This window comes from Mangrovimonas yunxiaonensis, from assembly GCF_000733475.1.
Taxonomy (GTDB): domain Bacteria; phylum Bacteroidota; class Bacteroidia; order Flavobacteriales; family Flavobacteriaceae; genus Mangrovimonas; species Mangrovimonas yunxiaonensis.
This window is the reverse complement of the sequence record NZ_JPFK01000009.1, coordinates 173,014-230,478: the sequence shown is the minus strand read 5'-3', so window position 1 is coordinate 230,478 and position 57,465 is coordinate 173,014. Positions and strand designations below refer to the sequence as shown.

General features: G+C 40.3%; 39 protein-coding genes and 1 other RNA gene (1 of these 40 only partly in view). 16 read left to right on the top strand and 24 right to left on the bottom strand.

Annotated elements, in window-relative coordinates; translation table 11 throughout:
- On the bottom strand, positions 1 to 3,948 hold a 3,948-nt coding region (locus IA57_RS12240), incomplete at its 3' end, for an HYR-like domain-containing protein (RefSeq protein ID WP_036124148.1).
- A 506-nt stretch (positions 3,949 to 4,454) separates the two neighbouring features.
- Between IA57_RS12240 and IA57_RS12235 the strand changes: the two genes are divergently transcribed.
- Positions 4,455 to 4,952 (top strand): SixA phosphatase family protein, encoded by a 498-nt coding sequence (locus tag IA57_RS12235; RefSeq protein WP_036124146.1) that lies wholly within the window; start codon positions 4,455 to 4,457, stop codon positions 4,950 to 4,952.
- A gap of 143 nt (positions 4,953 to 5,095) precedes the next feature.
- Here IA57_RS12235 and IA57_RS12230 read toward each other — a convergent pair whose 3' ends face one another.
- From IA57_RS12230 to IA57_RS12205, 6 genes are all read right to left on the bottom strand, one after another.
- On the bottom strand, positions 5,096 to 6,070 hold the full coding sequence (locus tag IA57_RS12230) for a PorP/SprF family type IX secretion system membrane protein (RefSeq protein WP_036124143.1): 975 nt from the start codon (positions 6,068 to 6,070) through the stop codon (positions 5,096 to 5,098).
- A gap of 36 nt (positions 6,071 to 6,106) precedes the next feature.
- Positions 6,107 to 14,332, bottom strand: a complete 8,226-nt coding sequence (locus IA57_RS12225) for a T9SS type B sorting domain-containing protein (RefSeq protein ID WP_036124140.1) — start codon at positions 14,330 to 14,332, stop codon at positions 6,107 to 6,109.
- 86 nt (positions 14,333 to 14,418) lie between these two features.
- Complete coding sequence (locus IA57_RS12220) at positions 14,419 to 17,031, bottom strand: PorP/SprF family type IX secretion system membrane protein (protein ID WP_036124135.1); 2,613 nt, start codon at positions 17,029 to 17,031, stop codon at positions 14,419 to 14,421.
- Between the two features lies 1 nt (position 17,032).
- On the bottom strand, positions 17,033 to 18,493 hold the full coding sequence (locus IA57_RS12215; RefSeq protein WP_036124132.1) for a T9SS type B sorting domain-containing protein: 1,461 nt from the start codon (positions 18,491 to 18,493) through the stop codon (positions 17,033 to 17,035).
- A 115-nt stretch (positions 18,494 to 18,608) separates the two neighbouring features.
- On the bottom strand, positions 18,609 to 19,907 hold the full coding sequence (locus IA57_RS12210; RefSeq protein ID WP_036124131.1) for a hypothetical protein: 1,299 nt from the start codon (positions 19,905 to 19,907) through the stop codon (positions 18,609 to 18,611).
- Positions 19,908 to 20,194: 287 nt separating this feature from the next.
- Positions 20,195 to 20,647 carry a hypothetical protein gene (locus tag IA57_RS12205; RefSeq protein WP_036124216.1) on the bottom strand — a complete coding sequence of 151 codons (453 nt, stop codon included), beginning with the start codon at positions 20,645 to 20,647 and terminating at the stop codon, positions 20,195 to 20,197.
- A 279-nt stretch (positions 20,648 to 20,926) separates the two neighbouring features.
- On the opposite strand from IA57_RS12205, the gene ppk1 reads away from it, so the two are divergent.
- The 3 genes from ppk1 (at position 20,927) to IA57_RS12190 (ending at position 24,526) form a co-directional block, all read left to right on the top strand.
- The gene (gene ppk1 / locus IA57_RS12200) at positions 20,927 to 22,990 is read left to right on the top strand and encodes a polyphosphate kinase 1 (protein ID WP_036124129.1); all 2,064 of its coding nucleotides are present in this window, start codon (positions 20,927 to 20,929) and stop codon (positions 22,988 to 22,990) included.
- A 3-nt stretch (positions 22,991 to 22,993) separates the two neighbouring features.
- Positions 22,994 to 23,899 carry a Ppx/GppA phosphatase family protein gene (locus IA57_RS12195; RefSeq protein ID WP_036124125.1) on the top strand — a complete coding sequence of 302 codons (906 nt, stop codon included), beginning with the start codon at positions 22,994 to 22,996 and terminating at the stop codon, positions 23,897 to 23,899.
- A 99-nt stretch (positions 23,900 to 23,998) separates the two neighbouring features.
- Positions 23,999 to 24,526, top strand: coding sequence for a porin family protein (locus IA57_RS12190; RefSeq protein WP_036124123.1), 528 nt, complete (start codon positions 23,999 to 24,001; stop codon positions 24,524 to 24,526).
- 78 nt (positions 24,527 to 24,604) lie between these two features.
- On the opposite strand, the gene miaE is transcribed toward IA57_RS12190, so the two are convergent.
- From miaE to IA57_RS12175, 3 genes are read right to left on the bottom strand one after another with little or no spacing between them, the layout of a single operon-like run.
- Positions 24,605 to 25,186 (bottom strand): tRNA-(ms[2]io[6]A)-hydroxylase, encoded by a 582-nt coding sequence (gene miaE / locus IA57_RS12185; protein ID WP_036124120.1) that lies wholly within the window; start codon positions 25,184 to 25,186, stop codon positions 24,605 to 24,607.
- A 2-nt stretch (positions 25,187 to 25,188) separates the two neighbouring features.
- Positions 25,189 to 25,755, bottom strand: coding sequence for a DUF4738 domain-containing protein (locus IA57_RS12180; protein ID WP_036124118.1), 567 nt, complete (start codon positions 25,753 to 25,755; stop codon positions 25,189 to 25,191).
- 4 nt (positions 25,756 to 25,759) lie between these two features.
- Positions 25,760 to 27,508, bottom strand: a complete 1,749-nt coding sequence (locus tag IA57_RS12175; protein WP_036124115.1) for a DNA polymerase III subunit gamma/tau — start codon at positions 27,506 to 27,508, stop codon at positions 25,760 to 25,762.
- Positions 27,509 to 27,609: 101 nt separating this feature from the next.
- On the opposite strand from IA57_RS12175, the gene rnpB reads away from it, so the two are divergent.
- An RNA gene (gene rnpB, locus IA57_RS12420) (RNase P RNA component class A) lies at positions 27,610 to 27,925 on the top strand.
- A 40-nt stretch (positions 27,926 to 27,965) separates the two neighbouring features.
- Here rnpB and IA57_RS12170 read toward each other — a convergent pair.
- The 5 genes from IA57_RS12170 to IA57_RS12145 form a co-directional block, all read right to left on the bottom strand.
- Entirely contained in the window at positions 27,966 to 28,715 is a 750-nt protein-coding gene (locus IA57_RS12170; protein ID WP_036124112.1) for a hypothetical protein, read from the bottom strand.
- 26 nt (positions 28,716 to 28,741) lie between these two features.
- A complete protein-coding gene (locus IA57_RS12415) occupies positions 28,742 to 29,662 on the bottom strand; it encodes an ester cyclase (RefSeq protein WP_051881068.1) in 921 nt (306 codons plus the stop codon).
- A 124-nt stretch (positions 29,663 to 29,786) separates the two neighbouring features.
- Positions 29,787 to 30,323, bottom strand: coding sequence for a 16S rRNA (guanine(966)-N(2))-methyltransferase RsmD (gene rsmD, locus IA57_RS12155; RefSeq protein ID WP_036124109.1), 537 nt, complete (start codon positions 30,321 to 30,323; stop codon positions 29,787 to 29,789).
- Positions 30,320 to 31,147: a DUF3822 family protein gene (locus tag IA57_RS12150; RefSeq protein ID WP_036124207.1), complete on the bottom strand. Its 828-nt coding sequence runs from the start codon at positions 31,145 to 31,147 to the stop codon at positions 30,320 to 30,322. Before IA57_RS12150 ends, rsmD begins: the two co-directional genes overlap by 4 nt.
- Positions 31,131 to 31,871 carry a hypothetical protein gene (locus IA57_RS12145; protein WP_188358244.1) on the bottom strand — a complete coding sequence of 247 codons (741 nt, stop codon included), beginning with the start codon at positions 31,869 to 31,871 and terminating at the stop codon, positions 31,131 to 31,133. Before IA57_RS12145 ends, IA57_RS12150 begins: the two co-directional genes overlap by 17 nt.
- Positions 31,872 to 31,995: 124 nt before the next feature.
- On the opposite strand from IA57_RS12145, the gene IA57_RS12140 reads away from it, so the two are divergent.
- From IA57_RS12140 to IA57_RS12115, 6 genes are read left to right on the top strand one after another with little or no spacing between them, the layout of a single operon-like run.
- A complete protein-coding gene (locus IA57_RS12140; protein WP_036124108.1) occupies positions 31,996 to 33,420 on the top strand; it encodes an ATP-dependent DNA helicase in 1,425 nt (474 codons plus the stop codon).
- A 9-nt stretch (positions 33,421 to 33,429) separates the two neighbouring features.
- Positions 33,430 to 33,996, top strand: coding sequence for a DUF4126 domain-containing protein (locus tag IA57_RS12135; protein ID WP_036124105.1), 567 nt, complete (start codon positions 33,430 to 33,432; stop codon positions 33,994 to 33,996).
- A gap of 48 nt (positions 33,997 to 34,044) precedes the next feature.
- Positions 34,045 to 34,773: a 3-deoxy-manno-octulosonate cytidylyltransferase gene (gene kdsB, locus IA57_RS12130; RefSeq protein ID WP_036124103.1), complete on the top strand. Its 729-nt coding sequence runs from the start codon at positions 34,045 to 34,047 to the stop codon at positions 34,771 to 34,773.
- Complete coding sequence (locus tag IA57_RS12125) at positions 34,764 to 35,468, top strand: HAD family hydrolase (protein WP_036124100.1); 705 nt, start codon at positions 34,764 to 34,766, stop codon at positions 35,466 to 35,468. Before kdsB ends, IA57_RS12125 begins: the two co-directional genes overlap by 10 nt.
- 11 nt (positions 35,469 to 35,479) lie before the next feature.
- A complete protein-coding gene (locus IA57_RS12120; protein WP_036124097.1) occupies positions 35,480 to 36,562 on the top strand; it encodes an iron-containing alcohol dehydrogenase family protein in 1,083 nt (360 codons plus the stop codon).
- A 2-nt stretch (positions 36,563 to 36,564) separates the two neighbouring features.
- Positions 36,565 to 37,113 (top strand): 1-acyl-sn-glycerol-3-phosphate acyltransferase, encoded by a 549-nt coding sequence (locus IA57_RS12115; protein WP_036124094.1) that lies wholly within the window; start codon positions 36,565 to 36,567, stop codon positions 37,111 to 37,113.
- Between the two features lie 128 nt (positions 37,114 to 37,241).
- On the opposite strand, the gene IA57_RS12110 is transcribed toward IA57_RS12115, so the two are convergent.
- The 6 genes from IA57_RS12110 to gcvT all read right to left on the bottom strand — a co-directional run bounded on the left by IA57_RS12110 (position 37,242) and on the right by gcvT (position 42,392).
- The gene (locus IA57_RS12110; RefSeq protein WP_036124091.1) at positions 37,242 to 38,720 is read right to left on the bottom strand and encodes a carboxypeptidase-like regulatory domain-containing protein; all 1,479 of its coding nucleotides are present in this window, start codon (positions 38,718 to 38,720) and stop codon (positions 37,242 to 37,244) included.
- 57 nt (positions 38,721 to 38,777) lie between these two features.
- Positions 38,778 to 39,248: a nuclear transport factor 2 family protein gene (locus IA57_RS12105; protein ID WP_036124087.1), complete on the bottom strand. Its 471-nt coding sequence runs from the start codon at positions 39,246 to 39,248 to the stop codon at positions 38,778 to 38,780.
- A gap of 75 nt (positions 39,249 to 39,323) precedes the next feature.
- On the bottom strand, positions 39,324 to 40,043 hold the full coding sequence (locus tag IA57_RS12100) for a YebC/PmpR family DNA-binding transcriptional regulator (protein ID WP_036124086.1): 720 nt from the start codon (positions 40,041 to 40,043) through the stop codon (positions 39,324 to 39,326).
- Between the two features lie 62 nt (positions 40,044 to 40,105).
- Positions 40,106 to 40,396: a 4a-hydroxytetrahydrobiopterin dehydratase gene (locus IA57_RS12095; RefSeq protein WP_036124202.1), complete on the bottom strand. Its 291-nt coding sequence runs from the start codon at positions 40,394 to 40,396 to the stop codon at positions 40,106 to 40,108.
- A 59-nt stretch (positions 40,397 to 40,455) separates the two neighbouring features.
- Complete coding sequence (locus IA57_RS12090; RefSeq protein WP_036124083.1) at positions 40,456 to 41,289, bottom strand: sugar nucleotide-binding protein; 834 nt, start codon at positions 41,287 to 41,289, stop codon at positions 40,456 to 40,458.
- A 20-nt stretch (positions 41,290 to 41,309) separates the two neighbouring features.
- Positions 41,310 to 42,392, bottom strand: coding sequence for a glycine cleavage system aminomethyltransferase GcvT (gene gcvT / locus IA57_RS12085; protein ID WP_036124080.1), 1,083 nt, complete (start codon positions 42,390 to 42,392; stop codon positions 41,310 to 41,312).
- A 217-nt stretch (positions 42,393 to 42,609) separates the two neighbouring features.
- Here gcvT and IA57_RS12080 point away from each other — a divergent pair, with 217 nt between their 5' ends.
- The gene (locus tag IA57_RS12080) at positions 42,610 to 44,070 is read left to right on the top strand and encodes an alkaline phosphatase PhoX (protein WP_036124077.1); all 1,461 of its coding nucleotides are present in this window, start codon (positions 42,610 to 42,612) and stop codon (positions 44,068 to 44,070) included.
- A gap of 14 nt (positions 44,071 to 44,084) precedes the next feature.
- Complete coding sequence (locus IA57_RS12075; RefSeq protein WP_036124075.1) at positions 44,085 to 45,875, top strand: cytochrome-c peroxidase; 1,791 nt, start codon at positions 44,085 to 44,087, stop codon at positions 45,873 to 45,875.
- Between the two features lie 14 nt (positions 45,876 to 45,889).
- Here IA57_RS12075 and IA57_RS12070 read toward each other — a convergent pair whose 3' ends face one another.
- Entirely contained in the window at positions 45,890 to 46,690 is an 801-nt protein-coding gene (locus IA57_RS12070) for a DUF1853 family protein (RefSeq protein ID WP_036124072.1), read from the bottom strand.
- 145 nt (positions 46,691 to 46,835) lie between these two features.
- Here IA57_RS12070 and IA57_RS12065 point away from each other — a divergent pair, with 145 nt between their 5' ends.
- Entirely contained in the window at positions 46,836 to 48,386 is a 1,551-nt protein-coding gene (locus IA57_RS12065; protein WP_036124070.1) for a bifunctional ADP-dependent NAD(P)H-hydrate dehydratase/NAD(P)H-hydrate epimerase, read from the top strand.
- 61 nt (positions 48,387 to 48,447) lie between these two features.
- Here the strand turns inward: IA57_RS12065 and IA57_RS12060 are convergent, their stop codons facing one another.
- On the bottom strand, positions 48,448 to 49,494 hold the full coding sequence (locus IA57_RS12060) for a TlpA family protein disulfide reductase (RefSeq protein WP_036124067.1): 1,047 nt from the start codon (positions 49,492 to 49,494) through the stop codon (positions 48,448 to 48,450).
- 126 nt (positions 49,495 to 49,620) lie between these two features.
- Here IA57_RS12060 and hutH point away from each other — a divergent pair, with 126 nt between their 5' ends.
- The gene (gene hutH, locus IA57_RS12055) at positions 49,621 to 51,132 is read left to right on the top strand and encodes a histidine ammonia-lyase (RefSeq protein WP_036124066.1); all 1,512 of its coding nucleotides are present in this window, start codon (positions 49,621 to 49,623) and stop codon (positions 51,130 to 51,132) included.
- Positions 51,133 to 51,135: 3 nt separating this feature from the next.
- Here hutH and IA57_RS12050 read toward each other — a convergent pair whose 3' ends face one another.
- Entirely contained in the window at positions 51,136 to 51,519 is a 384-nt protein-coding gene (locus IA57_RS12050; protein WP_051881066.1) for a hypothetical protein, read from the bottom strand.
- 530 nt (positions 51,520 to 52,049) lie between these two features.
- Between IA57_RS12050 and IA57_RS12045 the strand changes: the two genes are divergently transcribed.
- Positions 52,050 to 57,465 carry the 5' portion of a T9SS type A sorting domain-containing protein gene (locus IA57_RS12045; RefSeq protein WP_160171692.1) on the top strand. It continues 866 nt past the right edge of the window, so the window shows 5,416 of its 6,282 coding nt (coding positions 1-5,416); the start codon lies at positions 52,050 to 52,052; its stop codon lies off the right edge, out of view.

Sequence of the window (57,465 nt, the reverse complement as noted above, 5' to 3'; positions counted from 1 at the left end):
AGTTTCTGAACCATTGGCTGGTACTACAGGCGCCGTTGTTAGGTCTAGGGTATAGGTATAAGTGTAAACCGATTGGTTTCCTGCGCAGTCCTCATAAGTAAAGGTGAATACTTTATCGCCTTCACAGCTAGGATCAGTATTTTCGGTAATGGTTGGTGTGATGTCGTTCCCACAAGCATCGGTTACTACCGGCGCTGTTGGTTGAACAGCATCGCTAAGACACTCAACAGTTTCTGAACCATTGGCTGGTACGACAGGCGCTGTCGTTAAGTCTAGCGTATACGTATAAGTGTAAACCGATTGGTTTCCGGCACAGTCCTCATAAGTAAAGGTGAATACTTTATCGCCTTCACAGCTAGGATCGTTGTTCTCGGTAATGGTCGGTGTGATGTCGTTACCACAAGCATCGGTTACTACTGGTGCTGTTGGTTGAACAGCATCGCTAAGACACTCAACAGTTTCTGAACCATTGGCTGGTACTACAGGCGCTGTCGTTAAGTCTAGCGTATACGTATAAGTGTAAACCGATTGGTTTCCGGCACAGTCCTCATAAGTAAAGGTGAATACTTTATCGCCCTCACAGCTAGGATCAGTATTTTCGGTAATGGTCGGTGTGATGTCGTTACCACAAGCATCGGTTACTACCGGTGCTGCAGGTTGAACAGCATCGCTAAGACATTCAACAGTTTCTGAACCATTGGCTGGTACTACAGGCGCCGTTGTTAGGTCTAGGGTATAGGTATAAGTGTAAACCGATTGGTTTCCGGCACAGTCCTCATAGGTAAAGGTGAATACTTTATCGCCTTCACAGCTAGGATCGTTGTTCTCGGTAATGGTCGGTGTGATGTCGTTACCACAAGCATCGGTTACTACCGGTGCTGCAGGTTGAACAGCATCGCTAAGACATTCAACAGTTTCTGAACCATTGGCTGGTACTACAGGCGCCGTTGTTAGGTCTAGGGTATAGGTATAAGTGTAAACCGATTGGTTTCCGGCACAGTCCTCATAAGTAAAGGTGAATACTTTATCGCCCTCACAGCTAGGATCAGTATTTTCGGTAATGGTTGGTGTGATGTCGTTACCACAAGCATCGGTTACTACTGGTGCTGTAGGTTGAACAGCTTCACTAAGACACTCAACAGTTTCTGAACCATTGGCTGGTACTACAGGCGCTGTCGTTAGGTCTAGGGTATAGGTATAAGTGTAAACCGATTGGTTTCCGGCACAGTCCTCATAAGTAAAGGTGAATACTTTATCGCCCTCACAGCTAGGATCGTTGTTCTCGGTAATGGTCGGTGTGATGTCGTTACCACAAGCATCGGTTACTACCGGCGCTGTAGGTTGAACAGCTTCACTAAGACATTCAACAGTTTCTGAACCGTTAGCGGGTACTACAGGCGCTGTCGTTAGGTCTAGCGTATACGTATAAGTGTAAACCGATTGGTTTCCGGCACAGTCCTCATAAGTAAAGGTGAATACTTTATCACCTTCACAGCTAGGATCGTTGTTCTCGGTAATGGTTGGTGTGATGTTGTTACCACAGGCATCGGTTACTACCGGTGCTGTAGGTTGAACAGCTTCACTAAGACATTCAACAGTTTCTGAACCATTGGCTGGTACCACTGGCGCTGTTGTTAGGTCTAGGGTATAGGTATACGTGTAAACCGATTGGTTTCCGGCACAGTCCTCATAGGTAAAGGTGAATACTTTATCGCCCTCACAGCTAGGATCAGTATTTTCGGTAATGGTCGGTGTGATGTTGTTACCACAGGCATCGGTTACTACCGGCGCTGTAGGTTGAACAGCTTCGCTAAGACATTCAACAGTTTCTGAACCATTGGTTGGTACTACAGGCGCCGTTGTCAGGTCCAATGTATACGTATAAGTGTAAACCGATTGGTTTCCGGCACAGTCCTCATAAGTAAAGGTAAATACTTTATCGCCCTCACAGCTAGGATCGTTGTTCTCGGTAATGGTTGGTGTGATGTTGTTACCACAAGCATCGGTTACTACTGGCGCTGTAGGTTGAACAGCTTCGCTAAGACATTCAACAGTTTCTGAACCATTGGTTGGTACTACAGGCGCTGTTGTTAGGTCTAGGGTATAGGTATAGGTGTAAACCGATTGGTTTCCAGCACAGTCCTCATAAGTAAAGGTGAATACTTTATCACCTTCACAGCTAGGATCGTTGTTCTCGGTAATGGTCGGTGTGATGTCGTTACCACAGGCATCGGTTACTACCGGCGCTGTAGGTTGAACAGCCTCACTAAGACATTCAACAGTTTCAGAACCATTGGCTGGTACTACAGGAGCCGTTGTTAGGTCTATAGTATAAACATAAGACCATGTTTTAGTTGTATTGTTACAATCTGTGTAAGAATAGGTGTAGGTACGTGTGCCTTCGCAAGTAATAGGGTCAGGGCTGTCTGTAATTTCAGCATTGGAAGGCGTAAGTGTATTTCCACAACCATCGGTTACTGTTGGCAATGTAAACGATTCTGTAGCATCGGCTAAACATTCTACAGTTTCAGATCCTGAGGGTTCAGAAATTGTAAAATCGGGTGTGTTTAAAGTGAACGTTTGCGTATCAGAAGCCGTTAAACCACAATTATCGGTTATGGTAAAGGTTCTTGTAATAACAATAGGACAGCTTCCTGAAGCTGAGTCCTGATAGGTGATTGTATTAGGGTTATCTTCGGTAAAGGTTCCGCCTTCATTTGTAAAATCAGTAGTAGAAATGGTTACTGCTGTTTCGCTATAGGCTAGGGAAGAAGTCCCGTTTGTAATGTCGGTATTAGAACAGCCATCAAAAGTTTCGTCGTTTGGTGCTGTAATTAGAGGTGTGGTACTATCTGAAACAGTAATGGTGTAATTTTCAGTGTTTTGACATCCGTTACTGTCTGTTACTGTTACCGAATAGTTTCCAGCAGTTAAACCCGATTGGTTTTGGGCTCCTGCAACAATACCAGATCCACCGTTAGATGCTGTCCAGTTGTATGTATAAGGTGCGGTGCCTCCCGAAACGATTATGTCTATGGCTCCATTATTAGAGCTGTTACAGGCTACATTTGTAATGGTTTCGGTAATGTTTAGCGGTAAGGCAAAAGGGCCTACTTGCATGGATACAGACTCGGTTGTACCAGCGGTATCTGTAACAGTTAATGTTACGGTATAAGGGCCAACTCCTGGATAGGTGTGCGTTGGAAACACAAAGTCTGAAGATTGAAAACCAGAATTGTATACTGGAGAACCATCGCCAAAATCTAGGGTATAGGCATATGGGTTTGCTATAAGCTGGTCTGGAGCTGCACCAACTTCTCTAATTTTACCACCTGTAGTGGTAGACGTAAACACAACATCGTACGTTGTGTTGCATATTTGGTCGTAAACAAAGTTAGGGTATAGCGGACCATCTACTTTAATGTTAGGAACATCTCCGTTACATTGGGAGTAATTTTCAGAGGCAGGACAGGTTGGGCCACCAGAAGCATTTGCGCTCCAAGAGACCAATAAATCCTTTAATTCAAATTCTTGGCCGCAGGTATACGGTATTGGACCAGCCTGGTAAAATCCATAAATAACAGGCCCTGGTCTAGTTACATGGTATACTATAGGGTTGGCACCATCTATTTCCACCGTAAACTCGGCAAAAAAGTGGTGTTTGCTTCCGTTGGGAGCAACTTCAATGTACAAATAGATATCATCGCCAGGATTAATATCATCGCAATCTGTAACAGGGTCTCCATTTTGAAACCCGATATAGGCGCCATGGATTTCAACCGAATTAGCACCACAGTTGTCCCCGCTAACCGCGCAGGGGCTTGCATTTTCTTCGGTGGTAATTCCCGTATCTATTATTTGGGAATAGGTTAAGTGTACATTAAAACTAAAAAATAGTACAAAGACTAAATAGTTTATCGATTTGACTTTAAACGCACTTGTTTTCATAAGCAGTTATATTTTCTTAATAGCAAACAATATTTTATATACTTTAATTCTCGAGCAGGGCTCAAATAATTTCAGTAAGCGTATTGTACATTACATTTTAGAATGGTCACAGGACATTCCTTATTCTTGTTTGAAATATGTTATTTCAGAGGGAATACGCATTGAGATATCAATGCATAATGGATTAAGTAATTTTTTCGATAAGGGATCATCATAATTTATTAATAGCTTACAAGACAAATTAATTGTGAATTCTTAATGAAATCAAAAAAAAATGATATACCCCTAGAAATACTCGATAAACAGTGAAACGAAAACACTTTATCGGTAATATTGTTGTATTAAACGACTGACATTTTTCAAGGTTTGAAAAGAAAATGCGTGTATTTTGTTGTTTTACGGATCATGATTAATAGCTTTTATCTTAAATTTAGGGAACCAAAGTAAGTTTTTTATCTAACTAAAACAACGTTTTATCGAAAAAAAATGCGTTTAATCGATTAATTATGAAAAATCTGATACTTGTAAGACATGCAAAATCATCGTGGGAATACGATGTTAGGGACTTTGATAGACCTTTAAAATCGCGTGGAAAAAACGATGCTATAACCGTTGCCGAACGGTTTAAAACATCTGGTTTGTTACCAGATTTAATTATGACCAGTGGTGCCAACCGCGCAAAAACAACGGCAGAACTGTTTAATAAAACCTTAAAAATACCTAACGACAGATTTGTTGTAACAAACGAACTGTATGATTTTTCTGGAGGTGCTGTTATGCATGCGATTACTTCTTGCGATAATGCTGTAACCACTTTAATGGTGTTTGGCCACAACCATGCCTTAACTTATTTGGCCAATAGCTTAGGAGATCGCGGTATAGATAATGTGCCCACAAGCGGCTTGGTTTCTATAGCTTTTAATGTAGATAATTGGCAGGATATTAATACTAATACAGGAAAAACGATGCTAACGCTTTTTCCAAAGGATATACGAACGCCTTAGTTTTAACAGACTAAAAGTAAATTGCCTAGAGGCAAGCCAAAGGGACATTAACATGAAGGCACATTTTAATTCAAGGCAAGCCTCGGGGCAATTACATTTTGATAGTTTGTTGCTGAGTAAATGTTTTGTATAGGCTTGTTTTTTTAGAATAATACACGTCCATCTGTACATGAACAGTTGCTTAATCCCTGTAAGAAATCGAATCCAATGGTTATCATGTGGGTACCCGAGTTGTAGCCAACCAAGTCGTTCATGGTAACCTGATAGGAATAGGCAAAGTAAAATTTAGATTTCATAATACCAGCCATAGGTCCTATATTCAACGGTTTTAAAACTTGGTCGTTAAGGAAACGGTACGATACACCTAACCAGTAATAATCTTCTTTTCTGTTATACTTTCGGTACTTAAAATTAATGTCGGTACTAGAACGGTTGTCACTGCCAAACAATTGATAGAACACCGAGGGTTCAAACTCTACGCGTTTGTTGGTTTTACTTTGCATAATGTAGCCCGTATAGATTTGGTAATTTCTAATGCCGTTAGGCTCAATGCCTGTAAAATTGTCAATATCCTTATCTAAAATGTTGTTTAGGTTAAAACTAAAGTAAAACCCACCATTTCGATATAAGGCTCCAATGTCGAAATTGTGATTGTTTATAGCTCGATCATCTGTTACATACGGATCTAAAACAGGATTCTCATAATCAGGTTCAAATTCGTTAATGTCTATTTTAAAGCTGTTTAGGTTGTACGAAAGCCCTAAAGATAAAAACTGTCTGGAGGTATAGTCTAAAATAAGATGATGCGCATACGATACTTTAAACCCTCGTTGTCTTGTATAACCATTTTTATCATTGTACAGTGTAATTCCGGCGCCAGAACGGTTGGCGAACCTAAAATCGGCATAAAGCGATTGGTTGTCTGGGGCGTCTTTTATACCCACCCATTGGGTTAACCCGTTTACACGTATCCTTACATTGTCCCCAATTCCAGCGTAGGTTGGTGAAATAACAAAATCGTTATCTGCCAAATATTGCGTCCATACGGGTAAGTTTAACTCCTGGGCGTAGGATTTACTTGCAATAATTACTAGTAGGTATATAATTATTTTTTTCATGGTTTTAAGGTTTAGTTAAGACAGGGCTTCATTTTGTTATCTATAGAGTGTAAAGTGACCCACGATATTGCGGTCAACGTTAGAGCTTCTAAAGTTAACTACATACCAATAGTCTCCTGTTGGCAATTCGTTTCCTTTGTAGGTTCCGTCCCATTTTTCGCCAACTCTTAAAGTAGCGATCTTTCTACCGTAGCGATCAAAAATAGAGAACTCTAAATCGGGGTAATTTAAAGCACATCCAGGGCCCCATTCGTCTAGGGTACCATCGCCATTTGGTGTAAAGTAGTTAGGGATACATACATCTACAAACTCCATTTCAATAACTGCCACAGCAGTACAACCGTAGCTGTCGGTAACCATAACGGTATGGGTACCAGATGCTGAAATAAAGTAGGTGTTTTCGCTGCCGTAGTTTTCGCCATTAAAGGTAAACTCGTAATCGCCACTTCCTCCTGCAGCATGCGCTACAATTTGATTAAGTTCACCTTCTGTTAACACCAAAGTTAATGGGTCGAAGGCATCAATGCTGAAGAATTCGGTTGCTTGAACACAGCCATTAGTGTGTCTAACTTCTATATAGTGGTTCATTCCAGCAGGTACATCGATAAAGGTGTTACTAGCTTGGTAAGTTCCACCGTTTAAAGCATATTCAACTTGTGAAGCATCTACGCTTTCATCAATAAAAACCGTAACCGTATTGCTGGAAATGTTGTTAACACAACCGTATTCAACCAATAGTGTTGGGCTCATGTTAACCGATTCTGGCATGGTAATGTTCCATTCCGATTCGCAGCCTTCGGCATCACGGACAAATACAGTGTGATCACCGCCACCTAAACCGGTAAAATCGAACTGGGTTTGGTTAGCAGCACCTGTTGTGTACGGTCCATTATAGTTGTCTAGGCTAACACTGTACGGTAACGAGCCTCCAGAAAGATTAATACTAAACTCGCCATCTAGATCGCCTTCGCAAACTTCAGGGAAAATAGAATTTGGAACAATGTTAAGAATTACAGGCGTAGGCTCTGTTACGGTAAAGGTATGGGTTAAAAAGCACCCTAGTTGGTCTTGTACAATAACATCGTAGGTACCTGGGGCCAAGTTTTCAAATACATTGGTTTCGAAAAACTGGTTTAGGTTAGGGGAGATGGCATACATAATAATACCTGTTCCACCTGTGGCATTAATTTCCAAACGGCCATCGTTCGACCCTGTGCAAGTAACATCATCAACAACAAAAGTAGCATTAAGCGTAGTGCTAGGCTCTGTTATGGTTATTGTTTGTGAGGTTGTATTACAATCGCCACTTTCAACATATACCACATAGCTTCCAGCAAAAAGCTCGGTAAATACTCCAGGAGTGTCTTGCGTAGCATTAATGGTGTTTCCTAAAGTGTCTTGTAACGTATAAACATAGTTACCAAGTCCGCCTTGTGCCGAAGCAACAATATTACCAGTATTGTCTCCTGCGCAGTTTATGGTTGGGTTGGTAGAGTCTAAGTTAAGAACTAAAGGTTGTAAAGGCTCAACCGTAATGGTGTTCGATGCATTGGTTGTACAACCATTGGCATCCTGTACATAATAACTGTGGGTGCCATCGGCTACCGAAAATGTTACGGTAGTATTAAAACTTCCTAAAACAGTTGTAAAGTTGGCGTTATCACTATACGTATATGGTGGTGTTCCGCCAGAAGCACTTAAGGTAAGTGTAGCACCGTTTAAACAGGTTTGTGTCGTAGCAGTTACTAGGTTAACATCAACAGGGGTTGGTTCGTCTATAACAATATTAGCAGACGTTGTTTCACAATTGTACCCGTCTGTAATTGTAACCGAATACGTGCCAGCACCAAGGTTATTAAACACATTTGAAGTTTGTGGTCCCGAACTGCTAGGAGTTGGTAAAATAGTATTTAAAGTATAGGTGTAGTTACTACCTTGACCACCGGTAACATTGCTTACCGTAATAGAGGCATTTTGGTCTCCAAAACATGGCAATAGCGTTGTGCTAGGGGTAAAAGTAGCTGTAATAGGGTTTGGTTCTGCCAGAGTAACATTTACCGAAGCAATACAGTTGGAATCATCCCTAACGTTAACGGTATAATTACCAGCAGATAGCCCAGTAAAAGTTCCATTAGGTGAATAGCCTAAGTAGGCATCGCCTGTTAGTTCATATTCATAATTACCCCAGCCACCAGTGGCAGTAGCCGTAATGGTACCGCTATCGTTGTTACAGGTTACGTTGGCCGTTTCTAAGGCGGTAAGTGTTAATGGTCCCGTTGGGGAAGAAATAACAACACTAGAGGTTGCACTACAAAAAGGTACTGCAGTTTCGGTTATGGTAACCGTGTAGCTTCCAGCGGCCAATCCTGTTACTATTTCTGGGTTTGTTGTTGTATTTGCCGCTACAGGGCCCATAACAGAAACACCAGTATCGTTAAACACTTCGTAGGTGTAGGCTCCCGAATACCCATTAACAAAAAGCTCGAAAGTACCTGAGTTATCTCCAAAACAACTTACTGCTGTTGGTGTTGTTGTTAGGGTAGGTAGTATGGCCTCAGGTAACGAAATGGTAGCTTCTGCTGTACATAGTGTTACCGTATCTGTAATGGTTATTGTATAAATTCCTGAAGGCACTCCTGTAATGGTATTTCCGGTAATGCTAACAGAGGCTGGGTTAGGACTAATGGTATAACTATAATTACCAGAGCCACCAATACCCGTCACTGTAATAACACCATCATCGTTGTTACAGGAAGGTGCTGTAGTTAAATCGGGTGTAAGCCCTAGAGGTGCTTCAATAGTAACAGACACTAAATTACCACAACCATTGGCATCGGTAACTTCAATGGTATGGGTGCCAGATGATAAGTTGGTTAGAGTAAAAGGCGCTGTTTGTGTTTGGAAAGCGCCACCATTTACACTAAAACTATACGGTGGTACACCAGCTGTTGGCATAGTCACCTCAATTTCGAATTCCCCTTCGTTAACCGTACATTGGTTGGTTACAGCTGCATCGATTACAGGGCTAGGATCTGTAGGCATGGTCACGGGGCTGCTTACAATACACCCGTAGGCATCCATAACATGTACGTAGTAAGTGCCGCCATCTACATTAAACACACTGTTTGATGCCCAAGCAGGATCTGTTTCAGAAGGAGCAGCAGCCGTCGTTGTTATTTGATATTGGTAGGGTGCTGTACCATCATGACCAATTGCACTTATAATTCCTGAATTAGGATTACAGTTGGCATTTTGATCAACAGCTACAGTTAACGTTAAAGGAATCATAGATTCTGTAATGTTAAACGGTACAGTTACAATACTACATCCAGCATTTGGACCGTTTATTTCTTCAATTAAAACATAGTAGTTACCAAAAGGCAATGGGCCTAGGTTGTTAACCGCAAGGGTGCTATTGGCAGGAACGGTTCCGTTACCAGTAATGCCGGTAGAGGCTTGGCTTAACGATTCGAAGATTTCATATTGCACATCAACAGAGGTTGCATAAATGCTGTTTATGTTGAACGAGACGTTACCATCGGCACTTCCCGTACAGCTGATGTTATTTTCGGTTACCGCTGTGGCCGTTAACGTTGAATTGGTAGGAATAGGAGCCGTAGCAGGCTCGAAATAACTACAGTTTGTCGAGGCATCGTATACGATAAAGGTATAGCTAACACCCGGTGTTAATCCAGTAAATGTGGCCGATTCGCTACCAGGAGCATCCTCTGGAATCCAAGAACCTGGAGGATTTGGGTATACCGATACAGGGCCTTGGTAAATGCTAAAATAGAACGGGCCAGAGCTAGATAAAGACGAGCCAATGCTTACTACGGCTTCGCCGCCAGTAGCACAATCTACCGTAGTTGTGATGGAAATATCCAAGTCGGTAGGAGGCGAGGCCACAAGCACATCTTGTACTAAAACCGAACACCCATTGGCATCGATTACATTAATTTCGTAAAGGCCAAAATCTACAACATCAAAACTCACAGAGGTCGACCCCGAAGCATTGAATTCAGAATTGGAGTAGCCGTTAGTACCGGTTACATAATAGTTGTATGGCGCTGTACCACCGGTAACGCTATCAATGATGATAGACCCTTGCGAAACCCCGCTTGGCGTACAGGTAATGTCTACGGTATGGTAGTTAACATTAATGGCATCGGGTTCGGCGATAACTATGGTATCGGTTGCCGTACAAGACTTGGCATCTGTAATGGTTATGGTGTAAGATCCAGCTGTTAGACCAGACGTTTGTGAGCCATAGTCTGTGCCTGTAGTATCATTATAAACGTTAATTGTGAATGGAGGTGTTCCAACACTAGAGTCGATGGTAATGTCGATGGCTGCATTGGCATCGCCATGACATAAAATAGGCTCGGTTTGTGCAACCAAACTTAGCGCTGGTGGTGTAACGGGCTCTACCGTATGAACAATAGAGGCTATGCTACAGTTGTTGGCATCTACAACTTGGAATTGGTATGTTCCTGCGGTTGTTGTGGTGTAGGTAAATGTGCCTCCGGTAGTACCTAAATTGGTGTAGGTTCCACCATTAATTGAAACACCGTAGCTATAAGGAGGAGTCCCACCAGAGATGGTTCCCGAAATTTCTGCTTGAGAGCTTGGTGAACAATCTAGATCTGAGTTTAGAACGGTGTTTAGGTTAAGTTCTGGTAATGGATCTATGGTATAAGTTTCTGCATAAGTACAATCGTTTTCATCGCGAACCTGGAAGGTATATGTGCCAGGAGCCAATCCAGTAAAGACGTTCGAACTTTGATACGGTGTTGCCGCTGAAGCCGGCGCAATTATCTGGTATTCAATAACACCTGTGCCACCTGTTACTCCCGTAATGGTAACTGTCGATACGTTTGTTGGGCACGACAGCGGTGTATGGCTAAGTGTTATATCTGTAGGTGGGTTTAAAGCATCTATTACAATGGTATTTGCTATGAAAGCACAACCACTAGCATCTTGTATGGTAACAGTGTATGTTCCAGCCGATAGTCCTGTAAAGGTATTACCGGTTTGAAAGTTAATGCCATCCAAGCTATAGCTATAAGGCGGTGTACCACCAGTAACGCCGGTAACGGTAATTGTTCCTGAGCTTGTGCACGTATATGGGGCAGTAAGCTGAGCCGTACCATCTAATGGTGGTGCAGCAGTAATTGTAACCGTTTGCGGATCTGTTTCACACACCGATGTACCAAGGCTGTATTGCACGACTACAGTATAAGTCCCTTCTGGTAAATTTGTAAAAACTGGAGAGTTGGTAAATGTTACTCCGCCATCAATGCTATACAGCAAAGTGTTTCCGTTGGCATTGGTTACATTAATTGTAATGGTGCCATTTTCGTTATCGGCACAAGCAATGTTGGTTTGGGTTACCGTAAAGTCTGGTTCTGGAACGGCCTCTACAATAATGGTGGTTTCTGCAGTACAGTTGTTAGCATCTTGAACCGTAATGACATAGGTTCCTGCCGTTTCAACAATTATTACTGGAGACGTTTGGAAATCTGTTCCGTTTATATCGTAAACATAAGGAGGGGTACCGCCCTCTGGGTAAATTGTTATTTCGCCATCGGTACATGTAAGTGGTTGTGTAAGTGCTGCTGTTACCGTAAGCAAAGGAGGCTCGGTAATGGTAATGTCTTCGGTATACAAACACCCATCATCGGTACTAGCGGTTATGGTATATGTTCCAGCATTTAAGCTGTTAAAAGTATAATCGCTCGCCGTAGTTGGCCCAACACTATCTATTAGGGTGCCATTTTGGTGAACGCTAAAATAATATTGTGGTAAGGCATCGTTTACTGCCATATGAACACTTCCCATGTCGCCATAACATTCTGGTTGGGTAATGTTGGTGGTTACAGAAAAATCACGTGCTCTCACGTATACACTTGGGGTTTCAAAAATACAAGGATTGGTATCAACCCCTATCTGTCTGATGTAAACGATGTAATAACCTGGTGTTGTAACAGTAAAAATGTTGCTGGTTTGGTAGTTTACACCATCTAAGCTGTACTCGTAACCACTAGGCACGTTAAGAACCGTAATTTGTCCGGGTGTGTCGCAAAGAATATCTTGGGCAACAGCATCTGGGTCTAGTAGGTTTTGGTACACATTAAAGTAAAAAATACTGTAGCATCCTCCCGGGTAATTTATAATTAGCCTAAACTGCCCTGCGGTATTGGCAGTGTAGTCTGGACCACTACCTACTTGGTTCCAGGTACAGGCATCATTTTCATTAGCACAATCTGGATCGGTAACGGCTGGACAGCTGCTCTCGTCTAATTGTTCCCATATAATGGAAACGGCATCGCTAATACCTGTTAGGATATCGCGGGTATCATTTGCACCGCATAAAAATATATTGGGTAGTGGCTTGCCATCGTTAGGGCATATAACGACTTCATCGGCATACGGAATAACGGGGTTGGTTTGTGTGGTTCCATATAAAACCACATGAATAACCTCTTGGATGGATAAACAGGTGGCCGGTGCTGTATTGGTTACGTAGTACGTACCAACTTCTGTGGCTGTAAAAGTTTGTCCTGTGCCTATAACCGGAGTTCCGGTAGGGCTTGTCGACCAAGAGTAAGCATCGTAACCATCGGCTGCGGTTAAAATAACACTGTCGCCGCATAAAACCTCTTCACGTTCGAAGTTACAATCGGAAATGTCTACCAAAAAGTTGGTAGGCTGTGGGGTAATGAAACACTCATCGGAATTGTAACTCGCTTGTTCATCAACAACAATACCGCTATTAACTCCTGTATAAGAACCAAAGGCTTGGTTTATAATTTCGTTAGAGCAGGCTTGGCTCAAATCGTAGCAATTAGGAACCACTTGAACGGCCAATCGGATAACAAATTCGGGGTCTCCAACTTCTACCGATCCATCTGGAATAGAAAACACCAGTGTTTGTGTTACGGGATCGTAGGATTGGAGTGTGGCGCCTCCGGCATTGCTTAGGTCAATGTCGGTAGCGGGATCGAAAACGATGTTGTCAGGAAGGACATCGGTAATGGTAAAGTTGGTGATGTCGTCATTTCCTGTATTTTGATAATATATTTCATAGAACAAATTTTGGCCTAGATACACATCGTCTCCGTTTATCTCGTTGCCATTATCGTCGGTTACTAGTTTGGTAAGGGTAACTTCCGGACCAATAACATCTACGGCAAAGGCGCTGAAAAAAGAGAAAATAGGATCGGCTTGACCACGGGCAACCTGCAATACAAATGAGGCCGAGGTGTCATTGTTTCCTATGTATTCTGGTTCGGAGTTTAAAATTTCTAAAAAGCCTGTATCGTAACCTAGGGTATTTGTGCCAAAGGGGTTTCTTGGGTGGGTAACACCGTTGGTGTTTTCAATTACAGCACCAAAAAACTTATTTGCAGGTCTTAAAGGGGTTGTCACCTCTTTACCGTTTATTTCCAATTTTGTGGCTCGGTTGTTTTTATCACCATCGAGGGTTGCATAGGCAAATTGTAAATCGATGTGTCCTGCTGGTGGGGTGGTGAATCCGGTTACGGGAATTTCTTCGTAATGGTCGTCATAGATATGGCTAAACCCATCAAATGTGGTAAAGGATTTGGTGTGCAATTCGGGATCTTCATAAATCACAAACAGGGTCCAGCCTGCGGCCAAACCTGTTGAAAAATTCGTGCCTTCGCTAGACGTGATGTTGGCCACGGTATAGGTGCCTTCAATATCGGTTAAATCGCTTAACAGGTGGGTCACTTCGGCATAACATGCATAGGGTGTGTTGTTGGGTTCGCTGGGTTCGGCGGGAATTGGGTTTACAATGGCATCGTATACAATTTGTCCTGTTAAATCGGTATAAGTACTACTTTCTGGGGTTTTAAATTTTACTTGGTTTATGTTGGCCCTACTGCCATTTTGTAAAATTGCCCCCCAATATAACGCTGCGTAAGCCACCCGATAGCAGGCTGTTTCGCTCCCGTCTTCGTGTGGTGACAACACCAAATCGGCACTACTGGAGCTAAATGTTGAGGCATCGCCATCAATATCGATGTACTGCATAAAAACATCCTGGTTGTCTATGGAGTTGTCATTTCCGGGTAAATTATCCACCCCCAAAATGTTGTTTCCTATAACCAGCATACTTCCTTTTACTTCAATATTTTCTCTTACTGAAAAAGGTAAGTATGTTTGAGCAAAACCACTTAAACAATGGATTACTAGAAATAATACAAAAAGTGTTGTTTTGAAATAAGTAGGCTTTTTCATGATGTTTAGATTTACTGGTCCTTTTTTGAGTTTGGGGCTGGCAAAAAAGGTGGGTTGACGTTATCTATGTAATTTTATATTATTTATTATTCAATTTTTACTAAGGATACTTTATTGTTATAAGGCTCAGACCTTTGTTCGTTTAAGGCTCTGCTTGCGCTTTGTATGTCGTCAAACTTCTTGTAATAGATGTAATATTTGTTTGTATTTACATCAAAGAAGAAATCGATATTTTTTTGTCCGGAAGCCACGGCCTTTGTTAAAAAGTCGTCTCTCTTGGCAACATTGCTGTGTACCGCTAGAACAAGGTAATAGCCTTTCTCTGCTTTTGTAACATTCTTTAAAATTTGAATGCTGTTGTCACGTCTCTCGCCAAAGTCGAAATCTTCAACCGTTAGGGTTTGAGGGGTTGACGGAGCATTTTGTTTAATAACTTGTAAGCTCGCTCTATCTTGGGCAAAACGGTCCTCTTCGTTTTTATAAAGGGCACGTTTAATGCGACGTTTTCTTTCGTATTCTGTTGCGATGTTAATGGTTTCTAATCTCGCCTCTAAAGCTGTTTTGGCTTGAATGGCCTGACTTTGCTCTGCGTTTAACTTTTTAAGCGCTTTTTGATAGAACAAAGACACCTCATCCATTCTAATAGTATCTATTTCCTGACGCTCGTCTTGTAGCCTTTTTAACTCTTTTATAGCTTGACTTCTAGATTGTATAGTGTTTTCTAGGTCGGCTTTTATGGCTTCTATTTTTCTGTTTTCAGCAGTTGTGCTTTTAAACGGTTTTGGTTCTAGGTAAATGCCTTGCTCGCTTAAATCGTTCTCTCTTTTAAGGTCTTTAAGATCCTGATCCTTAACATCGACAGCATCCTGAAGTTTGCTTAATAAATCGGACTGAGCTTTTCTAGAGGCTTCTGCAGATTTGGCTAGAACACTCATGGATTTCGCTAAATCGTCTGTTGCAACTGGAACCGTGTTTTTAGCTTGTTCTTCAGCTTCAGCAGCCAAACGTGCTTGTTCTTCAGCTGCTGCTTTGGCTTTGGCTTCTGCAGCTAAACGTGCTTGTTCTTCAGCTGCTGCTTTGGCTTTTGCTTCTGCAGCCAAACGTGCTTGTTCTTCAGCTTCTGCTTTGGCTTTCGCTTCCGCAGCCAAACGTGCTTGTTCTTCAGCTTCAGCTTTGGCTTTGGCTTCTGCTGCTAAACGTGCTTGTTCCTCAGCTTCTGCTTTGGCTTTGGCTTCTGCAGCTAAACGTGCTTGTTCTTCAGCTTCGGCTTTGGCTTTGGCTTCTGCAGCTAAACGTGCTTGTTCTTCGGCTTCAGCTTTGGCTTTGGCTTCTGCAGCCAAACGTGCTTGTTCTTCAGCTTCTGCTTTGGCTTTAGCTTCCGCAGCTAAACGGGCTTGTTCTTCGGCTTCAGCTTTGGCTTTGGCTTCCGCCGCTAAACGTGCTTGTTCTTCAGCTGCTGCTTTGGCTTTAGCTTCCGCAGCTAAACGTGCTTGTTCTTCGGCTTCTGCTTTGGCTTTTGCTTCTGCCGCTAAACGGGCTTGTTCTTCGGCTTCGGCTTTGGCTTTCGCTTCTGCAGCCAAACGGGCTTGTTCTTCAGCTTCAGCTTTGGCTTTCGCTTCCGCCGCTAAACGCGCTTGTTCTTCAGCTTCAGCTTTAGCCTTAACTTTGGCTTCGGCAGCTGCTTTTCGGTTAGCTTCCGCTTGTGTTCTATCTAATTTTAGAGCTTGTTTGCTCTTAGGTTTTGGTACGAATAGAGCGCTAACTTTATCTTCACGGCTGTAGTCGTATCTGTTGTTATTTTTTAACTTATAGGCTAAGGTGATTTCGTGAGCAGAACCTAAGGTTGCTAAATCGCCAATGGCTTTTTCGTAATTGTATTCGATTGAAATTTGCTCGGTGATGTTTAAACCTAGGCCACCAAAGGCGCCATATAACGAGTTGTAACCTGCTTGTGCCCAAATACCTTTGGGAACGGTAAGCATAATAGCGGCAGAAAGCACGGTTTGTTCTTGTTTGAAATCTGATTTTAACAATCCGGTAAATCTGCTTTCGTCGAAAAATCCTCGGCTATCCATATAGCCAGTATACATAACATGAGCTTGGATGCTTTGTTCTGGATTGTCTTCAAGAAGTTCTGAAGAAGTGAAATTGTAGGCAACCAGGTTATTTACAGAAACCCCGAAGTCTAAAAATGCGGTGCCGTAGTTTATGCCAGGACTAACCGTTAAGATAAAGTTTGACGGGATGTTTTCTAAAGAGGGGTCGGGGTAGTTGGTTACTACATTCCCGTCGTTTATACCGCTTTTGTAGGCGCCGATATTAACACCAAACGTTAAGTTGTTGTCTCTTTGTAATCTGGCGTTGTAGGCAAAGTTTAATATTCCGCCAAAAGTGGTTAATACACCATAATTTTGTTGAAAAGCGCCAATACCAATACCGATATTTTCTCTAAACCTACCCGAATAACTGGCCATGTAAGAAACTGGAGCATCATCAAACTGCATCCATTCCCTTTTATTGGTAACACTAACATAGCTGTTTTGCTGTCTTACAAAACTAAAGGTAGGGGTGTTAACATACTGGTTGTAGGTTAAAGAGTTTCTTAAAGGCAAAGCAAGCGCCACCACACCATCTTCCTGAGAGTAGGCAAACTGCACGAAGCAGAAAAAGAATACTATAGCAAAAAGAGGTGTTTTCATGCTATTTAATTAAGGTTATGGTGCCTTTTTTGGTTTCTTGGTTACTTTTAATAATATAATAGTATACTTGGTTAATACTATTTAGCGACAATTGATTATTTGGCCAATTGTTTAGGTAATCGTTGGTTTTTAAGACGGTTTCACCGCGAGTGCTTAAAATGGTCACTTCGGTATTAGACCCGCTGGTATATTTTGCTGGAATTACCCACGTGTCATTAATGCCATCGCCATTAGGACTTACAATGTTTGGAATTTTAGCTACATCTGGAAACATGTTTAGGGCTTCCGTTACCGAAAAATAAAAGGTTCTAGAGCCGCTACAGCCATTGGTTTCTGTAATGGTTACACTGTAATCGCCAAATTCGGTAATGCTATAGGTGTCTTGTGTTGCACCTGAAATTGGGGCGTTATTAAGGAACCATTGGAATTCTGGTGCGTTGGCTGTTGTGGCAACCGTAGCTGTTAGTGTTTCGCCACTTTCTATGGTGTTTTCTTCGGGAATGTCTATGGCTGCCGTAAAAAGTTCGCTAACAAGAGTTATGGATCCTGAAGCTTGGCAGCTTCCTAGATCGACTTGAACAGCATATACTCCAGATTCTGTAGTTTGGTAATTTTGTGAGGTTGCGTTTATAATGGGGGCACCATCTTTATACCATTGGTAGTTATTACCGTTAATGGTACTAAGCATGGTGGCACTTTGGTCTGGACAAAACGGGTTGCCTAAACTAGACACAATAGATGCTGTAGCGTTTCCCGAAAGGATTTCGCTAATGGTCACTCTGTTAGAGTAGGAGTTAGAGGTACAGGTACCGTAATTGGTCTCAACAAAATAGGTGCCCTCTTGGGTAACTTCTAAAGTTTGTCCTTCAGCTACAAAAACCGATGTTGTTGCACTAATTTCTCTGTACCAATTAAAACTTAGTGATGGGTAGTTTAAAGGAGAGTCGTTAGAGCCTGTTCCGGGGTTATCGATGGTTAGCATATAACTGCCTCCGCTACAGAACGCCCCGGTAGAAACTAGATTGTTTATGGTAAAGGGCGCATCTTGCGGCTTGTAATAAGCGGCAAAGGCTGCCGAGCGTGCGCTGGTGGCCATTGGGGCTGTGCTTTTTACTCTTATTTTATAGCCTTCTCCAGCCGTAGTTGTTGGAATAGAAAAGCTTAAGGTTGCTGGCGAGGTGGTTATTTCGCCAGGATTTGAGGTATAAACTGTTGTTGGGTTTACAAAATCGCCATTAGCATCAGACAATTCTATGATGAATTGGTTGCTGCTTTCTAAGGCAGACTCTGGGGTAAAGATAAAGGTGGTGTTAAAGGTGTTAAAATTAGCATTTGCGCAGGCTTGGCTAAACCCTAAGCTTGGTGTACCAATAACGACTTGGGCATTTGTGTTTTCAAAACAAAGAAAAACAATTAAACAAACCCCTAATAAACAGTGTTTGGTTAGTGTAGTTTTAGGCATAGGCTTTGGTTGTTAGGGTTACCAAGTTAGTTAGCGTTTTGGTGTTTTGCTTGTTTGCATTTTACTTAACAATGGCGGTTGTTAACCATTGTTAAGTAAAACGTCAATAAGGGGGCTAATCCAAGCTAGAGGCAATAATTTTATTAATGCGCAATCTAAAGTCTGGTTGTGTTGGGTTTTTTAGGTCTATAAAGGTTTCGGCATCTGTACTTTTAGAGTATACGTTAAAAAAAGCGCTGTTGCCATACCAATCTTCTAAATCGTCGTTGTTTGGGTTGTATTTTGTAAAGATGTTCCCGTTACAATTGTTAAACAACATGTTCTTAAACTTAATACGATCTAGGTTTTCGCCATTTATTTTAATGTTGTCGTCTAGAATTACGGCAGGATTAAATCCGGAAATTACACTTTTAGCCATGGTTAACGAGGCTTCAGGGGCAATATAAACCGCTTCTTTAACCAAACCGATTTTAATATCAGACTCTAAGTCGTTGCTCAGGTTGATTAAGGTTAGGTTTTCGGCAGTCACAAATGTGCCTTCTTTCGATAAATCGACTTCATCAACTTGGTTGTACGACGCCACGTATAAACACTTTGGCCTGTTGGAGTTAGATTCGTAAGGCGATCTAATGGCCAATGAGTTGGTAATGGTGCTTTGGGTACCGTAGTTGAATAGGAAATCATTTCCGCTAGATTTGTAAGAAACCATTTTGCTAAGGTTTACGTTTCCGCCAATAACACTTACAGAGTTTCCGTTGCTGTAGCTAACCATAATATTTTCTATAATGGTTTGGTTGCCAATACCTGCTAAGGTTAATCCGTTAAAGTAGCCATACTTAACAGTACGTTTTCCGGCGTATTCTATTCTTACATATTTTAAAATGCCCGAGTTGCTTTCTATATTTTCGCCCCCATAGCTAATGTTTTTAGAGGAAGATGGCTTTAGGCCATAGTCTAATACTGCGGCATTGCCAAATTTGTTTATTGGAGCATCTCCTAAAACAAATAGGCCTCCCCAATCGCCTTGTTTTTTAACATCGTTGTTAGATGTAAAAACAATAGGGTCTGTTTCGGTACCTTCGGCAATTATTTTAGATCCGTTACTAACGGTTAAAGAGCCATTAGATTTAAAATCGCCAAGTATAACCGTACCTGGTTCTATGGTTAGAGTGGTACTGTCGGTTACAAAAACACTGCCTAATAATAAATAGGTATGCTTTTTAAGGAGCTTGGTGTCTTCGGTAATGTTACCGCTAAGGATTTGTGACGGTTCGTTATGCTTAACCGTATTGGGTTGAAACTCAGTCCAAGGGTTTAACCAGTTGGTTTCTCCAGTTATTCCTTTTTCCTGTTGGGCGAACATTTGACCTGTTATGAAAAGGCACACACATAAGATTTGAGTAAAGTTTTTCATAAGTAGTAGTTTTGTTGTAGGTTTTAGAATTCATTGATTAATAGAATCAAACATAACAACAAATCCCATGAAATACAAAAAATATCGATAAAAAACACAAAATTAGCTATTTTGTAAAAAATAGACTACAAAAAAGATGGATTTTGTAGGCTTTTTTTGATTTTTGAAATGGCTTTTGTATGTAGGAATTTGTTTTTCGGTTTATTGGGTTAATAGCTTTTTATAAAAAATATCCCCAATCATTATTAATGACCAGGGAATAGGGTTAAACAATAAAATGCTTTGTTTTAGTATTGATTAAACTCATTATAACTATGCAAAGATTTTAGTGTTTGTTCGTAAAATAGTACAGCGGCAATTAAATTAGATTTGTCTGAATAAGGCAAAATCTTTCTTTGAAACTCAATGGTGTTTTCAAAATATTCTTTCGCTGCATTAATGTTGTCTGCTAAAGCCTTTTTGTGATCTTTGGTGTTGGGAATACCTAACGAGGCAATTGTAACACCAGGCTTGTTGGTAAAAGCAATGTTGGGCAGCACTTTTACAATAACTTCAATACGTTCTATGTACAAGTCTAGTAATTTACCTTTATTCATGCGCTGTAATTCTTCGCGATCATGATATTTACCGATAGATACACGTTGGTTAATGAGGCTTTGTTGTTCTGGGCTTTGTTGTGCTACTAATACCGAGGTAGTAAGGAAAAATAGTGCACAAAAAAGAGTAAGTTTAGTTTTCATATCCATGTTTTTAAAATTATCCCTATATCACAAAACTATACAAATAATTAAATAATACAACTTAAAAATATGTTTTTTAATCAATAAAGTGTTTAATTATTGCGATGAAAAGCATAAAAAGTAGGAAAAATCTTATTTAGTGTTTAAATTCATATAATTAAGCTATTTTATTACAGGACCCAAAAGTATTTTTTATTTTAAAGTACCACAAGCCAAATTAATTTGTTAATGTTTAATTAACCTTATTAAGATATATTTGTAGAAAAAGAAACAACCTCAATGCCAAATACAGTAACAGTAACAAATAACTATGTTAATAGAGAATTAAGCTGGCTTCAGTTTAATGCACGTGTTTTACAAGAAGCCGAGGACGAAACGGTGCCGTTAATAGAACGGTTGCGTTTTTTAGGAATTTTTTCCAATAACCTAGACGAGTTTTTTAAAGTACGCTACGCTACGGTAAAACGCATTGTAGAAGCCGGAAAAGGTGGTAAAAGTGAATTGGGAGGCATAAAGGCGGCAGAACTTTTAGAGCAAATTACCCAAGTTGTTATCAAACAGCAAAGCCATAGCCTAGAGGTGCTAAGCAAGATTAAAACGGCTCTGGAAAAGGAAAATATTTATTTGCTTTACGAAAACCAACTAGACCAAGAGCAACAACAGTTTATTAAGGATTATTTTATACGAAAGGTAAGCCCGGCCTTGGTAACTATTATTTTAAGCGATGCGGTAGATTTGCCAAACTTAAAGGATAGCGCGGCTTATTTGGCTGTGAAAATGGTGTTGCAAAATAAAAATAAGCAGTATGCCTTGATTGAAATATCAAAATCGATGGATCGCTTTGTTGTACTACCACAAAAAAACGGGAAACGCTACATTATTATGTTGGATGATTTATTGCGTTTTTGCTTGGATGATATCTTTAATATTTTCGATTATACCGAGATTACGGCCCACATGATTAAAATAACCCGTGATGGCGAGTTGGACCTAGATAGCGATTTAAGTAAAAGCTTTATGGAAAAAATTTCAGAAAGCGTTAAGCATAGGCAGGTAGGAGAGCCGGTTAGGTTTGTTTACGACAAGACCATAGATAGCGAAACACTTAATTACCTCTTAACCAAAATGGGCATCGACTCGCACGATAGTATCATTCCGGGAGGACGTTACCACAACCGAAGGGATTATATGGACTTTCCAAGTTTGGGCAGAACCGATTTGCTTTACAGTAAAATAAGACCCCTACCTGTAAAAGAGCTAAGCCTACAGGATAGTATTTTTAAAAGTATTGCCCAAAAGGACTACTTAATACACACCCCTTACCAAACCTTTTCGTATGTGGTAAAGTTTCTTAGGGAAGCCGCATTAGACCCCAAGGTGCAGACCATTAAAATTACCATTTATCGTCTGGCACAAATATCGCATGTGGCCAGTTCTTTAATAAACGCCGCCAAAAACGGCAAGCGTGTTACGGTATCGATAGAAATCCAGGCGCGGTTTGACGAGCAAGCCAATATTGCCTATGCAGAGCAAATGAAAAATGAAGGAGTAAACCTTATTTTTGGCGTTCAGGGCTTAAAAGTGCACAGTAAAATGTGTCTTATAGAACGTGAAGAGCAAGGTAAAATAAAAAGTTACGGCTTTATAAGTACGGGGAATTTTAACGAGTCTACAGCAAAAATCTATACCGATTTTACCCTGCTAACTGCCAACCAAAGCATTCTTAAAGATATTAATAAGGTGTTTAGTTTTTTTGAAGTAAACTACAGAATTTACAGATACAAACACATCATTACCTCGCCGCACTATACAAGAAAAAGCCTGTTTAAGCTTATTAACAACGAAATCGAGAATGTAAAACAAGGCAAACCGGCTTATATTAGAATAAAAATGAACAGCCTGTCAAGCTTTAAAATGGTCGATAAACTGTACGAAGCCAGTAGGGCTGGGGTAAAAATTCAAATGATTGTTAGGGGAATATGTTGCTTAGTACCAGGTGTTAAGGGCATGAGCGAGAATATTGAGGTTATCAGCATAATCGATAAATTTTTGGAGCACACACGATTATTCATATTTTGCAACAATAACGACCCTAAAGTCTACATCTCTTCAGCCGATTGGATGACCAGAAACATAGAAAACAGGGTAGAGGTTACATGCCCCATTTACGACCCCAGCATTAAACAGGAGCTTATAGATACCTTTGATATTTGTTGGAGCGATAATGTGAAAGCCCGAATTTTATCGGCCGAACAAGAAAATGAATACAAAAGGAACCGTAACCCAAAAGTTAGGGCACAGTTTGCTTTGTACGATTATTATAAAAAGAAACTAGAAAATTAACCTATGCTTTCAATAAAAAAATATGCAGCAATAGATATTGGTTCGAATGCCGTAAGGCTACTTATTGCAAACATAATTGAAGAAAAAGGCAAAGACGTTAGGTTTAAAAAAAGCGCTTTGGTACGTGTGCCCATTCGTTTGGGAGCCGATGTGTTTTTAAAACAAAACATCTCAAAGTATAACAAAGAACGCATGATCGATACCATGACGGCCTTTAAGCTGCTCATGAAAGCGCACAAAGTGGTTAAATATAAAGCCTGTGCCACATCGGCCATGAGAGAAGCCATAAATGGCCATGAGGTCGCCAACGACATTCTGCAACAGGCAAACATAAAGATTGACATTATAGACGGTCAAGAAGAAGCCGCCATTATCGCCGAAACAGATTTGCATGAATTTATCGACTATTCAAAAACATATTTATATGTTGATGTAGGTGGGGGAAGTACCGAGTTTTCGGTTATCCATAACGGTAAAAAAACAGCCTCCCGTTCGTTTAAAATAGGAACAGTAAGGTTATTAAACGATATCGTAAAAAGCGAAACCTGGTCGGAGGCCGAAATGTGGATAAAAGACACCACAAAACATTACGATAAGATCGATCTTATTGGCTCTGGAGGGAATATTAATAAAATTTTTAAGATCTCTGGAAAGAAACTGGGCAAACCCTTAACCTATTTCTACCTCTTGTCTTATTACAAAACCTTACAAACCTATTCTTACGAAGAGCGTATTACAGAGTTAGACCTTAATCAAGACCGTGCCGATGTAATTATTCCAGCAACAAGAATTTACCTTTCTGCCATGAAATGGTCTGGAGCAAAAGATATATACGTGCCAAAAATTGGGCTGTCCGATGGCATTATAAAAAGCATTTATTACAAGACCGTTTCTAGCAATACACAGTAAAAAAAAGCTTTTTATCTTTTATATGATTTAATTATTCTGAAAACATATATATTAGCACCAATTAATAACCAATATTTTTTTTTGAAAAATCTCAACATTATGAAGAAAACAATACTTTTATTAGCAGTTGTGTTAGGAACAACTTTTGCTTTTTCGCAAAACGGTTTGCATGGTGTAAGGGTTGGGTTGAATATTTCTAATTTAGATTTCGATCCAGATGCGACTTTCTCTAACCAACACCGTAACGGATTTGCAATTGGTTTTTTTGGTGAATACATGCTTTCTGAAACCATTGCTCTAGCACCAGAAATCCAATTCTCTGCAGAAGGCGCTAAAGATGAAGACCTGCGTATCGATTACATTCAGGCCCCTATTTTATTCAAATACCAATTAGGAGGTAGACTATCTGTTGCCGCTGGACCATTGGTAAGTTTAAAAATCCACGAATATGAAGATGGGTACAAAAACTTCGCCGTTTCTGCTGCAGGAGGTCTGGAATTTATGATTACCGATGAAATTTTTATCGATGCCAGATACCATTACGGGCTAACAAACATTATTGACGACCAATATGATTTAGAGGCTAGAAATACCAACATTCAAATAGGTGTTGGGATTAAAATCTAAAGCAAACAAGATTTTAACCACTATAAAAAACCCTTCAGGTAATCTTGAAGGGTTTTGTTTTTTAGCTTCGAAAACGGGTTAACCGTGTACGGTTTCCTTTTTGCTTAAGTCTTTCATAATGTCTGCTTCGTAATCCAGAAGGGCTTGCCATTTTTTATCTACTTCTTCTCGGTTGCCGTACTGTCTTGCAAACCCCAAGAACATGGTGTAATGGTTGGCCTCGCTTACCATAAGATTGCGATAAAAGTTAGCAAGCTCTTGGTCTTTAAGTTCTTCTGAAAGTAGCCTAAAACGCTCGCAGCTTCTGGCTTCGATTAAAGCAGCATACAACAGTCTGTGCACCAATTGTGTAGTCCTGCTACCGCCTTTCGGAAAAAATTTATGCAGAGCAATAACATAGTCGTCTTTTCGGTCGCGACCCAATACCCAGCCGCGCTCAATAATTTTATCGTGTACCATTTTAAAATGGCTAATTTCTTCTTTTACCAAAGCGGTCATTTCTTTTACCAAATCGGTATATTCGGGAAAGGAAACAATTAAGGAAATGGCCGTACTGGTAGCTTTTTGTTCGCAGTAGGCATGATCGGTAAGAATTTCTTCAATGTTTTTTTCTACAATATTAACCCATCGGGGATCGGTTGGTAATTTAAGTCCTAACATGGCTATGAGGTTTTTGTAATATTAAGTTGCCCTTTAGGGTCTATTAGTAAACGGTAGTATAGGTAGGTGTTGGTTTTGGGTTTGTTGTACCAAACCCCAACAACAACCTGGTTTTTACTTAAAGTTTGAGCTTGTTCTACCCAAACGCTTTTTAAAACATATTGGTTAAGGTTTGTCGACAAAACATCGGTATGCCTTTCAAAAAGCGATTTATCTATAGTAGAAACAAAAATTTCCCGTCCTTGTTTAAACACCTTTATTTGGCCTATGCTGTTGCGGTAGTGTTCTTTGTGCGTTAAGTGACCTTGCTTGGTTTCTAGCGCGACATGAGATTTCATGTCTGTAAATGTTTTTATATGAATGCGATACCCATTGCTTAAAATGGTATCGGTTTCGCTTTCCGAATACGTTTCGGGATAAAAGGTAATGTGTTCTGAAAACGTATTTAATAAGCCCTTTTCTTTTAAAACAGTAACAGACGATTTGTGCTTGCGGGCTCTTCCATCGCAACTAATCAAGGAAAAAATGGCCAATAGCAGTACAGGCCACAAAAATGTAAATGGCTTCATGTTGTTATATGTCTAAACCAAAGGTTTTTCTTAGTAAATCTATGTTTGGGTTCTTTTCTTTAAGTTTTTCGTATTTCTCTTGGGCTGTATAGGCGTATTTTTTTTCGATTTCTTCGTTAACGGTAATGGCCAGTGAAATGTCGTAGTTTTTAAGGTCTTTTCTTAAATGGTTTAACAAATCGTATTGTTGGCGCTCAACTTCCACTTTGTTGGTGTGGTTAGGAAACTCTAAGTGAATGGTGGTTCCGTCTAGCTTAGGTTTGTCTATAGATAAAACCGATGCGAGGTTAAACTGGCCCTTTTTTTCAATAGAAGAAACAAAATAGTTCCAAGAGGTTATAAGTTCTGTTTCAGAAAAAGGCTCTTTTGGAAGCTCTTCTTCGTTAACAACCACATCCATTTGTTTAATTTCATGTGCTTTTTTGGTCTGGATGCTTTTTAAGGATAGGCCAGAGGTTGCCTTTTTAGGAATAGAAATATCTATCTTGGGTTTGGCAACTGCTTTTTTGTTAGGGGTTACCTCGGTAATGTTTTGGGCCTTAACATAGGTGGTTTTAGGCTCTGTTATGGTCTTTTTAGGTTCTTTTTCAGGGGCCTGTTCTTTATTGTTGGGTACGTTAACGGGAACCGGTTTAATACCCTTTGTTTTAAAATAGGAAGGGGGAATTATGTAATGTTGGCTATTTTTTTTTTCTCCATCAAAAGTGATGGAGGCCAATTGCATTATACAAAGCTCGACGAGAAGCCGTTGGTTCTTGCTGGATTTATACTTTAAATCGCATTCGTTAGCGAGCTCTATGGCTTTTAGTAAAAAGGTTTGGTCGCTTTTTTGGGCCTGTATTTTGTACTTTTCGGTGGTTTCTTCTCCCACCTCCAATAGGTCTATTGTTATTGGGTTTTTGCAAACCAGTAAATCCCTAAAGTGCGAGGCCAATCCGGCAATATAATGGTGGCCATCAAAACCTTGGGCCAGGATGGTGTTGAATTGTACCAGCAAATCGGGAATGTTATTTTCTAAGATATAATCGGTGCTCTTAAAGTAGGTGTCGTAATCGAGAACGTTAAGGTTTTCGGTAACGGCTTGCCGGGTTAGGTTGTTTCCAGAAAAACTCACCACGCGATCAAAAATCGACAGCGCATCGCGCATGGCACCATCTGCTTTTTGGGCAATAATGTGCAGAGCATCGTCTTCGGCTGTAATGCCTTGTTCTTGGGCAATATACTTTAAGTAGGCCTTGGCATCTTTCACGTTAATTCGCTTAAAATCGAAAATTTGACAACGCGATAGGATGGTAGGAATAATTTTATGCTTTTCGGTAGTGGCTAAAATAAAAATACAGTGTTTAGGCGGCTCTTCTAACGTCTTTAAAAAGGCGTTAAAGGCGGCTTGCGACAGCATATGCACCTCATCGATAATATACACTTTGTATTTGCCCACTTGGGGCGGAATGCGCACTTGGTCGGTTAGGTTTCTAATATCGTCTACCGAGTTGTTTGACGCTGCATCGAGTTCAAAAATATTAAAGGCAAAATCCTCGTCGCTTTGTTCTTGGCCATTGCTGTTTATCATTTTGGCCAAAATGCGGGCACAGGTTGTTTTTCCTACGCCTCTAGGCCCTGTAAAAAGTAGCGCCTGTGCAAGGTGGTTATTTTCAATGGCATTTTGTAACGTATTTGTAATCGCGCTTTGGCCTACAACATCCTTAAATGTTTGTGGCCTATATTTTCTAGCTGATACTACAAAATGTTCCATGAAAAACCGTTAGAATAACAAAGTTAATAATTCGCGCTAAACTACAGAATTAAGATGTTTAAATTTGAAAGTTTTTATTAACAATTTCGTTATTTTTGCAATAAGTAATTCGCCTTATCGCTGTTTGTTTTAACAAATGGAGGAAAGTCCGAACACCATAGTGCAGCATAGTGGCTAACAGCCATCGGCCGTGAGGTTAGGAAAAGTGCAACAGAAAGAATGTACAGGTTAAGCTGTAGTGAAATCAGGTAAACTCTATGCGGTGCAATGCCATGTATACCAACGTTTGAGTGCGGCACGTGCAATTGTTGGAGGGTAGGCAGCTAAAGTGTGCTGGTAACAGTACACTCAGATAAATGATAAGGGTTTTTCTTTTCTAGAAAAATACAGAATTCGGCTTATAGGATTACTTATAAAAACAAGCCCTTTTTTTAAGGGCTTTGTTTTTGTGCGTGGTTTAAGGTTTATGTGAAAAGGACAAATCTGGTCGCATGCGAGCTCTTACCTCCTCAAACCTAGCGGTGTGCTCCATAACCTTTTGAAACACAGGTTTGCCTGCTTCGCCTATTAGGTCGCGGCTAGCTTTGGCCTTGGCTGCGGCATCTACTTCGTCTTTATAAGAAATGGCCACCAAGAAATAGTCTTCTTCGCTACCAAAGCCCGAGCGGTAAACTCTAAAGTGTTCTTCAGATTTTTTGTTGACATATAAATCCTTAACCTCTTTTATGGCCTCTTTTAATTTGCTGTAGTTTGCTGGGGTATGGTATAGAAATAAGTATTTGCGATAGTCCTGACCTTCCTGCACTTGCGATATGCCGTTAGGCATGTAGGAGAGCTCTTCCATTAAATGTACAATATGGTTGCTGTGTTTATCGTAACAGGTGTTAAATCTCTCGAAAATGTTATTAAAACTGTCTCCCATAGCCTCGGCCATGTCCTTAAAGGGGTTTATGTCTAGGTCGGCATAGCTTTTAATAGGTGAAACATATAAATACCTGTCGTCGTTTGTGTTAGAAACAATCCAGTTTGCTTTTGGGTTGTGTTTTTTACAAGCTTCAAAAAACTCTTTGGCAATTTTTTCGTATTCCCAAATTTTCGAGGGTTTTACATAGTCTACATGCACGTTGTACATGTGTTGTGCGCTTGAGAAATTATATGTTACACATATAACAAGCACGAGCAGTAATCTTGATTTAAAAATTTTCATGATGTTGGTTTTTGGTGGTTAATATTTTAATTTAAAGTCTTGCCTAATTGGGTCATGAGGTCAAGTTGGTTGTAATAAACGTCTTCCTTGTTAATCTTTCCATCGCCATTAAAGTGTACTTTAGAAAGCCCTGAGACGCTTACTTTTTTGCCCGTTGCCGGCTCTTGGTTAAACTCTCCTGTATTGGTTCCTGTAAGTTTCCAATGAATGAATAAGGTGTTTTCGAAAAGGGGGGAATGGTTAAGAAGTTTTATATGAAAATCTGGAAAGGCCGTAAAGTTGTTTTGCATACTTTGCACAAATTCTTCTGGCGATGCGGCTACTTGGTTGCCGTTAAGATGCCGTGTGTAATTGGCGGCCAGAATGGTGTTTGCCACTTCTGGGTTGGCTCCTTGTTTGTTAAAAAAATCGTTGACAAACGTCTCAACGGCTGCTAGGGCAGTTTTGTCTTCAATAGGCGTGTTGTTGGCTTTTTCAATTTCTGCTAATGCACGGCTTACAATTGCAGAATCGTAATAGTCGTACAGTTCAACAATTTTACCATCGATATATTGAGCTGTTATGTGTACAGGCACATCAATAGTTGTGTTGTTGGTTATTAAGGTTCCCTGCCAATTAGCCCAATAGTTTACCCAGGTTTCCCCATCGTCGGTAATAATCATTTCAATAAATGTATCCTCATCTTCAAACCCATAGGAGGAAAAGTTGGTGAGCATTTCTTTTTGAGCGTTTTCAAGGTCGGTTGCCGTAATGCTTTTCTTAGCGTTAATATAAAGCTTTGCGGTGTCGGCAAATAAGGTTCTCCAAGACTCCCAGTCGCCATTATTGTATTGTGAAATACTAGTCTTAAATGACGTTATTTCTGGAGATTGGCTAAAGTATTTTTGTTGGGGTTTTTCGCAGCATAGGAATACAGTGAGTAGGCATCCTATAACAATGTTTCTCATGTGGTTGGTTTTGGTTAATAATTAAATAACCATACCAATAATAAGGTCTGTTCAAAATAAAAATAAGGAACAAAAAAAACAAAAAGGGATGCCTCTAAGATACTGAAAAAAAATGAATTAGAATTTATTTTTCGAAAAAACTAAAAACGCAACCGCCGTAGTTCTTGGCGTGGCTAAAGTTTTCTAGAGCAGATAAATTGGTGTGCTTAGAGTGTTCGACTATAACGTAGCCATTGTCTTCCAGAAGGTCGTTTTCAAAGACCAATTGGGGGATTTTATTAAAGGATTCTTGGGGAAAATCGTATGGCGGATCGGCAAAAATAATGGTGTGCTTACCATGGCTTTGGGTTAAAAACTTAAAGACGTCGCTTTTTACCGTATGTATGTTCATTCCAAAACTTTCAGCGGTTTGGTTAATAAACTTAATGCAGCCGTAGTGAGCATCGACAGCGGTAATTTGTGTGGTGCCTCGCGAGGCGAACTCAAAGCTAATGTTTCCTGTGCCAGCAAAGAGATCGAGTACCGAAAGCTCATCAAAATAATAGGTGTTGTTTAAAATGTTGAACAGAGCTTCTTTGGCCATGTCGGTTGTTGGGCGAACGGGCAAGTGCTTAGGAGCCTGTAGTTTTCTGCCTTTAAACTGTCCGGAAATAATTCTCATGAAAAGCTGTGTATTAATACAAAATCGGAATAGGCCGTTTTTGGACGTTCAACATAACTGTAATCATCTTTTCTGTGACCAAACGACACGTGCCTAATGTATTTATAGGCTATGTTGTACAACATATCGTCTTGGTGTATGTTTCCTAAAAATACCAATTGTAGCGTTTCGGGGTTTAAGGCCAACTGTTCTACAGTAAACAGGAGGTAGTAAATAAAGTCTTCTTTGGTAAGAAACTCGAAGGTGTTATAAAACTGCAGTTTTCCTAAGGTTACAACAACAATCTCGAAATGGGCATGGCCTACATGAACATACATTTTGGTTTGGTTGCTGTTTGCTTCTGCCGTTAGGATGTTATCGATAAGTACAGTAGCGTAATGCTTGTAGGAAAAGCTTCCAAATTTATCGTATATATAATTATTGGTATTAACGTAAGGCACGTAAACGTTAACGCTGTTGTTAATGTCTAGAGTGTCGTAGGTAACAAAATCGGACTTAAGGATTTTCGAGTTGAATTTAAGGTAGTCTGCCAGGTGATTTTCATCGAATAAGGCTTTTGGTACCAAGGTTGCCAGCTCGTTAACGTATACCACGTTTACTTGGTTAAAACTGCGTTGCAGTTCATTAATGGTATTAAAGCAGTGCTTTAGCTTGTCTAAAATTTGAATGGGAGTGGTTTTTTTTTCTAAAACAACATGTTTAATAAAAGTAATGGTGTTGGTTTTAGTGTGTAAACCACAAAAAGAAAGTCCATTCAAACTAATTTGAATGGACAAGTCTTGGTTAGTTAAGTTAGTTATATTGCTGTTATTCGCTGTCGCCATAGGTTTTTGGCCAGTTTCCATTTGTTTTAACTTCGTTCATAGAACCTACTTTTAGAGCATTTCCGTTAACACCATCTACCGATACAACTTCGTTCTCTTGGGCTAGTAGGTCTTTGTTTTGGTCGTGTAAGATAACCGATTTTTTTACTTTAGCCTCAAATACGGGTATTTTTACATCGTTTTCTTCAATAAACCCCGCGTCCATTTCAAACGTTGCGCCTGCTTCGGCATTAGGTACCTCCATCATGGTTCTGTAACGTGTAGACGACTTAAATAACGAATCTTTAACAGGTACAAACCCAAGGGTGTCTATAATGGTAATTTCTTTCATGGTTTCAACCCCACCATAGCGTTTGGTTAACTCTTCATCTAAAACCGTAGAATCTCTACGTTGTGTAATGGTATATTGTGCTGTGTCTATAAAGCTTACCAAGCTTTTAAAATCTTTGGCAAAAGTACCCGTAACTTCTTTGTGTGCTAATTGCGAGTCTCTAATGTCAATTAATTTTTCAATTACTTGTGCGTAACGCTTATTTTTTACTTTGTTAAATTGAATTGGCTCGTAAATAGACATGTAGGTTTGGTACCCTAAAAATACAATTAAAGCCCAAAGCAAAATTTGTACAATTGGCTTTGCTTTAGAAGGCACAAACTTATCGATGACCCATACTAAACCAATAGTAAGTAAAATTACAGCAACAGCAATTAAGATAAATGTTAACATGATTTGTGTTATTAATATTATAATAGGTATTAGGCAAATCTACAATTTTTTTTTAATCGTAAAAACCAATAGGCCTAAAAATCATTGCTATCTTTGAGAAAATTAATGCCTCAAGATGATTCGTATGGATGCTTCAGAATTCTACACCCTTATAAAACAGCAATTTCCGTTTAAGCCAACAGCTACGCAAGACGTGGCATTAATACAATTGGCAGAGTTTATTTTTGGGAATAACCCTAAGGCACTGTATTTATTAAAGGGGTATGCAGGAACTGGTAAAACCACGATTATTGGTACAATTGTAACCAATTTATGGAAAGCCAAAAAAAGTGCTGTTTTAATGGCTCCAACGGGTAGGGCTGCCAAGGTCATCTCTAATTATTCTAAAAAAGAAGCCTTTACCATCCATAAAAAAATATATTTCCCCAGAAAAGATAAAGGTGGAGGCGTAAAGTTTGTCTTGCAGCCCAATAAACATAAGGACACCATTTTTATTGTAGATGAAGCCTCGATGATTCCAGATACCCCAGGCGAATCTAAACTGTTTGAAAACGGCTCGCTTTTAGACGACCTCATGCAATATGTGTATTCTGGCCATAGGTGTAAGCTATTGCTTATAGGCGATGTGGCGCAGTTACCTCCCGTAAAATTAGACCTTAGCCCAGCACTAAACGAACATGCCTTGGGATTAAACTACAACAAAGACGTTAAAAATATAGAACTGGACGAGGTGGTGCGCCAGGAGCAGGATTCGGGCATACTTAACAACGCCACACATTTAAGGGAAACCTTACAAGACGATTTTTTCGATGACTTTAAATTTCATCTTAACGGCTTTAAAGATATTGTTAGGCTGGTTGATGGCCATGAAATTATGGGCGCTATTGATGAGTCTTACAGTGAAAACGGCCATGAGGAAACCGCTATAATTGTACGCAGTAACAAACGTGCAAACCTTTACAACCAACAAATAAGAAGCCGAATATTATTTCGTGAGAATGAGCTGAATGCGGGCGATTTTTTAATGGTGGTTAAAAACAATTACTTTTGGATTAAACCAACCACCGAAGCAGGGTTTATAGCCAATGGCGATATTATAGAAGTATTAGAAATTTTTAATATAAAAGAACTTTACGGGTTTAGATTTGCCGAGGTAAAGGTAAAAATGGTCGATTACCCAAAAATGCGCCCGTTTGAAACCGTACTGTTGTTAGATACCATTGAAGCCGAAACCCCATCGTTGTCTTACGAAGATTCTAACAGGCTCTACCAAGAGGTTATGAAAGATTACGAAAATGAAAGCAGTAATTACCGTAAGTTCCTAAAAGTAAAAAATAATAAGTACTTTAATGCCTTGCAAGTTAAGTTCTCTTATGCCATGACATGCCATAAATCGCAAGGTGGGCAATGGCACACTATTTTTGTAGAGCAACCTTATTTGCCAGACGGGATTACAAAAGATTACCTAAGATGGCTTTACACAGCAGTTACAAGAGCCAAGGAAAAATTGTATCTTATCGGGTTTAAAAATGAATTTTTCGAAAACTAAAAAACCACAATGGCTGTAGAAACACTCACAAGTATTTTTTTAGGTATTGGGCTGGCAGCCTCGGTAGGATTTCGCGTATTTGTACCGCTTTTCATATTAAGTTTGGCAGCCTATTTTAACGTATGGGAGCTAAACGAATCCTGGCAATGGGTAGGAAGTTTGGCTGCGGTTATTACCCTGGGCGTAGCAACCTTAGTCGAAATTTTTGCTTACTACATTCCCTATGTCGATAATGTTCTAGATGCCATTGCCATTCCCTTGGCCACAGTTGCAGGAACGGCCGTTATGGTTGCTTCGGTAACCCAGTTAGATCCTATAATTACTTGGGCCTTAGCCATTATTGCGGGCGGGGGGACAGCCACAGCCATAAAAAGTGCTGCTGGAGCAACTCGGGTAACATCAACAGTATCGACTGCTGGTTTTGGTAACCCCATGGTCTCAACAGTAGAAACAGGAACCTCGTTTGTGCTATCGGCACTAGCGGTGTTTTTGCCCGTTTTGGCCTTTGTTTTTACACTATTTATACTTTATTTAATGTTTAAATTTTATAAAAAGATTAGACGTTCAAAACCATAAAATCCTTTTAAAAACCATACTTTTGAAAAAGTAACAGAACCTTTGTATATGAAGATAATTTCCATGATTCCGGCTAGGTATGGCGCCTCTCGTTTTCCGGCGAAGCTTATGCAGGACCTGGCAGGAAAATCGGTTATTTTACGTACATACCAAGCTACGGTAGCAACAAAGTTGTTTGACGATGTATATGTGGTGACCGATAGCGCGATTATTTACGACGAGATAGTAAATAACGGTGGAAAAGCCATAATGAGCAAAAAAGAGCACCAATCTGGGAGCGATAGAATTGCCGAAGCCGTAGAGGATTTAGATGTCGATATTGTGGTAAATGTACAAGGAGACGAACCCTTTACAGAGCGTGAGAGCCTAAAAAAAGTAATAGAGGTTTTTAAGGACGATCACAATAAGGCAATCGATTTGGCGTCGTTAATGGTTCAAATCACCGATTGGGATGAAATTAACAACCCCAATACGGTAAAGGTTATTGTAGACCAAGAAAATTTTGCCTTGTATTTTTCCAGAAGTCCCATACCATATCCACGAGATAAAGAAGTAAAAACAAGGTATTTTAAGCACAAGGGCATTTATGCTTTTAGAAAACAGGCCCTTTTAGATTTTTACCATTTGCCCATGCAGTTTTTAGAAGCGACCGAAAAAATTGAGTGCATTCGTTATTTAGAATATGGCAAACGTATTAAAATGGTAGAAACCGATGTGCAAGGAGTAGAGGTTGATACACCAGAAGATTTAGAACGTGCAAGAAAGCTATGGAAATAGATTATAGCAACATAAAAGTAGTGGGCTTTGATGCCGATGACACACTTTGGGTAAACGAAACCTATTTTAGGGATGCCGAATTGGAGTTTGCCAAAATGTTGTCGTCTTTCGAGACAATAAACAAAATCGATCAAGAGCTCTTTAAAATGGAAATGAAAAACCTTTCCGTTTACGGGTATGGCGTAAAGGGTTTTGTGCTTTCTATGGTCGAAATGGCTATCGAGCTCTCCAACGGTGCAGTATCTAATCAGGTTATTTCCAAGATTTTAAACATTGGTAAAAACATGATAAATAAACCAGTAGAACTGTTAGAAGGGGTCGAAGAGGTTCTTGAAGCATTATCTAAACAATACCGGCTTATTGTTGTTACAAAAGGCGATTTGTTGGATCAAGAACGAAAGCTAGAAAAATCGGGTTTACTGGATTATTTTCACCATATTGAAGTATTAAGCGACAAGCATGAAAATAATTACCAACGCTTATTAAAGCATTTGGACATTGCCCCAACAGAGTTTTTAATGGTAGGCAACTCTTTAAAGTCTGATGTCTTACCTTTAATAAACATAAAAGCCAAGGCCATACATGTGCCTTTTCATACAACTTGGGCACACGAACAAGTATCAGATGCTGATAAAAATGGAAAACATTATCAAACGATTCATAAATTAACCGATTTATTATCGTTACTAAACTAACTATAAATTACATGAGTTTTAAAAATTATCCCATGGTATCTAGAGTCATTTTTGGCCGCGGAAGCTTTAATCAACTAAGCGATGTTCTTCAGCCAAAACGGTTAAATACCAAAGCTCCATTTGTATATTTTGTAGATGATGTCTTTAAGGGTAATGCTTGGTTAACCTCAAGAATACCGTTATCTTATGACGATGAAATATGCTATATTTCTGCCGATGAAGAACCAAAAACCTCTCAAGTCGATGAGCTTGTAGAGCAAATTATATTAAAATACAAAGAAAAGCCTTCGGGCATAATAGGCATTGGTGGTGGCACCATTTTAGATCTCGCTAAGGCGGTTTCCATTATGTTAACTAACCCCGGCGAAGCCAAAGATTACCAAGGTTGGGACCTGGTTGTTAACCCTGCAATATACCATGTAGGAATTCCTACCATTTCCGGCACAGGAGCAGAGGTTTCCAGAACAACAGTGCTTACGGGTCCAGATAAAAAATTGGGCATCAATTCAGATCACACGCCTTTCGACCAAGTTATTTTAGATCCTGAATTAACAAAAGATGTCCCAAAAGCCCAATGGTTTTTTACGGGAATGGACTGCTACATTCACTGTGTAGAGTCGCTTACAGGAACCTACCTTAATGCCTTTAGCCAAAGCTATGGCGAAAAGGCTTTCGAGCTTTGTAAGGAAATCTTTCTAGAAGATGGTCTGTCTGAAAACGACTCACAAGATAAACTAATGATGGCCTCTTGGCACGGCGGTATGAGCATTGCTTACTCGCAAGTGGGCGTAGCACATGCTATGAGCTACGGCCTAAGTTATTTGCTAGGAACAAAACACGGTATAGGCAACTGCATTGTTTTTAATCAGTTAGAGGAGTTTTATCCTGATGGCGTAGCCCTGTTTAAAACAATGATGAAAAAACACGACATCCAGCTGCCCCAGGGCATTTGTAAAGATCTTACCGATACAGAACTTAACATCATGATCGATGTGTCAATAGGGTTGGAGCCACTATGGGAAAACGCTTTGGGTAAAAATTGGAAGAAAACCATTACCCGACAAAAACTGTACAACCTTTACAAAAAAATGTAGCTATGCGTTGGTTGGCAAAGCTTATTTACTTTAAACTACTGGGTTGGAAAATTACCGGAAATACTAATTTTTCTAAAAATACCGTAAAGAAAGCGGTTTTAATTGCTGTGCCCCATACCAGCTGGCACGACTTTTATATAGGCATCTTGCTTAGGAAAATTACCGGATTAAAGGTAGGTTTTATTGCAAAAAAAGAACTTTTTATAGGGCCTTTGGGATGGTACCTAAAACACGTAGGTGGTAGGGCATTAGACAGAACCCCAGGGCAGCATAAGGTTGAAGCCATAGCGCGTTTGTTCGAAGAGCAGGATGAGTTTAGAATAGCCTTGGCTCCCGAAGGGACCAGGGAAAAAGTAACCGAATGGAAAACAGGATTTTACTACATTGCTAAAGCAGCCAAAGTTCCTATTATAATGTTTACCCTAGATTTTAAAAATAAGCAAAACCACATATCAGAGCCATTTTATCCAACCGATAATATAGAAGCCGATATGGCATTTATGAAACGTTTTTTTGAAGGTGTAGAAGGAAGACACTCCAAACTATCTTAGGTTTGGCATGAATTTTGTAAAATACTAATTATCAGATGAATGAAACATAAAGTAAACAGCCTTGTCCCTAAAAAGAAACATTCATCAAGAACAAATGGTAAAAGAAACCGCTAGTTTAGTGGTTTCTTTTACTCTTCTACGTTAAAATCCTTTAGTTCCTGCAACGGTTCGAGTACCTCATAATCTTTCCAGATTTCTGCGCTGTAACTCTTGGCGGTTTTATACGGTACTTTTTTCTTCTCCTTTAAGGTGTTGTACGCCGATGTGAGTAGCGGACTTTGGGAAATAAAAAGCAGTTCGGTTTTTTCCTTAAAAGTGCCTTCAACTTTAAAATCGAAAGCAAACTTTTGGCTTCTATTGCCGTTTTCTGTAAACTTAAACGGCCTGTTAACATAAAAATAGCGGTCTGCCTGCTCGCTAATATAACGTGGATAATAAAAACCATCAGGCGATTTTTTATAGATTACCGAGCCCTTTTTACCTTTTTCTACGTATTTAAGCCCTAATAACAGCCTAAGGTTAAACTTCTCGCCAACCCTGCCTTCGTAAAAGCGGTAATCGGCTCTTAATACAGCAAAAGTAGCATTAGAGATGTACATGGTGCCTTGGTAATCTACCGAGCCTCGTTTGGGCTTAAAGGCAACCACATAAACCATTTCTGAGTTTAAAAAAGTAACATCGGTTAGGCTGTAATCGTATTTTTTTGTTTCGTAAACAAAGTCCAATTGGCTATTGGTCGAAATGCTGTTCTCGGTTATTTTCTCGAGCATTACTTCTTTTAGCAAGCCTACAGAGTTAATGGTATCTTCCATTTTGTTGTTCTCTGGAGTATTTAAAGATACCGAGTCAGACAGTTTAAACCAGCCGGATTTAACGGTATATATTTTAGATTTGTCCAAATGGTTAGAAACAAGGTTTTTACCTTTTTCGGCCAGTTTCTCTAACGACTGGTCGTTTTTTTCGTCTAAAAAGCGAACGGCTTTTTCTACTTCAAGTTTAGAGCTGCTTTCGTTTAAAATTTTAAGGTTGGCCACCAAATCGGTGTACTGTTTAGAGCGGTTGTTAAGCAACGATGTTTCTAACTGATTAATGTCGTTGTTAATGTCTTTAAGTTGCTTTTTTGAAACCCCTGTAGATTTATCGATTTCCAGATCAACGTCATGCCCTCTAATGTATTCGGTGCGGCGGCTAAAAATTTTGTAATCGATGTTTTGGGTGTTGTAGTTTTTATCGATGTTTTTCCCAACATAGTACATAATAGAGTCTACGCTTAGGTTTCTGTTGGTTAAATACACTTCGCTAAGTTCGTTTACTTGTTCTTTTAAGATGTATTCTGAAGCTGAAAAATCTTTAACCAACATGCCCAGTTTTTTATACCCCAAGCATGAGATGTTAACCGAATCGGTACGTTTAAAAGCCGATGTGTTAATGGTAAAACGCCCTTCTTCGTTGGTAATAACCCCATAACCATCGCCTATTTGCACGGTAGCAAAGGGAATGGGTTGTTTGGTATTGCTTAAAACCTTACCAGACACCTCTTGGGCGTAAGCATTTAGGGAGAACAAAAGTAGGCTAACAAGAATGTAAAACGGCTTTAATGTGGTCATTTATAAGGGGTTTTTTAGTAAGACGGTTTATACGTGGATTTGTTACGTTGCACATGGCTAAAGCGTGGTGTTTTGCTCAAAACGGTTTAATAGTTGGTTGGTTTGCTGTTGCAGTTTTCTTTTGAAAAAAGGCGTCCACCCAATTAAAGCTCCTTTAAGTCCTAAGGCTTGCCTAGCCCAATTGTAAAGGTTAAAAGTGTCTGTGTGCGTGATAATTTTACCCGCTTTAAACGTAAATTGGGCGTTAATGGTATTGTGTATTTGGCGTTGTGTTTTGCTAAAGGTATAAAAGGCTTCCCATTTTAAGTGGCCCTGGTGTTGGTTGGCATTTATATGGCAACAGCTTACCTTAAAATCCTGTCCTTTTTGAGACGCACACAACATGCGCCACATATTTTTGGCGCGGTTGCCCTTTAGGGTGCCAAAAGCGGGGTCTTTAAAAACAACATCGTCATGGTAAAGGTTTACCATAGTTTCGGCATCTAGGGCATTAAAGGCTTGGTAAAATGTTTTAAGTTCTTGCTCCATACCCTTTAAAAATAAATAAAAAAGGCTACAAATTGATGTAGCCCTTGGTTTTTTTATAGCAGATTTAACAACACGCTAGTCGGTTGTTTCTTCCATAGTGTGGTAAACGTTCTGTACATCGTCGTCTTCCTCTATTTTTTCCAGTAGTTTTTCTACGTCTTCAACTTGTTCTGGAGATAGTTTTTTGGTTACCTGCGGAATACGCTCAAAACCAGATGATAATATTTCGATATTTTTCGATTCTAATTCGGCTTGTATGGCGCCAAAGCTTTCAAAAGGGGCATAAATTAGAATGCCATCGTCATCTGCAAAAACTTCTTCAGCACCAAAATCAATCATTTCCAGTTCCAGTTCTTCAGGGTCGAGACCTTCACCGTTAATTCTAAAATTGCAGGTATGGTCAAACATAAACGATACCGAGCCAGAGGTACCCAAGTTACCATCGCATTTGTTAAAATAGCTTCTAATGTTGGCTACGGTTCTGGTGTTGTTATCGGTGGCTGTTTCTACTAAAATAGCAATGCCGTGTGGGGCATAGCCTTCGAACAATACCTCTTTAAAATCGCCTTGGTTTTTATCGCTTGCGCGTTTTATGGCACGCTCAATGTTGTCTTTGGGCATGTTAACAGCTTTGGCATTTTGAATAACAGCCCTTAAACGTGCGTTGGTATCGGGGTCTGGACCACCTTCTTTAACGGCCATAACTATGTCTTTCCCAATACGTGTAAAGGCTTTACTCATTGCGGCCCAACGTTTCATTTTTCTCGCTTTACGAAACTCAAACGCTCTTCCCATAAATTGTATGTATTTTAATAATTTGTGTCAAAAGTAATAAAAATGACGGGTAGAAAAAACACTTATTCCTGTACTTCTACAATCATTTCTATAGCCTCGGCCAAGTCGAAGTCTTTCTTGGTTACGCCGCCTGCTTCGTGTGTTGTTAACGAAATGCTTAAAACATTATACGTATTGGTCCAGTTGGGGTGATGGTTTAAGGCTTCGCACTCAAAAGCAATGCGGCTCATGGCGCTAAAGCAGTCTTTAAAATTGTCGAATTCAAATTCTACATGCAGGGCGTGGTCAAAATATTCCCAATCTGGAAATCGCAATAAAAGCTTTTCTATATCTTGTTCTGATAGTTTTTGCATGATTAAAAAAGGGTTTTTGTTATTTAAATAAAGGTAACCATTTATATCATGCAAATCAACTAAAGGCTAAGTTCCTGTAAAATATCCTTGCTTTCTAGTTGCAAATGTTTGGGCAGGCGTTGGTGCTTAGGTAAAACCGCCAAATACCTATTGTTGTTGGTGGTATAAACCTGTTTGTAAACCGGATGAAAGTTGCCTAATGTGTTAACAAGGTCCTTTATAAAATCGTCATGATGCACTAGGTCGGTGCTACCTAAATGGTATACTCCAGATTTGTTACGATTAATAATGTAATGAATTTGCTGGGTAACTTTGCTGTCTGTAGTAGCGTTCATGATTAGATTGGGAAAAACCTCGATGGGTTCTTTTGCTTGCAATAGTGTTTTTAGCTCTAAAATTCTAGGCGAATGTGTGCCAAAAACCATGGGTAACCTAACAATGGTGTACTGCTTTTTAGGCAGCCGCATAAGCATGTCTTCTATTTTTATTTTAAAATGCCCAAAAATACTTTGACTAAAGGTTTTATCGTATTCGTAGCTGGGAAATTGGCTATAAGCATCGAAGACATTGGCAGAGGACAGAAATATTATTTTGGTTGTTTTGTGTGTGGTTAAGTACTCAAAAATATGCTTGTGAGCTGTTACCTGCGCCGAAAAATCACCTCGTAGGGCCGAGATGATAACAGTGGGTTGGGTGGCCTGAATAATTTCAATAACATCGTCTTCTTCTACATCATACTGAAGAAAATGTTGGTTTTTAGCATAGGCTCTATTGTGAATTCTGTACGTGCCAAAGGTATTAAAATAGGAGCAGAGTTCTTTGTATATGGCATGACCCAAAAAACCGCTAGCTCCTAATATTAATATGTTATGTTTGCTGTTACTCTCCTTCATTAATCAACCTACCATAAGGCCTATCCTTTATAAAATGGCAATTTTACAACAGTTGCAGGAATGGCTTTTTTGCGAACCTGTATGTTTATTTTTGATCCTACACTAGATAAACCAGTGGGTACATAACCCAAGCCAATGCCTTTCCCTAAGCTGGGCGACATGGTCCCTGAGGTAACTTCGCCTATAACATTTCCGTCAGCATCAACAATATCGTATCCTTGTCGTGGTATGCCACGCTCATCAAGTTCAAAAGCAATGAGCTTGCGTTCTGGACCACGTTGTTTTTCGTCTTCTAAGGCTTCGGAGTTGGTAAATGTTTTGCTAAATTTTGTAATCCAGCCCAAGCCAGCTTCTATAGGCGATGTGGTGTCGGTAATATCGTTACCATATAAACAGTAGCCCATTTCTAGGCGTAGGGTATCGCGAGCGGCCAATCCTATAGGTTTAATGCCAAAAGCAGCACCAGCTTCGAAAACGTTGTCCCAAATTTGGTTTACTTCACTGTTCTTGCAGTAAATTTCAAACCCACCGCTACCAGTATAGCCTGTGGCAGAAATAATCACGTGCTCGATACCGGCAAAGTCGCCTACAACAAAGTTGTAAAACTTAATGTCTGCCAAGTTGTGCGAACTAAGCGGCTGCATGGCCTCGATAGCCTTAGGGCCTTGTATGGCTAATAGGGAATAATCTTCGCTAAGGTTTTTCATCTCGGCACCCACATCGTTATTTGCTTGTAGCCAGTTCCAGTCTTTTTCAATGTTGCTGGCGTTTACCACCAATAAATAGGTGTCTTCTTTAATACGGTATATAATTAAATCGTCTACAATACCACCATCGTTATTGGGCATGCAGCTGTATTGGGCCTTTCCTATAGTAAGTTTAGCGGCATCGTTGCTACATGTTTTTTGTATTAGGGCTAATGCGTTTGGCCCTTCAATTAAAAACTCCCCCATATGCGATACATCAAAAACACCAACCGATTTTCTTACGGTGTCGTGTTCTATGTTTACGCCTTCGTATTGTACGGGCATGTTATAACCTGCAAAAGGAACCATTTTGGCGCCTAATGCTATATGTGTTTCTGTTAAAGCTGTGTTTTTCATGATAAATGCTTGGTTTCTCGCACAAAAATATAGAAAAATATTGGCATTGGTTTCTCTAAAAGGGGGAATTAACGTCTGGGCTATTTAATATGAATTTAAATAGTAACATTAGGATAATAAAATTAACACAAAGTTTAGTTTATAGTAAACTGCCATTAAGGTTAAGCTTACGTTGAAGTTGTTATTTAGTCGAAAATTTAAAACCACTAAAAATTAAATGAAAACACATCAAAAAATCGCATTATTGGGATTAGGCTTAACCGCATTTGTATCATGTAAGAGTGATGATGACAACACCAATAATTCAAACCAACCACAACCAACAGGAGTTCAATTGCAATCGCATTCTCAATCGCCAGTATTATTAGAGTTAACACCAGAATTCTCGGGAGTTAATATCTATACCTTATTGTCTTCTGAAGATCAATTGGCAGACACACCAGATTTTGTTTATGGCTCAATGGCCGATGGCGCCGGGTTGTTACGAAATGATGACAATACATTTACTTTAATCAATAACATTGAAGCCGATTACGCCATTGCTCGTATTACTCTAGACGAAACCTTTAAGCCGGTTGCCGGAGAATACATCTTAAATGCCAATGCTTCTGCAGCTACAGCACAGTGTTCGGGCTCTTTAATTACTCCCGAAGAGCATGGCTTTGGTCCCATATACCTTTCTGGTGGTGAATGGGGTGGTGCTTCTAAAGGGGTGTTTGCTACAGATCCTTATAAGAGTACCGGATCTGCTTCTATAGCTACCATGTTACCAGCATTAGGACAATGGTCTACAGAAAACGCCGTAGCCATAGGTAAAGATGCTTATCCTAATAAAACCGTTGTATTTATTGGTGATGATCACTCTGATAATACTGTACCATCTGGACAGTTAGGAATGTATGTTGGTGAAAGAGGTGACCTTAACGGCGGCCAATTATACGGTTTAAAAGTAACCGACCCAAACATTGCTTTTGAAATGGATATGGTTGAAGGCCAATCTTACCCAATGGAATTTGTTGCTCTAAACGAAACACAAATAGATCTTTTAGATACCGAAGCAAAAACAAAAGGTATTATGGGCTTCTCGAGATTAGAGGACATCGATTGGAGAAGAGGTTCTGCTGCCAACAACAGAGAAATATACTTTTGTGTTACAGGACGTAAAAAACCAGATTTAGAAGGCAAAGGAACGCTTTACGGAAGAGTTTATAAAGTTACCCTAAACCCTAACGATCCTACTGCAGCTGGTACAATTACCTGTGTGTTAGATGGCGATATGCTAGACGGGAAGGCCAAAGCTTTCCACAGCCCAGATAACATTGTTGTAACCGAAAATTATGCTTACATTCAAGAAGATCCTAACGGGTATCCAGATACAGCCGATAAGACACACTTCGCTAGGTTATACCAGTATAACTTAAATAACGGAGAGTTGAAAACCGTATTAGAGTGCGACCAAACTACGGCAGAAGCCCAAGGTTACGGTACTGCAGCCTCGGCATGGGAAATTACCGGAATGATCGATGTGTCTGACGTTATTGGAAAAGAAGACACGTTTTTGCTAATCACCCAAAACCACGGTTGGGAAAACGCAGCATTTACAGATGCCAATGCCAATGCTAATTCAGATTCAAATGAAGGAAGCATGTTATATATCATTGAAGGATTAGACAGATAATGCATATTTTTCAGATGAAAATAAAAAAGGCACACTATGCTATAGTGTGTCTTTTACTCGTTATATCAAGTTGCAAAAACCAAGAGACTACAGTTGCCAAAGCACCATTAGATCAGTTAGAGGCAAGCTATACGGCCCGTTTGGACAGCTGCATTGTGTTTCTAGACGTTTTAAAACAACTAAATACCCAAGAGCAATATATTGCTAACTACCTGCAAGCAAGAAAGCAGTTTAAGTTTGTAGAGCCCGTATTGGCCTTTACCGATAAGGAAAACTACAAAACTTTAAATGGCCCGAATATTTTAAGGGTAGACGAAGAGGACGCTACCGACATTAAAATAAAAAAACCGTTTGGGTTTCAAGCCATCGAGGAGCTTATTTTTGACGATTCTTTAGATGTAACAACGCTAAAGCATGTAGCATTAAAAACGCAAAACAGGCTAAAGCTAATTAAGGCAAATACCGCCTTACGGTTAAAAGAATACCATGTGCTATGGTTAATTAGAGACCAAATTGCGCGTATAGCACTAACGGGCATTACAGGTTTCGATTCGCCAGTTTTGGAGCAATCGCTAGAGGAGGCTGCCTTAACCTATCAAGCCATTGAGAACATCTTTAAAATGTACCAGCCTCAATTTCAATCTAACATTTTGTACAATGAAGTTTTGGGAGAAATCGAGGTTTCCAAGCACACGTTAAGAAACGGCGATTTTAAATCGTTTAACCGGTATGATTTCATAAAAGAGCAAACCCACAAACAACTGGCGTTGCTTAATAAAGTGAAAGCCGATTGGCAAGTAGAATTTCCTTTAGAATTGGCCTTTAACAACAACATGACCTCTTTATTTTCTGTAGACACCTTTAATATGGATTTCTTTTCAGATTATATCGAAACCGATAGTTTAATTGCTCCCAAGGCAGCATTAGGCAAGCAGTTGTTTAACGACGTACGTTTGTCTAGCAACAACGACATGAGCTGTGCAACCTGCCACAACAGCGATAAGGCTTTTACAGATGGTTTAAAGTTATTTCCAAAGCAAATGAGAAATACGCCCACTTTAACCTATGCGGCCTATCAGCAAAGTTATTTTTACGATGGGCGAACAGGTAATCTAGAAGGACAAATTGTAGATGTTATCCACAACAATAACGAATTCCACACCAACTTGTCGGACTTCGAAACAGTTGTTACCAAGGACTCCCTTTATGTGAATACGTTTAAAAAGCTGTACAAAAAAGGGGTTACCCAAGATAATGTGCGTAATGCAATTGCGGTTTATGTACGCAGTCTAGGGGACTTTAGTTCAAAATTCGATAAGAACATTAACGGGCTGGAAAACACCTTAACCGAAAGAGAAATAAATGGATTTAACCTGTTTATGGGAAAAGCCAAATGTGCAACCTGCCATTTTGCCCCTGTATTTAACGGCACCGTTCCTCCTAATTTTTCTGAAAGTGAGTTTGAACTGCTTGGGGTACCAAAAGACACCATAAGCAATACCTTAGATACCGATTTAGGGCGATATGATTTGTTTAAAACCGAAGAGCGCAAGTTTTTCTTTAAAACACCAACCGTGCGTAATATTGCTAAAACAGGTCCTTACATGCACAATGGCGTGTATACAACCTTAAATCAGGTTATGACATTTTACAATGAAGGTGGCGGCGCAGGATTAGGAATGGATTTGGAATACCAAACCTTACCGGAAGACCACTTAAATTTAACCGAAAGTGAAGTGGAGGACCTTATTTTGTTTATGGAAGCGTTAACCGACACGCCTCCCGCCAAGGTAATGGTGCCCTAACTGTTTTGGGCAATTTACCACCAAACAACAAAGCCTTTTTTCGTGTGCCCTTTAGGCGTTTTTATCCAAACCATGGGCGCACGTTTTTGCTCTAATAACACCTGTAGTAAAGGGGTGAATTCTTTAAAAGTAAGCCAGTTAATTTGTATGTCTATTTTTGAAAGCCAATCCAGTTTTTTGGGAATAAAAAATTTACAGTGCGTTAGCTGGCTTACCTCTTTAAGCTTGTAATAATACCCTACAATGCAGTTGGGGTTTATATGCTTAAAAGTATGGTTCTTTAAACCGTAAGGTATAAACAACTGGGCTTTAAAACACACACATTGCTTAATGTGATTGGCCTCTAAATTAAATTGCTTTAGCGTTGGTTTTGTTTCATCTCTGTAGAGTAGTGGAAGTTGCTTGGTTTTTAACTTATCAAGTTTTTCCGTAAAGCTATCTTTTCTATTAGGACCAATCCAATGGTCAATTTCAGAAGTGCCAACACTGGAATCGTATAGATAAAATTTATAAACAACCTCCAAATGGTAGGGCTGGCCATCCTTTGTAAACAAACAGTCCAATTCGCCTATGGTGCGTTTGTTTTTCGAGATAATGAGGTTTTCAGCAAGCAATTTAAGTCTGGAGTCATGCTGCAATTGTTGCGATACAAAGCGTTCTACCAACTTGCCTAACCTCATGTTCTTAGCAACTACAGTGTGAAAAGGAATTTGTGTAGGCACCATACTAAATTGCTGCAGCCCTTTAATGGGAACGTTTTTCCAAAGGTGTGGGGTGTTTAAAAATCCAATATAACGCTGTTGGTTGTTGCACATGTTTTGGCTTTTTAATAACAAAGATACATCTTATAGCATCATGATGCTTGCGCATGAAAAATGTGATAAATCCTACCAAACGGGATTTTGATTACACAGTTATTTGTTACCTTCGTAAGCAACACCAAATTGCATAAAATAACAAATGAAAATATTATCTAGAGAACAAATTTATAAAGGCGATAAATTAACAGCCGAACGTCAAAACATTTCTTCCACCGATTTGATGGAGCGCGCCGGTATGCAGATTTTTAATTGGCTTCACCTTAGAATGCAAGGCGCTCAGGTACCCGTACACGTATTTTGTGGCATTGGAAACAATGGCGGTGACGGTTTGGTTATAGCAAGACATTTAACCACCCACGGCTATCATGTTAAAACGTATGTTGTTAATTATAGCGACAAACGTTCTAAAGACTTTTTAATTAATTACGAGAGAATAAAACAGACCACTAAGGACTGGCCTATTTTGTTAGATGCCGAAAGCGAATTGCCCGCTATAGCCAAAGAAGATATTATTATAGATGCCGTTTTTGGAATAGGTTTAAACCGGCCGGCTGCCAATTGGGTAAAAACCCTTTTTCAGCATTTTAGAGCTTCAAAAGCATTTACCTTGGCTGTCGATATCCCATCCGGATTGTATACCGATAAAGTGCCAGAAGACGAACAAGGCGTGGTTTGGGCTGGACATACGTTAAGTTTTCAATCGCCAAAATTGATATTCTTTTTACCAGACACGGCAAAATATACAGCACAATGGGAAGTTTTAGATATAGGGATAGACCTAGAATATCTGTACCATTTAAATACCCAGGCCAATTTAATTGGCAAGCACGAAGTTTTAACGTGGTATAAACCTAGAGAGAAGTTTTCGCATAAAGGCAGTTTTGGCCATGCTTTAATTGTTGGTGGTAGTTACGGTAAAATAGGCGCCGTTAGTTTGGCCAGTCATGCCGCTTTAGCCTCGGGAGCTGGATTGGTTACGGCTTATGTGCCTAAATGTGGCTATATACCACTACAAACCGCCTTGCCAGAAGTTATGGTAATAACAGATGATAAGGAGGAATACCTGTCTAATATTACATTTAACATTACCCCAACAGTTATTGGGTTGGGCATGGGCATGGGTGTTCATGAAACTTCAACAAAAGCCCTCGAAGCATTTTTACAGCAAAACAACACTCCACTTGTTATAGATGCCGATGCCATTAACATTCTCGCTGCCCAACAGGATTTATTGGCCTTATTGCCCGAACAAACCATTTTAACGCCTCACCCCAAAGAGCTCGAGCGGTTGGTTGGGCCTTGGCAAGACGATTTTGATAAGCTTAAAAAAGTGTCTGAGCTCTCTAAAAAGTACAACCTAATTGTAGTGGTAAAAGGCGCGAATACCATAACGGTATACCACGAAAATTACTACGTAAATTCTACTGGAAATCCCGGTTTGGCTACGGCGGGTACGGGCGATGTATTAACAGGAGTAATAACGGGCATTATGGCTCAAGGGTACGACCCTCTTATTTCGGCAATATTTGGGATTTATCTGCATGGGAAATCAGCCGATTTACAGGTTGAAGATTATGCGTATCAAAGTATGGTTGCAAGCCACATAATTGAAGGCTTGGGAGCAGCCTATTTAGATTTGTTTAGACAACCAGAGCAACCGGAGCAGGAAACCAACGAAGGTCAGCAATAAAAAAAAAGCCACTTCTAAAAAAAGAAGTGGCTTTTAATTTTTTATGCAACACTAAAACGGTTTAGATATTCAATTCGTTAAACAATTCTATTAAGGCATCGCTAGAAGGTCTAGGCGCGTCTGGAGACACGATGTTCCCATCAGGATCGATTAAAATAAACCTAGGAATACCGTTAATTTTATAGGCCTGTACAAAATCGGAGGCCCAGTTTTTATCGGAAATTAACTGGATACCGCCAAGTTGCTTTTCGGTAACCATATTTTGCCATTTTTCTTTGGCTTTTTCCATGCTTCCACCGCCAGAACGCTTGGCGTCATCAATAGAAATGCTTACAAATTCAATATTTTTATCGTGGTATTTTTTCTCAACGTCCTTTAAAAAAGGAATTTCAGCCTTACAAGGGCCGCACCATGTGGCCCAAACATCAACATAAACATATTTTCCTTTTAGGTCGCTAAGCGATGTTGTACCGCCTGCATGGTTTTCATAGTTCTCGAAAACAGGCGATGGGCTTCCTTTAGGAAGTTCTTTGCGTAACGAAATCTTGCTAAGTATGTAGCCTTGGTACGACCTTAGCATGGGGTCTACATTTTTTAAGGCATTATTAATTAAAGTCGTGTCTACTTTAGTATTAGATTGGTAAAACGATACCAGTTCGTCTTTAATCTTGTTGAAGGTACTGGCCAGTGCGGTAGAGTCGTCAATTTTACTTAAGGCATCTATATCTAGTAACTTTTCTTCTTTTAGGTTTTTTTGTGCTAAGAAGTTGCTGTGCTCGGCACCTTCTCCGGTATATGCTACGGTTTCATCAAACATTTTGGTGTCTAGGGTAACCTTAATGTCGTAACCGTTTTTTAGGTAAATATTAGTGCTTTCGGCGCCATCAAAAAATGAGTAAATCCCTGGAGTAACTTTTAGGGTGTCGCTAAACGTCCCATCTTCATTTACTTTAATGGTTTTAGAGAAGTCTCTGTTTCTTATAGAAATCGAGTCGGAATTTTGATTGGTTATAGTTCCAGAAAGCGAAGCGAAGTCTTTAGGTTTTTCTTCTTCTTTGTTGCAGGCAAAAACAGTTATTGCCGATAAAATGAATAATGTTTTTTTCATGAAAAAATGAATTTTGTTTTTCAAATTTATACAGAAAATATAATAAACCTATTTTTTAAGGAATAATTATGATTTACTTGGTTTTTTTGTCGCTATTGTTGAATTTTGTAGCCAATTAAAAAAATCATGACGCAAACGCACCATATATCTTCGGCACCTATAGATTTAAAAACCATTAACTACATTGTTAGTAACGATGTAACGCTGGAACTCTCTGATGAGGCTACCAATAAAATAGAAAGCTGTAGAGCGTATTTAAACGAAAAACTTAAAGCGCAAAAAGCCCCTATTTATGGCATAAATACAGGGTTTGGTTCGCTTTACAACGTTAAGATTTCTGAAGAAAATCTAACAAAACTTCAGGAAAACTTAATGATGTCGCACGCCTGTGGAACAGGAGAGAAAGTGCCGCAAGATGTGGTGAAATTAATGCTGCTGCTAAAAATACAGTCTTTAAGCTATGGCCATAGTGGGGTGCAGTTAGAAACGGTAAAACGGTTGATGGATTTTTATAACAACAACATTTTGCCTGTGGTGTACACTCAAGGGTCTTTAGGGGCGTCGGGAGATTTAGCGCCATTGGCCCATTTAACCTTACCCTTAATAGGTAAAGGAGAGGTTGTTTATGAAGGAGAAACACACGACTCGGCAGCCATGCTAGAAAAATTTGGTTGGGAACCTATAACACTGCAATCAAAAGAGGGGTTAGCCCTGTTAAATGGTACGCAGTTTATGGCAGCCTATGGGATTAAAGCCTTGTTGGAGTCGTATAAGCTATCGTATTTTGCCGATTTAATAGGAAGCGTTTCCTTAGATGCTTTTGATGGCCGTATAGAACCATTTAATGAATTGGTGCATTTGGTAAGGCCACATAACGGCCAGTTAAAAACAGCCGAAAGGGTGCGTGAGTTTTTAGAGGACAGTACATTAATTACACAAGAAAAGAAACACGTTCAAGACCCGTATTCGTTTAGGTGTATGCCGCAAGTTCATGGCGCCACCAAAGACACTCTGGCTTTTGTAGAAAAAACGTTCATCACAGAAATTAACGCAGTAACAGACAATCCTAATATTTTTGTTGCAGAAGACGAAATTATTTCGGGCGGTAATTTTCATGGACAACCCTTAGCTTTGGCTTTCGATTATTTAAAAATAGCCATGGCCGAATTGGGCAATATTTCAGAGCGAAGAACATTTCAATTGGTTTCTGGTTTGCGCGAACTTCCTGTTTTTCTTGTTGAAAACCCAGGGTTAAATTCAGGATTTATGATTCCTCAGTATACAGCGGCAAGCATTGTAAGCGCCAACAAGCAATTGGCTGCACCTGCAGCGATAGATAGCATTGTGTCTAGCAATGGGCAGGAAGACCATGTAAGTATGGGAGCCAATGCCGGTGTTCAAGCTTTGGGGCTTGTTAAAAATGTAGAACGGGTGTTGGCCATAGAGCTTTTTAACGCATCGCAAGCGCTTAAGTTTAGAGCGCCTTTACAATCATCAACGTTTATAGAATCTTTCTTGGCGGCATTTAGAGAAGTGGTGCCTTTTGTTGATAATGATAGGGAATTGTATAAGGATATCGCCTCTAGCGTTTCATTTTTAAATGAGCTAGCAATAGACCCAGAAGAACTTTTTGCTTAGGCGTTAAAGTTTCGATTGGTGTTTTATAACGTGATCGGCCCAATGCATGGCATCTTCAAGTTTGTCAAAAATTTCAAAAGGAATACTGTTTAAAAACAGCTTTTCAACATCGGTATTATCAATAACGGTAGGATTGCTCATCACGGCAGCAAACCCCATTAAGTTTTCCATTTTAGATACTTTAAGGTATACTTTAGGATCTATGGTATAGGCATGGTTTCTTTGCGAAATGTAAACAAATGGCTTCTGCTTATAAAACCCTTGGGCAATGGTTATTAGTTCGTCGGTTAATTCATCAACCACCACAACCCCTTCCTTAAGAATGGTTAGCATACAGCTAGGGTATAAGGTAATTTCCCCAAAATCAAATGTAAACGTCTGTCCCATTAAAACTAAAGATACTTAATTTTTTTGCAAAAATAAAAATCGATGTCTTAAAATAAGCGTGTTCGTATAAACTTAATGGGAATTTAATATGGCCTTTTTGGGCTAACACATAAAATTATGAGGATAAGGGTGTTTTATGTCCTGTTTGTGAATAGATTCTTACCGTTTTGTCGATTCTAATGAACTGTTTAGCCAATAAATACGATTAATCTTGATTTAACGAGATAGTTATATATTTTTGTCGTTGTTAATTTTTTGTGGGAATATACTTGATTTATACTTCTAACATAATTAATAGCAAAACGCCCCTTTTCTTAAAATAGACATAACCTTTATGGAAGGTACCCCAAACGATTAATTAATAGCAGCACCCCAATTTACCTTTTCTTGCAATCGCCTATGTTGTGTGTTAAGCGATTATTAATTAATTTTTTAATGTTATGTCATTGAACAATTCTACCTTTCTTCTAACGAAGAAAAGCAATGCATTTTTAGCACTGCTTAATCATTGGCTTAGGCCAATTAAGCGCATGCACCTAATACCCTTGGGGGTTTTTATGTGGATGCTTTTTATAGGAAACCAAGCGTATTCCCAAATTATTGTTGAATCAGGAACAACATCTGCCAACTTTGGTGTAGATGCTGATGTGCAAACAAATGGAACTTCCTACATTTATAATGAAAACGGCATCCTGCAGCCCAGTGTTAATAACACTGACGATTGGTTTCAGGATACACCCATGGCTATTGGCTCTGGGCAAGGCGTTATAGATGTGTCTACTTTGCCAGATGTAAATGGCAATACCTCGTTCGAACTGGGGATGGCCCCAGGAACCCAATTCGAGGTTATTAACAACGCCCTGTGGCTTGATGCCGTTTTTATTCGTGACCCACATTATGCGGGCAATCAAGATGATTTTTCAATTTTTAAGGGAGGCTCTAACAAGAATGCCGATAACCCGGCTTCTTGGAATATCATCACTGGATCTAACCCGGCGAAAAACGATATTATAGATGCCATGGCGCATTTACGCCGTGAGGTTGTAGACCAAACCAACCCGTTTGGAGGCGATCTTTGGGCGTTTATAGGCGCTTCAACACGTTCTGCTGATGGTTCGGCCTATTTAGATTTTGAATTATTCCGTTCAGAAGTAAGTTACGATACCGCTACAAACCAGTTAACAGGAACAGGCGATCCCGCTACCGGAAACCATACAGCATGGGAATTTGATGCCAACGGTCATGTGTCTTCTTTGGGCGATATGATTATTGCTTTGGATTTTGAAAATGGTGGAGTAGAGATCATCGGCCATATTTACGTGTGGATTAACCCTAACAACCTTCCGGGAGGAAGCATTCAAGCGTATAATAGTTTGGTTGGAACAGGACAAAGTGGCTATAATTTCCGTTTTGTAATTGGCGGAAACGGACAACCTATTTTCGAGTCTGGCGACCTTGCCAATGGTTACGGGTATGCCGAAATCGAATTGTATGATGGTACTTTAAACAACACGGTTGCTTTTGCTACCATGAATGGTGGCGATGTTGATGCTAGTGAGTTTGGTACAAAGTTTGGCCCCCAAGCCAATAATTATGATGTTTATGCCGAAAATTCTTTTGTTGAATTCGGTTTAAACCTAACACAGTTTGGCCTAGATGCCACAACATTGGTTAATGGCGATTGCCAACCATTATTTGGTGGTGTTATGATTAAAACGCGCTCGTCGGCTTCTTTTACTTCCGAATTAAAAGATTTGGCAGGACCATTTCCTTTTGGAAACATTCAAGAAACCGAAGTTGAAATTACAGGGGACGATTTAGAATGTAATGACGAATCGACAACCTTAACAGCGGTTGCCAATGTACCTTTTGGTTTACAATTTGAGTGGTATAATGAAAACGACCCCAATACCATTTTAGGTACTACAAACGAGCTGGTGGTTTACGAACCTGGATTTTATACTGTAGTAGTTACTGCTCCAGGTATTAATGGTCCGGGAACAGGATGTTCAAGCTCCTATACTAAAGAAGTCATAGAAATTATTCCTCCTGTAGTAGAGGTGTCTTGTCCTAGCAATAATGAAATTCAAGCTTGCGCTACGAATGAATTTATTGCTCAAGAATTAGCCGATTGGTTTGATGCGTTTACTTATGGCGGTGGCCAAGGGGAATTAGATGTGGTTTGGACAGCAGATGACGAGGTTATCGATCCAGAAACTTACACGCTTCCAACGTTCGATTCATGTACTGGAGGTATCGTAACCATTGGAGTTACAGTAACAGATGAGTGTGAGCAAGTAGAATCGTGCGAAGCGACGTTTACCGTACTTCCAGATGATGCTGCACCAACAGGAACAGCACCACAAGGTGAAGCCAACCATAACGGTTGTGTGGCCGATGCGGAAACTGAATTACCATTCGATGCTGATACAATAGCCGCTAATTATAGCGATAATTGCGGACAAGACGTTACGGTAAACCTAACAGGAACCGAAGTAACAGGCACCGACTGTGCTTGGACATTAACGTACACTTACGAAGTAGTGGACAACTGCGGTAACGCTTTAGAAGGCGAGGAGCTGATCCACAACGGAAGCGACCAAGATGCACCAACAGGCACAGCACCACAAGGCGAAGCCAACCACAACGGTTGTATGGCCGATGCAGAATCTGAATTGCCATTCGATGCCGATGCTGTAGCCTTAAACTATACAGACGACTGTAACGATGTTACGGTAAATCTAACGGGTACTGCAGTAACAGGCACCGATTGTGCTTGGACACTAACGTACACTTACGAGGTAGTGGACAACTGCGGTAACGCTTTAGAAGGCGAGGAGCTTATCCACAACGGAAGCGACCAAGATGCGCCAACAGGCACAGCACCACAAGGCGAAGCCAACCACAACGGTTGTATGGCCGATGCAGAATCTGAACTGCCGTTCGATGCTGATGCTGTAGCTTTAAACTATACAGACGACTGTAACGATGTTACGGTAAACCTAACAGGCACCGAAGTAACAGGCACCGACTGTGCTTGGACACTAACGTACACTTACGAGGTAGTGGACAACTGTGGTAACGCTTTAGAAGGCGAGGAGCTGATCCACAACGGAAGTGACCAAGATGCACCAACGGGAACAGCACCACAAGGCGAAGCCAACCACAACGGTTGTATGGCCGATGCAGAATCTGAATTGCCATTCGATGCTGATGCTGTAGCCTTAAACTATACAGACGATTGTAACGATGTTACGGTAAACCTAACGGGTACTGCAGTAACAGGCACCGACTGTGCTTGGACACTAACGTACACTTACGAAGTAGTGGACAACTGTGGTAATGCTTTAGAAGGCGAGGAGTTAATCCACAACGGAAGCGATCAAGACGCACCAACAGGCACAGCACCACAAGGCGAAGCTAACCACAACGGTTGTATGGCCGATGCAGAATCTGAATTGCCATTCGATGCTGATGCTGTAGCCTTAAACTATACAGACGACTGTAACGATGATACGGTAAACCTAACGGGTACTGCAGGAACAGGCACCGATTGTGCTTGGACACTAACGCACACTTACGAAGTAGTAGACAACTGCGGTAACGCTTTAGAAGGCGAGGAGCTTATCCACAACGGAAGCGACCAAGATGCGCCAACAGGCACAGCACCACAAGGCGAAGCCAACCACAACGGTTGTATGGCCGATGCGGAAACTGAACTGCCGTTCGATGCTGATGCTGTAGCCTTAAACTATACAGACGATTGTAACGATGTTACGGTAAACCTAACGGGTACTGCAGTAACAGGCACCGATTGTGCTTGGACACTAACGTACACTTACGAAGTAGTAGACAACTGCGGTAACGCTTTAGAAGGCGAGGAGCTTATCCACAACGGAAGCGACCAAGATGCGCCAACAGGCACAGCACCACAAGGCGAAGCCAACCACAACGGTTGTATGGCCGATGCGGAAACTGAACTGCCGTTCGATGCTGATGCTGTAGCCTTAAACTATACAGACGATTGTAACGATGTTACGGTAAACCTAACGGGTACTGCAGTAACAGGCACCGATTGTGCTTGGACACTAACGTACACTTACGAAGTAGTAGACAACTGCGGTAACGCTTTAGAAGGCGAGGAGCTTATCCACAACGGAAGCGATCAAGACGCACCAACAGGAACAGCACCACAAGGTGAGGCTAACCACAACGGTTGTATGGCCGATGCTGAATCTGAATTACCATTCGATGCTGATGCTGTAGCCTTAAACTATACAGACGATTGTAACGATGTTACGGTAAACCTAACAGGAACCGAAGTAACAGGCACCGATTGTGCTTGGACGCTAACATACACTTACGAAGTAGTGGACAACTGCGGTAACGCTTTAGAAGGCGAGGAGTTAATCCACAACGGAAGCGATCAAAACGCACCAACAGGCACAGCACCACAAGGCGAAGCTAACCACAACGGTTGTATGGCCGATGCAGAATCTGAATTACCATTCGATGCTGATGCTGTAGCCTTAAACTATACAGACGATTGTAACGATGTTACGGTAAACCTAACAGGAACCGAAGTAACAGGCACCGATTGTGCTTGGACGCTAACATACACTTACGAAGTAGTGGACAACTGTGGTAACGCTTTAGAAGGCGAGGAGTTAATCCACAACGGAAGCGATCAAGACGCACCAACAGGCACAGCACCACAAGGCGAAGCTAACCACAACGGTTGTATGGCCGATGCAGAATCTGAATTGCCATTCGATGCTGAAGCTGTAGCCTTAAACTATACAGACGACTGTAACGATGTTACGGTAAACCTAACAGGTACTGCAGTAACAGGCACCGATTGTGCTTGGACGCTAACATACACTTACGAAGTAGTGGACAACTGCGGTAACGCTTTAGAAGGCGAGGAGCTTATCCACAACGGAAGCGACCAAGACGCACCAACAGGCACAGCACCACAAGGTGAGGCTAATCACAACGGTTGTATGGCCGATGCAGAATCTGAATTACCATTCGATGCTGATGCTGTAGCCTTAAACTATACAGACGATTGTAACGATGTTGCGGTAAACCTAACAGGCACCGAAGTAACAGGCACCGATTGTGCTTGGACACTAACGTACACTTACGAAGTAGTAGACAACTGCGGTAACGCTTTAGAAGGCGAGGAGCTTATCCACAACGGAAGCGACCAAGATGCGCCAACAGGAACAGCACCACAAGGTGAAGCCAACCACAACGGTTGTATGGCCGATGCAGAATCTGAATTACCATTCGATGCTGATGCTGTAGCCTTAAACTATACAGACGATTGTAACGATGTTACGGTAAACCTAACGGGTACTGCAGTAACAGGCACCGATTGTGCTTGGACACTAACGTACACTTACGAGGTAGTAGACAACTGCGGTAACGCTTTAGAAGGCGAGGAGCTTATCCATAACGGAAGCGACCAAGATGCGCCAACAGGCACAGCACCACAAGGTGAGGCTAATCACAACGGTTGTATGGCCGATGCTGAATCTGAATTACCATTCGATGCTGATGCTGTAGCTTTAAACTATACAGACGATTGTAACGATGTTACGGTAAACCTAACGGGTACTGCAGTAACAGGCACCGACTGTGCTTGGACACTAACATACACTTACGAAGTAGTAGATAACTGCGGTAACGCTTTAGAAGGCGAGGAGATCATCCACAACGGAAGCGATCAAACAGATCCTGTCATCACGCTTCCACAAGAAGTAGAAACCACATTGTGTAATGATGCATTCCCAGCTACATTAACAGCTAACTGGACAGATAACTGTGCTAGTGGAGGAACATTAACTGTTTCGGGTAGTAACTTTATTCAAGGCGATTGTGTTCAATACCAAGACTATGTGTTTACTGCAACAGATGATTGTGGTAACTCTGTAACAGAGA

Coding starts and splice junctions, on each gene's coding strand:
- IA57_RS12235 (WP_036124146.1), top strand. CDS start 4,455: ATGAAAAATCTGATACTTGTAAGACATGCAAAATCATCGTGGGAATAC.
- IA57_RS12230 (WP_036124143.1), bottom strand. CDS start 6,070: ATGAAAAAAATAATTATATACCTACTAGTAATTATTGCAAGTAAATCC.
- IA57_RS12225 (WP_036124140.1), bottom strand. CDS start 14,332: ATGAAAAAGCCTACTTATTTCAAAACAACACTTTTTGTATTATTTCTA.
- IA57_RS12220 (WP_036124135.1), bottom strand. CDS start 17,031: ATGAAAACACCTCTTTTTGCTATAGTATTCTTTTTCTGCTTCGTGCAG.
- IA57_RS12215 (WP_036124132.1), bottom strand. CDS start 18,493: ATGCCTAAAACTACACTAACCAAACACTGTTTATTAGGGGTTTGTTTA.
- IA57_RS12210 (WP_036124131.1), bottom strand. CDS start 19,907: ATGAAAAACTTTACTCAAATCTTATGTGTGTGCCTTTTCATAACAGGT.
- IA57_RS12205 (WP_036124216.1), bottom strand. CDS start 20,647: ATGAAAACTAAACTTACTCTTTTTTGTGCACTATTTTTCCTTACTACC.
- ppk1 (WP_036124129.1), top strand. CDS start 20,927: ATGCCAAATACAGTAACAGTAACAAATAACTATGTTAATAGAGAATTA.
- IA57_RS12195 (WP_036124125.1), top strand. CDS start 22,994: ATGCTTTCAATAAAAAAATATGCAGCAATAGATATTGGTTCGAATGCC.
- IA57_RS12190 (WP_036124123.1), top strand. CDS start 23,999: ATGAAGAAAACAATACTTTTATTAGCAGTTGTGTTAGGAACAACTTTT.
- miaE (WP_036124120.1), bottom strand. CDS start 25,186: ATGTTAGGACTTAAATTACCAACCGATCCCCGATGGGTTAATATTGTA.
- IA57_RS12180 (WP_036124118.1), bottom strand. CDS start 25,755: ATGAAGCCATTTACATTTTTGTGGCCTGTACTGCTATTGGCCATTTTT.
- IA57_RS12175 (WP_036124115.1), bottom strand. CDS start 27,508: ATGGAACATTTTGTAGTATCAGCTAGAAAATATAGGCCACAAACATTT.
- IA57_RS12170 (WP_036124112.1), bottom strand. CDS start 28,715: ATGAAAATTTTTAAATCAAGATTACTGCTCGTGCTTGTTATATGTGTA.
- IA57_RS12415 (WP_051881068.1), bottom strand. CDS start 29,662: ATGAGAAACATTGTTATAGGATGCCTACTCACTGTATTCCTATGCTGC.
- rsmD (WP_036124109.1), bottom strand. CDS start 30,323: ATGAGAATTATTTCCGGACAGTTTAAAGGCAGAAAACTACAGGCTCCT.
- IA57_RS12150 (WP_036124207.1), bottom strand. CDS start 31,147: ATGGCGACAGCGAATAACAGCAATATAACTAACTTAACTAACCAAGAC.
- IA57_RS12145 (WP_188358244.1), bottom strand. CDS start 31,871: ATGTTAACATTTATCTTAATTGCTGTTGCTGTAATTTTACTTACTATT.
- IA57_RS12140 (WP_036124108.1), top strand. CDS start 31,996: ATGGATGCTTCAGAATTCTACACCCTTATAAAACAGCAATTTCCGTTT.
- IA57_RS12135 (WP_036124105.1), top strand. CDS start 33,430: ATGGCTGTAGAAACACTCACAAGTATTTTTTTAGGTATTGGGCTGGCA.
- kdsB (WP_036124103.1), top strand. CDS start 34,045: ATGAAGATAATTTCCATGATTCCGGCTAGGTATGGCGCCTCTCGTTTT.
- IA57_RS12125 (WP_036124100.1), top strand. CDS start 34,764: ATGGAAATAGATTATAGCAACATAAAAGTAGTGGGCTTTGATGCCGAT.
- IA57_RS12120 (WP_036124097.1), top strand. CDS start 35,480: ATGAGTTTTAAAAATTATCCCATGGTATCTAGAGTCATTTTTGGCCGC.
- IA57_RS12115 (WP_036124094.1), top strand. CDS start 36,565: ATGCGTTGGTTGGCAAAGCTTATTTACTTTAAACTACTGGGTTGGAAA.
- IA57_RS12110 (WP_036124091.1), bottom strand. CDS start 38,720: ATGACCACATTAAAGCCGTTTTACATTCTTGTTAGCCTACTTTTGTTC.
- IA57_RS12105 (WP_036124087.1), bottom strand. CDS start 39,248: ATGGAGCAAGAACTTAAAACATTTTACCAAGCCTTTAATGCCCTAGAT.
- IA57_RS12100 (WP_036124086.1), bottom strand. CDS start 40,043: ATGGGAAGAGCGTTTGAGTTTCGTAAAGCGAGAAAAATGAAACGTTGG.
- IA57_RS12095 (WP_036124202.1), bottom strand. CDS start 40,396: ATGCAAAAACTATCAGAACAAGATATAGAAAAGCTTTTATTGCGATTT.
- IA57_RS12090 (WP_036124083.1), bottom strand. CDS start 41,289: ATGAAGGAGAGTAACAGCAAACATAACATATTAATATTAGGAGCTAGC.
- gcvT (WP_036124080.1), bottom strand. CDS start 42,392: ATGAAAAACACAGCTTTAACAGAAACACATATAGCATTAGGCGCCAAA.
- IA57_RS12080 (WP_036124077.1), top strand. CDS start 42,610: ATGAAAACACATCAAAAAATCGCATTATTGGGATTAGGCTTAACCGCA.
- IA57_RS12075 (WP_036124075.1), top strand. CDS start 44,085: ATGAAAATAAAAAAGGCACACTATGCTATAGTGTGTCTTTTACTCGTT.
- IA57_RS12070 (WP_036124072.1), bottom strand. CDS start 46,690: ATGTGCAACAACCAACAGCGTTATATTGGATTTTTAAACACCCCACAC.
- IA57_RS12065 (WP_036124070.1), top strand. CDS start 46,836: ATGAAAATATTATCTAGAGAACAAATTTATAAAGGCGATAAATTAACA.
- IA57_RS12060 (WP_036124067.1), bottom strand. CDS start 49,494: ATGAAAAAAACATTATTCATTTTATCGGCAATAACTGTTTTTGCCTGC.
- hutH (WP_036124066.1), top strand. CDS start 49,621: ATGACGCAAACGCACCATATATCTTCGGCACCTATAGATTTAAAAACC.
- IA57_RS12050 (WP_051881066.1), bottom strand. CDS start 51,519: ATGGGACAGACGTTTACATTTGATTTTGGGGAAATTACCTTATACCCT.